46 protein-coding genes and 1 pseudogene (1 of these 47 running past the window's edge) are annotated in these 57,671 nt (G+C 74.6%); 29 read left to right on the top strand and 18 right to left on the bottom strand.

All coding sequences use genetic code 11. The features are described from left to right. Both CHB98_RS19990 and CHB98_RS19985 read left to right on the top strand, forming a co-directional pair. Positions 1 to 158, top strand: partial view of a nucleotide sugar dehydrogenase gene (locus CHB98_RS19990; protein ID WP_089307363.1) — the end only. The gene continues 1,183 nt to the left of window position 1, outside the view; 158 of the gene's 1,341 nt are visible here — the last part of the coding sequence; its start codon lies off the left edge, out of view; its stop codon occupies positions 156 to 158. Continuing rightward, the gene (locus CHB98_RS19985) at positions 155 to 1,270 is read left to right on the top strand and encodes a glycosyltransferase family 2 protein (RefSeq protein ID WP_089307362.1); all 1,116 of its coding nucleotides are present in this window, start codon (positions 155 to 157) and stop codon (positions 1,268 to 1,270) included. The genes CHB98_RS19990 and CHB98_RS19985 overlap by 4 nt, the downstream gene beginning before the upstream one ends. Here the strand turns inward: CHB98_RS19985 and CHB98_RS19980 are convergent. Beyond that, a complete protein-coding gene (locus tag CHB98_RS19980; protein ID WP_245821465.1) occupies positions 1,172 to 1,759 on the bottom strand; it encodes a dTDP-4-dehydrorhamnose 3,5-epimerase family protein in 588 nt (195 codons plus the stop codon). The genes CHB98_RS19985 and CHB98_RS19980 overlap by 99 nt on opposite strands. Positions 1,760 to 1,881: 122 nt before the next feature. Here CHB98_RS19980 and CHB98_RS19975 point away from each other — a divergent pair, with 122 nt between their 5' ends. Genes CHB98_RS19975 through CHB98_RS19950 form a run of 6 tightly spaced genes read left to right on the top strand, consistent with a single transcriptional unit; the run spans position 1,882 to position 8,433 of the window. After that, entirely contained in the window at positions 1,882 to 3,111 is a 1,230-nt protein-coding gene (locus CHB98_RS19975; RefSeq protein ID WP_089307361.1) for a class I SAM-dependent methyltransferase, read from the top strand. A gap of 20 nt (positions 3,112 to 3,131) precedes the next feature. Next, on the top strand, positions 3,132 to 3,977 hold the full coding sequence (locus CHB98_RS19970) for a sugar phosphate nucleotidyltransferase (protein WP_089307360.1): 846 nt from the start codon (positions 3,132 to 3,134) through the stop codon (positions 3,975 to 3,977). Positions 3,978 to 4,022: 45 nt separating this feature from the next. Next, positions 4,023 to 4,673 (top strand): PIG-L deacetylase family protein, encoded by a 651-nt coding sequence (locus CHB98_RS19965; RefSeq protein ID WP_089307359.1) that lies wholly within the window; start codon positions 4,023 to 4,025, stop codon positions 4,671 to 4,673. Then, positions 4,670 to 6,076 carry a glutamate-1-semialdehyde 2,1-aminomutase gene (locus CHB98_RS19960; RefSeq protein WP_089307358.1) on the top strand — a complete coding sequence of 469 codons (1,407 nt, stop codon included), beginning with the start codon at positions 4,670 to 4,672 and terminating at the stop codon, positions 6,074 to 6,076. The genes CHB98_RS19965 and CHB98_RS19960 overlap by 4 nt, the downstream gene beginning before the upstream one ends. Before the next feature lie 7 nt (positions 6,077 to 6,083). After that, on the top strand, positions 6,084 to 7,106 hold the full coding sequence (locus CHB98_RS19955; protein ID WP_089307357.1) for an NAD-dependent epimerase/dehydratase family protein: 1,023 nt from the start codon (positions 6,084 to 6,086) through the stop codon (positions 7,104 to 7,106). Positions 7,107 to 7,110: 4 nt separating this feature from the next. Continuing rightward, positions 7,111 to 8,433, top strand: a complete 1,323-nt coding sequence (locus tag CHB98_RS19950) for a DUF4910 domain-containing protein (RefSeq protein WP_218822446.1) — start codon at positions 7,111 to 7,113, stop codon at positions 8,431 to 8,433. Between the two features lie 267 nt (positions 8,434 to 8,700). On the opposite strand, the gene CHB98_RS19945 is transcribed toward CHB98_RS19950, so the two are convergent. Beyond that, positions 8,701 to 10,305 carry a sugar transferase gene (locus CHB98_RS19945; RefSeq protein ID WP_089307356.1) on the bottom strand — a complete coding sequence of 535 codons (1,605 nt, stop codon included), beginning with the start codon at positions 10,303 to 10,305 and terminating at the stop codon, positions 8,701 to 8,703. A gap of 243 nt (positions 10,306 to 10,548) precedes the next feature. Continuing rightward, positions 10,549 to 10,671: a hypothetical protein gene (locus tag CHB98_RS22840; protein WP_281251884.1), complete on the bottom strand. Its 123-nt coding sequence runs from the start codon at positions 10,669 to 10,671 to the stop codon at positions 10,549 to 10,551. 2,534 nt (positions 10,672 to 13,205) lie between these two features. Here CHB98_RS22840 and CHB98_RS19940 point away from each other — a divergent pair. Then, complete coding sequence (locus tag CHB98_RS19940; RefSeq protein ID WP_245821463.1) at positions 13,206 to 13,475, top strand: hypothetical protein; 270 nt, start codon at positions 13,206 to 13,208, stop codon at positions 13,473 to 13,475. A 37-nt stretch (positions 13,476 to 13,512) separates the two neighbouring features. Here CHB98_RS19940 and CHB98_RS19935 read toward each other — a convergent pair whose 3' ends face one another. Together CHB98_RS19935 and CHB98_RS19930 are read right to left on the bottom strand one after the other, a co-directional pair. Then, positions 13,513 to 14,010, bottom strand: coding sequence for a hypothetical protein (locus tag CHB98_RS19935; protein ID WP_089307355.1), 498 nt, complete (start codon positions 14,008 to 14,010; stop codon positions 13,513 to 13,515). A gap of 75 nt (positions 14,011 to 14,085) precedes the next feature. Continuing rightward, positions 14,086 to 14,304: a hypothetical protein gene (locus CHB98_RS19930; RefSeq protein WP_089307354.1), complete on the bottom strand. Its 219-nt coding sequence runs from the start codon at positions 14,302 to 14,304 to the stop codon at positions 14,086 to 14,088. Between the two features lie 204 nt (positions 14,305 to 14,508). Between CHB98_RS19930 and CHB98_RS19925 the strand changes: the two genes are divergently transcribed. Continuing rightward, positions 14,509 to 15,225: a PP2C family protein-serine/threonine phosphatase gene (locus CHB98_RS19925; protein ID WP_089307353.1), complete on the top strand. Its 717-nt coding sequence runs from the start codon at positions 14,509 to 14,511 to the stop codon at positions 15,223 to 15,225. A gap of 218 nt (positions 15,226 to 15,443) precedes the next feature. Here CHB98_RS19925 and CHB98_RS19920 read toward each other — a convergent pair whose 3' ends face one another. Beyond that, entirely contained in the window at positions 15,444 to 17,315 is a 1,872-nt protein-coding gene (locus CHB98_RS19920) for a right-handed parallel beta-helix repeat-containing protein (RefSeq protein WP_143425145.1), read from the bottom strand. 486 nt (positions 17,316 to 17,801) lie between these two features. Between CHB98_RS19920 and CHB98_RS19915 the strand changes: the two genes are divergently transcribed. Continuing rightward, on the top strand, positions 17,802 to 18,899 hold the full coding sequence (locus CHB98_RS19915) for a glycosyltransferase (RefSeq protein ID WP_218822445.1): 1,098 nt from the start codon (positions 17,802 to 17,804) through the stop codon (positions 18,897 to 18,899). Between the two features lie 15 nt (positions 18,900 to 18,914). Here CHB98_RS19915 and CHB98_RS19910 read toward each other — a convergent pair whose 3' ends face one another. From CHB98_RS19910 to CHB98_RS19885, 6 genes are all read right to left on the bottom strand, one after another. Further along, positions 18,915 to 20,237 carry a sugar transferase gene (locus CHB98_RS19910; RefSeq protein ID WP_218822444.1) on the bottom strand — a complete coding sequence of 441 codons (1,323 nt, stop codon included), beginning with the start codon at positions 20,235 to 20,237 and terminating at the stop codon, positions 18,915 to 18,917. 355 nt (positions 20,238 to 20,592) lie between these two features. Continuing rightward, entirely contained in the window at positions 20,593 to 21,702 is a 1,110-nt protein-coding gene (locus tag CHB98_RS19905; RefSeq protein ID WP_089307351.1) for a glycosyltransferase family 4 protein, read from the bottom strand. Next, positions 21,699 to 23,063, bottom strand: coding sequence for an oligosaccharide repeat unit polymerase (locus CHB98_RS19900; protein ID WP_143425144.1), 1,365 nt, complete (start codon positions 23,061 to 23,063; stop codon positions 21,699 to 21,701). The genes CHB98_RS19905 and CHB98_RS19900 overlap by 4 nt, the downstream gene beginning before the upstream one ends. Continuing rightward, positions 23,060 to 23,962 carry a glycosyltransferase family 2 protein gene (locus CHB98_RS19895; protein WP_218822443.1) on the bottom strand — a complete coding sequence of 301 codons (903 nt, stop codon included), beginning with the start codon at positions 23,960 to 23,962 and terminating at the stop codon, positions 23,060 to 23,062. The genes CHB98_RS19900 and CHB98_RS19895 overlap by 4 nt, the downstream gene beginning before the upstream one ends. Continuing rightward, a complete protein-coding gene (locus CHB98_RS19890; RefSeq protein ID WP_089307349.1) occupies positions 23,955 to 25,541 on the bottom strand; it encodes a hypothetical protein in 1,587 nt (528 codons plus the stop codon). The genes CHB98_RS19895 and CHB98_RS19890 overlap by 8 nt, the downstream gene beginning before the upstream one ends. A gap of 97 nt (positions 25,542 to 25,638) precedes the next feature. Then, positions 25,639 to 27,171: a P-loop NTPase family protein gene (locus tag CHB98_RS19885; RefSeq protein ID WP_089307348.1), complete on the bottom strand. Its 1,533-nt coding sequence runs from the start codon at positions 27,169 to 27,171 to the stop codon at positions 25,639 to 25,641. Positions 27,172 to 27,419: 248 nt separating this feature from the next. Between CHB98_RS19885 and CHB98_RS19880 the strand changes: the two genes are divergently transcribed. Beyond that, positions 27,420 to 29,729: a right-handed parallel beta-helix repeat-containing protein gene (locus tag CHB98_RS19880; RefSeq protein ID WP_179224735.1), complete on the top strand. Its 2,310-nt coding sequence runs from the start codon at positions 27,420 to 27,422 to the stop codon at positions 29,727 to 29,729. A gap of 148 nt (positions 29,730 to 29,877) precedes the next feature. Next, a complete protein-coding gene (locus tag CHB98_RS19875) occupies positions 29,878 to 30,720 on the top strand; it encodes a class I SAM-dependent methyltransferase (RefSeq protein ID WP_179224733.1) in 843 nt (280 codons plus the stop codon). On the opposite strand, the gene CHB98_RS19870 is transcribed toward CHB98_RS19875, so the two are convergent. Beyond that, positions 30,689 to 32,020, bottom strand: coding sequence for an acyltransferase family protein (locus CHB98_RS19870; RefSeq protein ID WP_143425143.1), 1,332 nt, complete (start codon positions 32,018 to 32,020; stop codon positions 30,689 to 30,691). The two genes, CHB98_RS19875 and CHB98_RS19870, sit on opposite strands and share 32 nt — an antisense overlap. 295 nt (positions 32,021 to 32,315) lie before the next feature. Between CHB98_RS19870 and CHB98_RS19865 the strand changes: the two genes are divergently transcribed. From CHB98_RS19865 to CHB98_RS23105, 7 genes and pseudogenes are all read left to right on the top strand, one after another. Beyond that, positions 32,316 to 33,917, top strand: a complete 1,602-nt coding sequence (locus CHB98_RS19865; protein WP_089307344.1) for a lipopolysaccharide biosynthesis protein — start codon at positions 32,316 to 32,318, stop codon at positions 33,915 to 33,917. A 149-nt stretch (positions 33,918 to 34,066) separates the two neighbouring features. After that, complete coding sequence (locus CHB98_RS19860; protein ID WP_089307343.1) at positions 34,067 to 35,341, top strand: glycosyltransferase family 4 protein; 1,275 nt, start codon at positions 34,067 to 34,069, stop codon at positions 35,339 to 35,341. Then, a complete protein-coding gene (locus CHB98_RS19855) occupies positions 35,328 to 36,353 on the top strand; it encodes a glycosyltransferase family 2 protein (protein WP_179224731.1) in 1,026 nt (341 codons plus the stop codon). Before CHB98_RS19860 ends, CHB98_RS19855 begins: the two co-directional genes overlap by 14 nt. A gap of 236 nt (positions 36,354 to 36,589) precedes the next feature. Continuing rightward, on the top strand, positions 36,590 to 37,336 hold the full coding sequence (locus CHB98_RS19850) for a hypothetical protein (RefSeq protein WP_089307341.1): 747 nt from the start codon (positions 36,590 to 36,592) through the stop codon (positions 37,334 to 37,336). A 631-nt stretch (positions 37,337 to 37,967) separates the two neighbouring features. Continuing rightward, positions 37,968 to 39,287: a UDP-glucose dehydrogenase family protein gene (locus CHB98_RS19845; RefSeq protein WP_089307340.1), complete on the top strand. Its 1,320-nt coding sequence runs from the start codon at positions 37,968 to 37,970 to the stop codon at positions 39,285 to 39,287. Between the two features lie 56 nt (positions 39,288 to 39,343). Then, positions 39,344 to 39,520: a hypothetical protein gene (locus CHB98_RS22835; RefSeq protein ID WP_179224729.1), complete on the top strand. Its 177-nt coding sequence runs from the start codon at positions 39,344 to 39,346 to the stop codon at positions 39,518 to 39,520. 19 nt (positions 39,521 to 39,539) lie between these two features. Further along, positions 39,540 to 39,905: pseudogene (locus CHB98_RS23105) on the top strand (phosphotransferase); the annotation flags it as partial. Between the two features lie 134 nt (positions 39,906 to 40,039). On the opposite strand, the gene CHB98_RS22585 reads toward CHB98_RS23105, so the two are convergent. Then, positions 40,040 to 40,639 carry a TPM domain-containing protein gene (locus CHB98_RS22585; RefSeq protein ID WP_245821462.1) on the bottom strand — a complete coding sequence of 200 codons (600 nt, stop codon included), beginning with the start codon at positions 40,637 to 40,639 and terminating at the stop codon, positions 40,040 to 40,042. Positions 40,640 to 41,218: 579 nt separating this feature from the next. Here CHB98_RS22585 and CHB98_RS19835 point away from each other — a divergent pair. Beyond that, a complete protein-coding gene (locus tag CHB98_RS19835; RefSeq protein WP_089307338.1) occupies positions 41,219 to 42,544 on the top strand; it encodes a heparan-alpha-glucosaminide N-acetyltransferase domain-containing protein in 1,326 nt (441 codons plus the stop codon). 70 nt (positions 42,545 to 42,614) lie between these two features. Next, positions 42,615 to 43,451 carry a hypothetical protein gene (locus CHB98_RS19830; protein ID WP_089307337.1) on the top strand — a complete coding sequence of 279 codons (837 nt, stop codon included), beginning with the start codon at positions 42,615 to 42,617 and terminating at the stop codon, positions 43,449 to 43,451. A 4-nt stretch (positions 43,452 to 43,455) separates the two neighbouring features. Here the strand turns inward: CHB98_RS19830 and CHB98_RS21860 are convergent, their stop codons facing one another. The 3 genes from CHB98_RS21860 to CHB98_RS19820 all read right to left on the bottom strand — a co-directional run bounded on the left by CHB98_RS21860 (position 43,456) and on the right by CHB98_RS19820 (position 45,414). Continuing rightward, positions 43,456 to 43,632: a hypothetical protein gene (locus CHB98_RS21860; RefSeq protein WP_179224725.1), complete on the bottom strand. Its 177-nt coding sequence runs from the start codon at positions 43,630 to 43,632 to the stop codon at positions 43,456 to 43,458. 300 nt (positions 43,633 to 43,932) lie between these two features. Continuing rightward, entirely contained in the window at positions 43,933 to 44,529 is a 597-nt protein-coding gene (locus CHB98_RS19825) for a TPM domain-containing protein (RefSeq protein ID WP_089307336.1), read from the bottom strand. A 183-nt stretch (positions 44,530 to 44,712) separates the two neighbouring features. Continuing rightward, positions 44,713 to 45,414: a 4'-phosphopantetheinyl transferase family protein gene (locus tag CHB98_RS19820; RefSeq protein ID WP_089307335.1), complete on the bottom strand. Its 702-nt coding sequence runs from the start codon at positions 45,412 to 45,414 to the stop codon at positions 44,713 to 44,715. Positions 45,415 to 45,715: 301 nt separating this feature from the next. On the opposite strand from CHB98_RS19820, the gene CHB98_RS19815 reads away from it, so the two are divergent. From CHB98_RS19815 to CHB98_RS19805, 3 genes are read left to right on the top strand one after another with little or no spacing between them, the layout of a single operon-like run. Beyond that, the gene (locus tag CHB98_RS19815; RefSeq protein WP_218822442.1) at positions 45,716 to 49,909 is read left to right on the top strand and encodes a Pls/PosA family non-ribosomal peptide synthetase; all 4,194 of its coding nucleotides are present in this window, start codon (positions 45,716 to 45,718) and stop codon (positions 49,907 to 49,909) included. Then, on the top strand, positions 49,906 to 51,213 hold the full coding sequence (locus CHB98_RS19810; RefSeq protein ID WP_089307404.1) for a heparan-alpha-glucosaminide N-acetyltransferase domain-containing protein: 1,308 nt from the start codon (positions 49,906 to 49,908) through the stop codon (positions 51,211 to 51,213). The genes CHB98_RS19815 and CHB98_RS19810 overlap by 4 nt, the downstream gene beginning before the upstream one ends. Continuing rightward, a complete protein-coding gene (locus CHB98_RS19805) occupies positions 51,200 to 51,883 on the top strand; it encodes a BPL-N domain-containing protein (RefSeq protein ID WP_218822441.1) in 684 nt (227 codons plus the stop codon). Before CHB98_RS19810 ends, CHB98_RS19805 begins: the two co-directional genes overlap by 14 nt. Positions 51,884 to 51,916: 33 nt before the next feature. Here the strand turns inward: CHB98_RS19805 and CHB98_RS19800 are convergent, their stop codons facing one another. Further along, positions 51,917 to 53,188 carry a hypothetical protein gene (locus tag CHB98_RS19800; RefSeq protein WP_089307333.1) on the bottom strand — a complete coding sequence of 424 codons (1,272 nt, stop codon included), beginning with the start codon at positions 53,186 to 53,188 and terminating at the stop codon, positions 51,917 to 51,919. A 266-nt stretch (positions 53,189 to 53,454) separates the two neighbouring features. Here CHB98_RS19800 and CHB98_RS21855 point away from each other — a divergent pair, with 266 nt between their 5' ends. From CHB98_RS21855 to argB, 4 genes are all read left to right on the top strand, one after another. Further along, positions 53,455 to 54,888: a M1 family aminopeptidase gene (locus CHB98_RS21855; protein ID WP_179224723.1), complete on the top strand. Its 1,434-nt coding sequence runs from the start codon at positions 53,455 to 53,457 to the stop codon at positions 54,886 to 54,888. A gap of 279 nt (positions 54,889 to 55,167) precedes the next feature. After that, a complete protein-coding gene (argC, locus tag CHB98_RS19790) occupies positions 55,168 to 56,208 on the top strand; it encodes an N-acetyl-gamma-glutamyl-phosphate reductase (RefSeq protein ID WP_089307331.1) in 1,041 nt (346 codons plus the stop codon). Positions 56,209 to 56,261: 53 nt separating this feature from the next. Then, positions 56,262 to 56,432 carry a hypothetical protein gene (locus CHB98_RS21850; protein ID WP_179224721.1) on the top strand — a complete coding sequence of 57 codons (171 nt, stop codon included), beginning with the start codon at positions 56,262 to 56,264 and terminating at the stop codon, positions 56,430 to 56,432. Beyond that, on the top strand, positions 56,429 to 57,550 hold the full coding sequence (argB, locus tag CHB98_RS19785; RefSeq protein WP_089307330.1) for an acetylglutamate kinase: 1,122 nt from the start codon (positions 56,429 to 56,431) through the stop codon (positions 57,548 to 57,550). Before CHB98_RS21850 ends, argB begins: the two co-directional genes overlap by 4 nt. Positions 57,551 to 57,671: the final 121 nt, after the last annotated feature.

The following is a 57,671-nucleotide window of genomic DNA, read 5'->3' as shown; positions in this document are numbered from 1 at the left end:
CCCAGCACGGGGAGGTGCTCGTGGTCGCGGCCGGTGACGACGCCACGGTCGCTGCGGTGGAGCGTGCTCCCGTCGGCACGGTCGTGCTCGACCTCGTCCACGTCCCGCGGTTGCGTGCCGCGCGCGCCGGCAACCAGTACCTGGGGCTGTCCTGGTGACGACGAGCGCGCCGCTGGACCGACCTCGTCTCAGCTTCCTGACGACGGCCTACCGGACTGAGGCGTACCTCGCCGACACCATCTCGTCGGTCCTGTCCCAGACCAGCCCGGCCTGGGAGCTGGTCGTCGTGGACAACGGGAACTCGGACGAGATCGCCTCCATCGTCCGGTCCTTCGCCGACGACCCGCGGGTGCGCCTGGTCCGTCAGGAGAACCGGGGCTACGCGGGCGGGGTGATGGCCGCGGCCGCGGTGGCGCGGGGCGACCACTTCGCCGTCCTCGACAGCGACGACGAGATCGTGCCCGAGTTCACGGCCACGGTGCTCGACTTCCTCGACGGCCACCCCTCCGTGGACGCGGTCGGGTGCGACGCCCACATGGTGCGCGATGGGGACGAACGGCCCTCCCGTCAGAGCTATCTCCGGTCGATCGGTAGCCGTCCGCCGGGCAAGGGCGGGGACCTCCTCACCGTGGAGGAGGTGCTGGCCGGCCGGGTGCCCTACTACACGGGCGCCATCAGCAGGAGAGCGTGGCGGGCCGTCGGTGGCTACGAGCCCGGCCTGGAGAGTGACGTGCTCACCTGGCTGCGGCTCGCCAGCCGATTCGAGGTCCGCCTGCTCCCGCAGAAGCTGGGTCGGTACCGGGTACGCGAACAGTCCCAGTCCCGGCATCCCGAGAGGGTCGAGCAGTTCGAGGACTCTCTGGTGCGGACGTTCCAGACGTTCGCCGAGGAGTCGGGTGACCCGCGCCATCTCGCCATCGCGCAGTCCCCGATGCGGCGCCTGCGTTATCACCAGGCCCTGCGGCGTGCGCGATGGGCATTCGTCGATGGGGACATCGAGACTGCTCGCCGGTCGGCCCGGGAGGCGCGCGCTCAGCGGGCCACCCTGCGGGCCTGCGTGATCGTGGTGCTGTTGGAGCTGTCCCCCCGGCTGCTCACTCGCGTCCACCCGCTGAAGCAGCAGCTGGCCGAGAGAGGCCATGGTGCCCGGCAGCGCATCCTCGGCTGGGGGTCAGTCGACTGGCTTCCCGCCCGTGCGCGCTCGGCTCCGGATGGACGCCAGCTCGGTCGACAGCTCCGCCAGTGGCAGCGCGGCGGCGTCGGACCGTGACATGGCATGGACGGGGAGAGGCCATGGGACAGCGAGCCGGGGGTCGTCGTGAGCGATCGTGAGGTCCTCCTGCGGGTCGTGCCGCCGGTCGATGCGATAGGCCGTGTCCGCCGGCTCGGTGAGCGCCTGGAAGCCGTGGGCGCACCCGGCCGGGATGAAGACCGAGTTCTGCTTCTCGCCGTCGAGGATGACGGAGAGCCACTCGAGGTGGGTCGGGGAGTTCGGGCGCAGGTCCACGACGACGTCGAAGACCTGGCCGGAGGAGCAGCGCACGAGCTTGCTCTCCCCCTCACCCAGCCGGACGTGCAGGCCGCGGACCACCCCTCGGCGCGAGCGGGACATGCTGTCCTGGACGAAGGAGTCGGGATCGATCCCCGCCTCCCGCGCGACGTCGGCGTCGAAGGTCCTGCTGAAGAACCCCCGGTCGTCGACGTGCGGCGAGGGCGTGAACTCGACGACGCCGACGATGCGGGTGGAGCTCCAGCGCACGTCTCCCCTCCCCGGGTGCGTGTCACGACCGGCCGCAGCCATCCGGGGCGAGCCCGCGACGCCCAGCCGGGGCGGCTGCGGCGAGCATGTCACCACTCCCCTCCGGGGTCGAGGTCACGGTCATGAGCGCACCGCACTGCCGGCTCTGTCAGGCGGAGCTCGTCCACACCTTCGTGGACCTGGGGATGTCCCCGCCCTGCGAGAGCTACCTGACCGCCGACCAGCTCGACTCGGGAGAGGTGTTCTACCCGCTCCACGTGCGCATCTGCGCCCGTTGCCTGCTGGTCCAGCTCCCCGCCTACATCGACGCGGGGGAGATCTTCAGCCACTACGCCTACTTCTCCTCCTACAGCGACTCCTGGGTCGCGCACGCCAAGGCCTACGTCGAGGAGGCCGTCGACAGGCTGTCGCTGGACTCCGGCTCCTTCGTCGTCGAGGTCGCCAGCAATGACGGGTACCTCCTGCAGCACGTCGTCCAACGAGGGATCCGTGCCCTCGGCATCGAGCCCGCGGCGAACGTGGCCGAGGCTGCGGTGGAGCGCGGTGTCCCGACCGAGGTGACCTTCCTGGGGGAGCAGACCGGTCGGGACGTCGCGGCCCGGCACGGAGCGGCCGATCTCGTCGTGGCGAACAACGTGTTCGCCCACGTGCCCGACATCATCGACTTCGCGAAGGGCCTGCGGGAGCTGGTGGTCGACGACGGCACGGTCACCATCGAGATCCCGCACCTCATGCGGCTCATCGAGGGCAACGAGTACGACACGATCTACCACGAGCACTACTCGTACCTCTCGCTGCTGACGACGCAGCGGGTCCTGGCCGAGGCGGGCCTGGTCGTCGTCGACGTCGAGGAGCTGTCGACGCACGGGGGTTCTCTCCGCACCTGGTCGATGCCGGCCGAGCGGGCGGCACGACCGAGTGATGCCGTCGCCTCCGTGCTGGCCGCCGAGTCGGCGGCGGGCTTGCACTCCCTCGAGGGCCACGCCGGTTTCGCGATCGCGGTCGCGCGGGTGCGTAACGACCTCGTGGAGTTCCTCGTCGAGCGCTCCCGCCGGGGGGAGACGGTCGTCGCCTACGGCGCGCCCGGGAAGGGCAACACGCTGCTCAACCACTGCGGTGTCCGTGCCGACCAGATCGCGTTCGCCGTCGACCGCAACCCGTTCAAGCAGGGCAGGTTCCTGCCCGGCACCCACATCCCCATCCACCCGCCGGAGAAGCTGGCGGACGTGCGGCCGGACTACGTCCTGATCATGCCCTGGAACCTCAGGGACGAGATCTCCGAGCAACTCCACCCGGTCCGCTCCTGGGGCGGGAAGCTCGTCGTGGCGCTGCCCCGGCTCGAGGTCTTCTGAGTCATCGGAGGGAGTCATCCATGAAGGTCGTCATCTTCTGCGGCGGACTGGGCATGCGGATCCGGACCGGACCGGAGTCCCTGCCCAAACCGATGATGCCCATCGGCAGCCGTCCGGTGCTCTGGCACGTCATGCGCTACTACGCGCACTTCGGCCACACGGAGTTCATCCTCTGCCTCGGCTACGGCGCCTCCGCGGTCAAGGACTACTTCCTCGACTACCGGGAGACGAGCTCGAACGACTTCGTCCTCACCAAGGGCGGCAAGCACGTGGAGATGCTCGCCACCGACATCAGCAACTGGACCATCACCTTCATCGACACGGGGATCTCGACGGCGATCGGCGAGCGACTGCGCCGGGTGCGGCCATACCTCGAGTGCGACGAGATCTTCCTCGCCAACTACGGAGACGTGCTGACCGATGCCCCCATGAACGACCTGATCGCCGAGTTCGAGTCCAAGGACGCGGTGGCGAACCTCCTGGCAGTGCGGCCTCAGGACTCCTTCCACGTCGTGGAGATCTCCGGGGGTGACCGGGTGACCGGTCTCGTGCCGGTCGTGGACATGTCCATGCGGATCAACGGCGGGTACTTCGTGCTCCGGCAGGGCATCTTCGACTACCTCGACGAGGGGGACGACCTCGTCATGGACGGGTTCGTGCGGGCTGCGGCCGACGGCAAGCTCTGCGCCACCCCCTACGACGGCTTCTGGGCGCCCATGGACACGCTGAAGGAACGGACGGCCCTCGAGGAGCAGTACCGGACCGGGATCAGTCCGTGGGCCGTGTGGCGCGACCGGCCCGTGGAACCGGGCCCCGCGGTCGTCCCCGTCATGGTGGCTGAGCCCAGTGTCGTCGCTGCCAGGTAGCTCATCGGGGACGCCCGGTCGCACCGGGCGGAGCACGGTCGCCTCGTGATCGGTCTGGCTCCGCCGGGCGCTCGGCTCGACATCCTGTGTGTCGGTGCGCATCCGGACGACATCGAGATCGGCTGTGGTGGCACCCTCCTGGGACTCGTCGGCCGGCCCGCGACGACGGTCGCCGGCCTGGTCCTGACCGGCAGTCCGGAGCGCAGGGAGGAAGCCGGAGCGGCGCTGCCGGAGTTCTTCCCCGACGCCACGGTCCGTGCGCTCGACCTCCCGGACGGGCGGCTGCCCGCGCACTGGGACGCCGTCAAGGACGCCCTCGAGGAGTGCGCGGCCGAACGTCGGCCGACCGTCGTGATGGCGCCCCGGGCCGATGACGCGCACCAGGACCACCGCCTGCTCGGGGAGTTGGTGAGCACCGTCTGGCGCGACGCGCTGATCCTCCACTACGAGATCCCCAAGTGGGACGGCGACTTCCGCTCGCCGAACGTCTACGTCCGGCTGACCGAGAGCGATGCGCGACGCAAGGTCGAGCTGCTCTCCCGGTGCTTCCCCTCGCAGGTCGCGCGGGAGTGGTGGGACGATGAGCTGTTCTCCGGCGTCATGCGGCTGCGGGGCATGGAGAGCAGATCCCGTTACGCCGAGGGGTTCGTGTGCGACAAGCTGCTCCTCGACCTCGATGCGGGGAGCACCGGATGACGTCCTCCTCGGCAGTCGGCCGGACGTTCGCGGCGTCGACCGCCATGCAGCGGAGGCTGCACGAGCTGGTCCCGGGAGGAGCGCACACGTACGCCCGCGGCTCGGACCAGTACCCCGAGGGCATGGCACCGGTGATCGCGCGCGGTGAGGGTGCGCGGGTCCAGGACGTCGACGGCAACTGGTACGTCGAGTACGGGATGGGGCTCCGGTCGGTGACGCTCGGGCACGCCCACGCGCCGGTCGTCGAGGCCGTGACGGCGGCGGCGCGGACGGGGGTCAGCTTCAGCCGGCCGTCGGTCCACGAACTGCGCGCGGCGGAGACGTTCCTCGAGCAGGTACCCGGGGCGGACATGGTCAAGTTCGCCAAGAACGGCTCCGACGCGACGACCGCTGCCGTCAAGCTGGCGCGCGCAGCGACGGGCAGGGACCTCGTGGCCCTGTGCCGGTCGCAGCCGTTCTTCTCGACCGACGACTGGTTCATCGGTACCACCGAGATGGACACGGGGATCCCGGACTCCCAGCGCGACCTCACGCTGGGCTTCGACTACAACGACCTCGGCTCCGTGGAGCGCCTGCTCGAGCGTCACCCCGGCCGGGTCGCGTGCGTGCTCCTCGAGGCCGCCACGGGCACGACCGATCCGGCACCGGGCTTCCTGGCGGGCCTGCGGACCCTGGCCGACCGCCACGGCTTCGTCCTGGTCTTCGACGAGATCATCACGGGCATGCGCTGGTCCCGCGGTGGGGCCCAGGGCGTGTACGGCACGACGCCCGACCTGTCCACGTGGGGCAAGGCGCTCGGCAACGGCTTCGCGGTCTCGGCCCTCGCGGGCAGACGGGAGCTCATGGAACTCGGGGGCCTGCGCACGGACGTCCCGCGGACCTTCCTCCTCTCCACGACGCACGGTCCCGAGACCACGGGCCTCGCGGCCTACCTCGCCGTGGCCGAGGCCTACCGGCAGCGCGACGTCGTGGGGGTCATGGAGGAGCAGGGCCGCAAGCTGGCCGAGGGAGCGAACGCGGCTGCCGCCGCGCTGGGCGTCGCCGACCACTTCGCCGTCGTGGGGCGGCCGTCGTGTCTGGTCTTCGTGACGCGTGACCACCTCGGGCAGCCCTCGCAGGAGTTCCGGACGCTCTTCCTCCAGGAGATGCTGCACCGGGGGATCCTGGGCCAGTCGTTCGTCATCTCGGCCGCACACACCGACGACGACGTCGCCCGGACGGTCGAGGCCGTCGGTGAGGCGCTGACGGTCTACGCCGAGGCGCTGGACGCCGGCTCCTGCGACGGGCTCCTGCGCGGCCGCCCCGTGGCACCGGCGCTGCGGAGGTTCGCGGCCCCCCGCCGGATCCCGGGGGCGGCGACGGACCAGCTGCAGGGCCATCTGTTGTCGACGACCCAGGAGTAGGTGCTCAGTGCGTGTTCTCGTAGACGGTGACCGCGGCTACATCGGAGCGGTTCTCGTGCCGTTCCTGCTGGAGTCGGGCCACGAGGTCGAGGGGCTCGACGCAGGCTGGTACGACGGCTGCGACTTCGGGGACCAGCCGCGGGGGTACACCTCCCGCACCGGCGACATCCGTGACCTCACGCCCGACGACCTGTCCGGTTTCGACGCCGTCGTCCACCTCGCCGCCATCTCCAACGACCCGGTCGGGCACCTGAATCCGGAGGCGACCTACTCCGTCAACGCCGACGGCGCGGCCCACGTGGCGCGCGTGGCCAAGGCCGCCGGGGTCGAGCGGTTCCTGTTCTCCTCCTCCTGCTCGCTCTACGGGGCGGCCGGGGACGCCCCGGTCTCCGAGAGCAGTCCCTTCCACCCGGTCACGCCCTACGGCGAGAGCAAGGTGCGGGCCGAGCGGGAGATCAGCACCCTGGCCGACGACACCTTCAGCCCGACCCACCTGCGGAACGCGACCGCGTACGGGTCCTCCCCGCGGCTCCGTGCCGACATCGTCGTCAACAACTTGACCGGCACGGCGTTCACCCGTGGTGAGGTGCGGCTGCAGAGCGACGGCAGCCCCTGGCGCCCGCTCGTGCACGTGCAGGACATCTCCCGGGCGTTCCTGGCGGTGCTCGAGGCGCCCCGCGACCAGGTGCACGACCAGGCGTTCAACGTCGGGCGCGACGAGGACGTGGTGCAGATCCGGCAGATCGCCACCGCGGTCGCCGACGTCTTCGACGCACCGGTGACCTTCGCCGAGGGCGCGGGTGCGGACAAGCGGGACTACCGCGTGGACTTCACCAAGATCGAGCAGACGCTGCCCTCGTTCCGCCCGGAGTGGACCGTGCTGGACGGCATCAAGGAGCTGGCAGCGGACATGGACCGGATCGGTCTGACGGCCGAGGACTTCGAGGGTGAGCGGTACGTCCGGCTGCACCGGGTGAATCGGCTGATGGCCACCGGTGTCCTCGACGACCTGCTCCGCTCGAGGTCGTGACCCGGTGACCCTCGCGCGTCAGGTGGACGCGCTGCGGTCGGGGGAGCGGGACCTCTACGCGCGGGGCGAGGCCATGTACTCGGCCATGAGCCGGCTCTACCCGATCTGCCGCAGCATCACGGGGGACGGCGTGCGGGCGACCTTGGACGTCCTCGCGGAGTCCCTCGACGTCGAGCGGCGCGCTGTCCCGTCCGGCACGCAGGCGTTCGACTGGACGGTCCCCGACGAGTGGAACGTGCGGGACGCCTACATCGCCGACCCGCAGGGGCGGCGGGTCGTCGACTTCCGGCGACACAACCTGCACCTGGTCAGCTACAGCGTCGCGGTGCGCGCCACGATGACGCTGGACGAGCTGCGTCCCCATCTCCACTCGCTACCCGACCGGCCGGAGTGGATCCCCTACCGGACGACGTACTACCACCGGGACTGGGGGTTCTGCCTGCCCGACAGCCAACTCCGCTCGATGGACGAGGGTCCGTACGACGTGGTCGTCGACACGACGATCGAGCCGGGAGAGCTGACGTACGGCGAGCTGGTGGTGCCGGGCGAGAGCGCCGAGGAGGTCGTGGTCAGTGCCCATGTGTGCCATCCGTCCCTGGCGAACGACAACCTCGCCGGCATCGCCGTGGCCGCGGAGGTGGCCCGTACCCTGGCGTCCCTGGAGTCCCGGCGCTACACGTACCGGTTCCTCTTCGCGCCGGGGACCATCGGGTCGATCACCTGGCTCAGCCGCAATGCCGACGTGCTGGACCGGATCCGGCACGGGCTCGTCCTCACCGGTCTGGGCGGACCCGGCAGCCTCGTCTACAAGCGGTCCCGGCGCGGCGATCGGGACATCGACCGTGCTGCCGCGCACGTCGTCGCACGTCGTGGCGGTGAGGTCCGCGGCTACTCGCCCTACGGCTACGACGAACGTCAGTACAACGCCGTCGGCTTCGACCTGCCCTTCGGGCGGCTGTCGCGCACGCCGCACGGGGAGTACCCCGAGTACCACACCTCCGCGGACGACCTGTCGTTCGTGGAGCCTGCCGAGCTGGCGGAGTCCTACCTCGCCGTCCTGGAGGTCGTCGACGTCCTGGAGAACGACGAGTGCTACGAGAACCTCAGTCCCCACGGCGAGCCCCAGCTGGGCAAGCGGGGCCTCTATCCGACGACAGGGGGTCGTCAGGCCACCGACGCAGTCATGGCGATGCTCTGGGTGCTCGGCTACTCCGATGGGTCCACGTCGTTGCTGGACATCGCCGTGACGGCCGACGCGGACTTCGCACGTCTGCGCAGTGCCGCCAGCCACCTCGCGACCGCCGGGTTGCTGACGCCTGCACGGTAGTCCGGCGCCCGAACCGGGCCCGCTGCTGCTCGACTGCGTCCGCACGGAGAGGAAGGCCGTCCTGCACCACCAGCCGTCGAGCAGATCACGGTCCTGCCATCACACGAGTCGCCCGCAGGCGACGACGCCTGGAGCGTGTCGGGAGCGCCTGCCGGGCCTGTCGCGCACGTGGCCGCAGGGTCGGACGATCCGCGCGGCCGGGCACCCTCGACAGCTGCCCGTTCTCCTCCCTCGACGGGAACAGCGGGGCGCCGGGCTGCTCGGCGGTCAGTAGGCGCCGGCTCTCCGCACGACGGCGCGGATCGTCCGCAGCAGGATGGCCAGGTCGAGTCCGAGCGACCAGTTCTCGACGTACCGGATGTCGAGCTCCACGGCCTCGTCCCAGCTGAGGTTCGACCGGCCGCTCACCTGCCAGAGACCCGTGATGCCGGGCTTCACGAGCAGTCTGCGGTGCATGTCCGGTCCGTACCGCGCGACCTCGCGTTCGAGAGCGGGCCGCGGACCGACGAAGGACATCTGGCCCTTCAGCACGTTGACCAGTTGGGGGAGTTCGTCGAGTGAGAAGCGGCGTAGGAACCGTCCGACTGGGGTCACCCGTGGGTCCCGGCGCATCTTGAAGAGCACGGTGGCCTCGTTCTGCGGCAGCAGTCCATCCAGTTGGCGGTCTGCGTCGACGACCATGCTGCGGAACTTCAGGACGTCGAAGCAGACGCCGCGCTTCCCGACCCGGCGCTGGCGGTAGAGCGCTGGACCCGGGCTGGAGAAGCGGACCACCGCCCCGATCACCACGAGGAGGGGCAGACCGAGGGTGAGTAACGCGGTCGCGGCGACCCGGTCGAGCACCCCCTTGACCACTCGCCGGTGGCCGCGGAACTCCGGCTCCCGGATCTGGAGCAGCGGGGCGCTCGTCGTCGGGCGGATCTGCAGTCGGTGGGGTGCCACCTCCAGCAGTCCTGGTGCCGCGAGGACGTCGATCCTCGTCCCCTCCAGGCGCCAGGACAGGTCGCGCAGGTACTTTCCGGCCGTCTCGCTGGCAGAGGCCACCACGACGGCGTCTGCCCCGACCTCGTCCACGACGCGGACGACCTGGGTGAGGTCGCCCAGCACTGCGATCTGGGACCGCTCGAGAGACTGCGTCGTGGGCGGCTGGGGCACGCATGCGCCGACGACCTCCAGGCCGCATGCGGGGTCCCGGCGGAGTCGGTGCGCCAGGTCCAGGACGGCGCTGTCGCGCCCCACCAGCACGACTCGCTTCGTCATGAGCCCCCGGCGCCTGGCCGCGTGCAGCCGCCGGCGGTTGAGCGCATGGTTGAGGAGGGTGAGCACGGTGGCCACCGGGACGCCGATGAGCAGCAGTCGAGTGAGCCCGACGAAGGCGGGCACCTGGGCGGCGTAGCCGGCCGCGGCAACGGCGACGACCCCGCCGATGGCCACCCGCCGGTATTCGACGGCGCCCGTGCCGTGCAGTCGCTCGGCGTAGGTGCTCAGCGACATCAGCAGTGCCGGCCAGGCCAGTGCGCCGATGGCCGCCAGCCTGAGTCCGTGTGCCGAGATGGAGCCGGTGAAGGGCATCAGCGCGCACGCCGCGGCGATGGCGGCGACGACGTCCCCCATCACCAGCGTGGCGGTGTACGCGACCAGCCACTCAGGGGTCTGCCGGCGGCGCGCGGTGAACGGGTCGTACACCGGTCGGCCGCGCGTCGGGAGGACCGGCGTCCTGGACAGGGCAGGGACCGTGTTCGCCTCAGCCAGATGGCGGATCTCCCGGCTGTCGTCCGCGGGAGACGGGGGCGGCATCAGTGCGGGGCTGGTGGCGGTGCGCGGCTCGGGGGCCAGGTCGTCGTCCAGTCGCTCCGCGGACGTGTCGGTCATCGGTCCTGCTGGTGGTGGACCGACGACGGACCGGGCGGTCCGTCCGTCGAAGCGTGGTCAGGGCAGGTCGTGCGGGACATGGGTCTGTACCTCGATGCGCGCAGGCGGTCAGCAGGCGCTGTCGGACGGTCTCAGTGGGTGTGGCTCCCGGTGACGGGGCTGTTGGTGCTCACCGGCCGGCCGGTGGGCTGACGCGTGGGAGGAGCGGAAGGTGGGCGTGCGACACCGACCCCGGGACCTGGATCAGTCGGGGTGGTCCAGGAGGTCGTAGACGCCCTGGACGACGCGGTCGTCGGCAGTCGAGGAGACGCGGGTGGAAGCCGGGCCGAGGGCGGCCGCGGCGTGTGCGAGCTGGACGGCGAGCACGGGGTCGCGGTCCTGACCCTGCCCCGAGGAACCGCCTCCGGGGTGGCCGAGGCAGACGGCTGATGCCAGCCCGACGGGCGCGGGCGGGGCGAGGGGGACGGGCAGGGGCAGCGGGCCGCCCCCTGTTCTGGGTCCGAGAGGTCCCTCAGCGCCCGCGCCGGGGTACGACGCCGCCGAGTCATGGCCGTCGGTTCTCGACGGTGCAGCGGCGCAGCCGAGGGAGGGAGTGAAGGCCGCAGTTGTGGTGAACGGTCGAGGTCCGGGGGGCCGGGTCAGGGATGGCGGGGACTCCCCACGGACCGGGTCGCCCACGTCAGCGGCGGTACGTCCCGACCGCGACGAGTACTCGGAACCGGGCACCTCGGAGGCCGGCTGCAACGTCGCGTCGCCGGGCGCTGCCCGCTGGTCGGAGTCCCCCCCTCCCGGACTCGGCGTCGGAGCCTCCACCGGACCGGGCCCCGTCCCCCCGGGACTCGGCGCCGGACCTCCCCCCGGACCGGTGTCCGCCCCTCCCGGACTCGGCGCCGCGGCCCCCACTGGACCGGAGCCTGCGTCAGGCCGGGATGGGTGCGCGTCCGCGGAGCGGGTGGTGGGTGCCGGACCGGGCCGGGGGGTGTGCGGGGCCGCGGAGCGGACACTGGGTGCCGGACCGGGCTGGAGGATCGGGCGTTGGAGTGACCTGTCGGCAGGCCGCTCGTGCGCCGTGGCGGAGGAGTGGGTCGAGGCGCTGTCGGTTCCGGCGTCGGCGGTGGACATCGACCGACCACCTCGGGCCGGTGCGGTTTCCACGGGCGCAACCTGATCGTCCGACGCGGGTCGCGTCGTGGTCGGGCCGTCCCCGGCCCGACGTGTGGTGCCCTCCGGGACGTCCGGTGCTCCAGCCGGTGGCGCGGTCCGTAGCGGCGTTGACTGTGTCCGTAGGGCGGACGTCTCGGCCGGGTCCGGGAATGGCTCGTGGTGCGACGGTGCCTCGAGGTCGGTGGCCGGGAGTGCGTCGATCGGCGGAGTGACTGCCGGTGTGCCGCTCCGCCCGCTCGCACCGGCCGGCGCGTCCTCCGTGGGGGATGGCACGGGCGATGGCGGACCGGCCGCGGGCATCTCTTCCAGCGGTGGTCCAGCCGGGAGAGGTGGAGCGACCGGTGCGCCGGGGGGCGCGGCGCCGACCGGGGGTGTTCCAGGTGCAGGAGTCTCGGTCAGCGGGGGGTCGGACGATGCGGACTCCGGTGGGTCCGCCTGAGGCGACGAGGGCTCGGGCGGGAGAGCTGGGTCCTTCGTCGGCGTCTCGGCGGGTGGAGTGCCGGCTGGAGGCGATCCGGGTCGAGGGACCGCGACGGGCCGGGCATCGGGGACGGCTGGTACGTCGCCAGTCGGCAGGACGTCGCTCGGCGGGGGGCCTGCCGGTGCGGACCCGGGGGGCACCACCCCCGGCGGATCGGGGCGCATGTCGGAGGCCCGACGAGGTGGCTCCGACTTCTCGGTGGGCGGGCCGGAGGATCCGTTCCCAGCGGGCGGTCCGGGGTCACCGGGGTCCTCGGGCTCGGGTGCCAGGTCCTCGGTCGGCAGCGTGGACTCCGTCCCTGGCGCGGCCGGAACGGTGTCGCCGTCATCCTCGGCGTCCGTCTGCTGTGGTGCGGCCTCCGCGGGTGGTCCGCCACCGGTTGCGGGAGGGTGTGCGGTGGGTTCGCCGGATCCGCGCCCGCCGGCTGGGGTGCTGGTGGACGAGTCCTCGGTGGCGGAGTCCTCGCTGGCGGAGTCCTCGCTGGCGGAGTCCTCGCTGGCGGAGTCCTCGGTGGCGGAGTCCCCCGGAGCAGCCGCTGAGCCGTCCCCAGGGGCTCCCGAGGCCGACGTGGTGTCCCCGGAGGAGGAGACGCCGTCGCTGGCGTCCGGCAGGGTCGGGGTCGGGTCGCTCGGGGTGGCTCCCGAGCTGGTGCCCTCGGATCCGGAGGGGGAGCCGGGAGTCCCGGAGGTGGAGGTGGAGGCGGCGGACGCCGACGTGGTCGGGAGCGAGCCTGGTTCGTCGACAGTGGAGTCGGTTCCAGGGTCCTCGGACTCGGAGCTCGAGGACGTGCCACTCGATCCTGCCGAGGCCGTTGCCCCCGAGGACTCGCTCGCCCCGGCGTCGCCGGCGGAGGACGGCTCGGCACTCGACTGGTCCGGAGCTGCGTGCGCCGGCCCGGCCAGGCGCACCAGCAGGATCCATGCGCCGACGAGGAGGCCGGCGAGCACGAAGCGACGCCACATCCGGTGCGGCCGAGGCACCAGCCCCCTGCCGGACAACCGTGTGAGGTCGCCTTCGGTCAACGCAACTCTCCTCAGGCCACGACTCAGCGATGGGAGCTGCACGTCTCAGACGTTGTGGTGGCGGAACCCTCCGGCGTCGTTATCGCGCGGGACAAGTACTTGTGGAGCGGCCATCGCGCGCTCCGGCCGTGTCTCACGGAGGGTGAGCAGCTGTACCGGTCGTGTGCCGACTCCGACCTCGATCAGATGGGACGGCACCGTATGCGTCCATCGTGGCCAACGACCGTGAAGGGGTGGACGTGGGGATCTTCGTCTTCCTGGTGCCGGCGCTCCTGGTCGTCGTCCTCGGCTATGCGCTCGGTTACTCAGCGTGGGTGGCGATCGGCCTCGGCGGGAACCCGGAGGTGGCCGGCTGGCTGACCGGGCTGGCGCTGCTCGTCGGGGTGACGTGGCTGCCGCTGCGGTGGCTGCGGCGCCGGGCGCGGCGGGCCCGCGGGCGGGCGGCCGATGCGGCCGCCGCGCAGCTCCGGGCCGAGGCCCGGCGGCGCCGGGGGAGGGGCTGAGGCGGGACGTCCGCGCCGTTGCGGACGCCCCGCCGGCTCAGCTGGTGCTGCGGTGGCGCACGACGTCACCGGCGCACGCGGCGTGCAGCGCCCGGGCTGCCCGCTGCAGCGTCTCCGCGGCCGTGCTGCCCGCCTCGAGGTCGGTGACGCCGGCGCACGCGCCGAGGCCGGGGACGTCCAGCGCGGCGATGGCGGCGGTCAGGCGGGCGGCGGCGACCTCGGCGTCCGCGGCGCTGCCGCCCAGCAGGACGGCGAACTCGTCGGGACCCGAGCGACCCAGCCAGTCGTCGCCGCGGAGCGAGCGCGCCACGACCGAGGTGGCGGCGGCGAGGGCGTCGGCGGCCGGCCGTCCGTCCCCCTGGGACAGGCGCAGGACGATCAGTGCGGCCGGGACGGCGGGCACGGCGGACAGCCGCTCGGCGACGTGGGCGGAGACCGAGTTGGGGCCCGGCAGCAGGCTGGTGACGTCGTCCTCGGGCGGGAGGAGCAGCGAGACGGGCAGCGAGACCGAGAAGGGGTTGTGCGTGGGAGGCATGGCTTGCTCATCGGCCCCGGGGCAGGTCCGCTGGAGCGGGCTCACCCCCACGGGTGGCGTCCGTGGACCCCCGGGTCAGCCGTCCCGGCGGCCGGTGCCCCGCAGCAGGCCGGCGACCGACAGGACGGCGACCGCCCAGCCGAGGACGACGAGCACGTCGCCGCTGTGGACCCCGCGGTCCGCGCCGATCTGGAGCAGCACCGGGCCCTCGTTGACGTAGCGGCCGGTCACCAGGAGGACGGCGAAGACGGAGAGCACCCCCGCGACGAGGAGCGCGGCGAGCCTGATGTGCACCGCCCGACCGTAGTCGCGCCGCGTGCCGTCACGAGGTGGGCGCACCCGATCGGGCGTACCCCGTGGTGTGACCGGCCGGTGCGCGCCGGGAGGCCGGCGCGCTCGGCGGTGCGCAACCTGCCGGTCCGCCGCCCACCTCCTAAGCTCAGCCCACCTGCCTTCCCCGCGGGTCGTCCGGTCGTCGATGCGTGATGTGGAGTGTGGATGCCGCAGGTCGAGCTGGCGTGGGGGGCGGCGACGGCAGTCGGCCAGCGGGAGGACAACCAGGACCGGTTTCTGGCTGCCCCGCCGGTCTTCGCGGTCGCCGACGGCATGGGGGGCCACGTCGGCGGAGCGGCGGCCGCGGAGGCGGTCGTCGAGGCGCTGCGCTCGCTCGCCGGCCAGGGCACGACGACGGTCGCGGCCATCCGGCTGGCCCTGCAGCGGGCCGACGGCGAGATCCGCGCCTTCCAGGGGCCGGAGAAGTCCGGCGCCGGGACGACGGTCGCCGGCGTCGCGCTGGTCGACGAGGGCGAGGGGCCGCAGTGGGCGGTCTTCCACGTCGGCGACTCGCGCGTCTACCGCTGGCACGAGGGCCGGCTCGAGCTGTGCACCAAGGACCACTCGGTGGTCCAGGAGCTCATCGACGCCGGGTACATCTCCGACGAGAGCGCCGCCACGCACCCGCAGCGGCACATCATCACCCGCGCGCTGGGAGTCGGACCGCGCCCGGAGGCCGACGTCGTCCTCTTCCCGGTCGTGCCCGAGGACCGCTACATGGCCTGCTCCGACGGGTTGACCGGCGAGCTCGGTGACGGGCGGATCGCCGCGCTGCTGTGCGCCGGCGACGCCCCGGACGCCGTCGTCTCCAGGCTCGTCGCGGAGGCCGACGCCTCCCGGGCGCGCGACAACGCCACCGCGGTGCTCGTCCGGAGCGCGTGACTCCCCGCCGTTCGACGACTGCACGTCCACGGCGTCCACCTCGTAGCCCGCCACGTCCGGCTCCCTGTGGTGCGCGGCCGTGGATGGTCGTGCGGGCACCACCGTGGGACACCGGGGACCTCCGGGTGGACGTGCGCCTTCGACGAGCCGCACCCCACTCGGAGGTCCCCCCGCATCCACGCCCGACCCGCCGTCACCGACGTCCCGGCCGGGTACACCTAGCCGCGGTATGCGCCTCTGTCGGGCAACCGTGCGCCGTCAGTGCCGATCCAGGCCAGCGCGCCGTAGGACGACGACGGGATGCTGCCGTCGGGGTAGAAACCCTCCACGGACTCCGCCCCGCGTGTCGTGACGTCCCGGAGGAGCACGCGGGCGAAGGTGCCGGTGGAGCCGCCGGTCTTCAGGGCCGAGCCGCGGCCGTTGAGCGTGTCGCGCAGGGTGAGCCCCTCGACGAGGACGTCCTCGACCGCTCCGCCGGCCCGGCTCGAGGTGAGGAAGACGGCGCCGTGGTCGATGTCGCTGCGGTGGTTGGAGCCCACCAGCTCACCCCCGCTCACCGTCACCCGCCGGACGTGGTTGGTGTTGCCCTCGACGCCGATGAACACCCCGGCGCCGGCCGACCCCTGCACGAAGACGTCCGTGAAGGTCACGTCCTCGCCGCCGACGACGCTCAGGCCGCGGCCGTGGGACTGTCCCTCGACCCGTGGCGACGACACGTGGATGCGTCTGACCGGCACGTCGGAGAAGCCGCCCGCGTAGGAGACGACCGCCACGCCGTCGTCACCGACGTCCTGCACGAGCGGTGACAGGATCCGACCGTCCTGCGAGTCGTGGGTGACGTGGATGCCGTCGGCCCGGGTGTTCCGCACGACCGGGCGTTCGACGACGAAGTCCCGGGCGCCGAAGAAGAAGTAGCCCGCCGCGTGTGACCCGTCGATGGTGACACCGGTCGACCGGTACCCCGGGGCGTTCACGAAGATCGAGTGGTGGTCCTCGGTGGTGCCGCGGCTGGTCGTGGCCTCGATGCGCCGGGTGATGCCGTCGACGCGGAAGTCCGGCGCGTACACCTTCAGCGCGGACCGCTGCTGGACCGTCGCCATGAGGGTGCCGGTCCCGCTCACCCGGGCGCCGGCAGCTGACGGTGGCACCACCAGGACCGCGTCGTGGCGGTACACCCGGCCCGCCGGGATGTGGAGTGTCTCGCCCGTCCTCAGGGCGTTCAAGGCGGTCTGCAGCGCCGCGGTGTCGGAGGTGCCGTCGGTGCCATCGGCACCGAAGTCCTCCGGGGTCCGCACGAGACCCGCCGACGACGTCGGGGTGGTGGCGGACGGAGGAGGGGTGGTGGTGAGGGGAGCGCTACCAGTGGCCGTCGGCGTCGGGACGGGCGTCGTGGAGGCCGGCGCGGTCGGCATGGTGGTCGCAGCCGTGCCGGTCGGGGAGGCGGAGGCGGTCCCGGCGGGCGAGGGGGCCGGTGAGGCGGTGGTGGTCTCGGGGGGCGAGGTGCTCGGGGCGGCGCTCTGCGCGGTCGGGGCGGCAGGGCTCGAGATCGCCGGTGTCGTGCTGCTCGACGTGATGATGGAGCGGTCCAGCGTGAAGACGCTGGTCGACGTCGTCGTCAACAGCAGGGTGTGCTGGCCCTCGGTCAGCGCGCCGGTTCCATTGGCGTCGAAGAACACCACGTCGTTGCCGCGCGGGCCGGAGACCCTCTGCGACACGGTCACCGGGGCTCCGCCGTCGATGCTCACCTTGGCCGTCCCGAAGTCCGGGGCATGCGACCCGGTCAGCTGCACATCGGTCCCGTAGAAGCGCAGCGACACCGTCGCGTTGGCGTTGATCGTGTAGTGGTCGGTCGAGGCCCACATGCCGCTGAGGCCGCCACCCATGCGCCAGCCGTTCGCGTACGCGTGCTGGTTGTTGCCCGTCCCGGTCACGCGGTCGTCGACCACTGTCGTGGCGGCGGCCGCGACGGTGCTGTCGAGCAGCACCAGTCCTGCAGCCGCCGCGGTCGCCACGGTGGCCGCGACCGCGGTCCGCGCGGTCCACCGCACGGCGGTGTTCGGGCGGGCGTGCGGTGGCCGTCGTCCGTGCACGGTCGTTCCCCCAGTCAGCTGTCGTCGATCACCACGCGACCCCGCCACGGCTCCCGTCCGGGTCGGCAGGGGTGGGTGACCCCGGTCGCCCGGGCGGGCGGGCGGAGCGTGTCGCGGCCGGTGAGCCACCGGGAGGCCCCGGGGGACCTCGATCGGCTCGTGCCACCCGGCCGGGGAGCGCTCCGCCCACGGTACCAACAGATCTGACGCTTCGCACGTGTACGGACACTCTTCGTCACCGAAGTCGCCCTCCGGGGAGCTGTGCCGGTGCACCGGCGGGCACGGTTACCCGGGGGCCTGCCGCCCGGCTATCGTCCGGGGGGAGCGGTCGACCGCGTGGTCGGTCGGCCGCTGTCGACGATCGAGAGGTGACCGTCGTCGCCGGGGGCGTGCGTCTCCCACGGCTCCGCGGCCGAGTACGCGCCCGGCGCCGGCGCAGTGAGGGCGAGGACTGTGCACGTCAGCTCGGTGCCACGGGACCCGCGAGTGGTCGTCGTCCACGAACGCTTCACCGAGTACGCCGGCTCGGAGGCAGTGGTCGAGCAGCTGGCGAGGCACTGGCCGGACGCCCCGCTGCTGGCCCCTGTCCACCGGCCCGGGACGCTGCCCCCCGACCTGGAGCGCCGGGTCCGGTCGACGGCCCTGAGCCGGCTGCTGCGCGGCAGCCGCTACGCCCACCTGCTCCCCCTCCTGCCGTCGGCGATGCGGCGGCTGCCCATCCCCGACTGTGACGTCGTCGTCGCCTCGCACCACGCCTTCGCCACCCAGGTCGTGCACGCCACCACCCGCCCGGTGGTGGCGTACGTCCACTCGCCGGCGCGCTGGGTGTGGGACGCCTCGATGCGGGAGGGTGAGGCCGGTCCCCGCGGCCAGGCGGCGCTGGCCGTCTTCTCGGCGGCCTTCCGCCCTGCCGACCGCCAGGCCGCTGCGCGTGTGCACACCCTCGTGGCCAACTCCCGGGCGGTCGCCGAGCGGGTCCGCTCGTGGTGGGGGCGCGAGGCCACGGTCGTCCACCCGCCGGTCGACACGGACTTCTACACCCCTGACGCCGACGTCGCCCGCGAGGACTTCTTCCTCCTCGCCGGCCGGCTGGTGCCCTACAAGCGGCCCGACCTGGCCGTCCAGGCCGCCAACCGGGCGGGGGTCCCGCTGGTCGTCGTCGGCGACGGACGGGTCCGCACGGAGGTCGAGCGCCTCGCCGGACCCACCGTCCGCGTCGTCGGCCGGGTCGACGACGCCGGCCTGCGGGACCTCTACCGGCGTTGCCGAGCACTGGTGATGCCTGGGCTCGAGGACTTCGGGATCGTGCCCGTGGAGGCGCAGGCCTGTGGCGCTCCCGTGCTGGCACTCGATGCCGGCGGCGCCCGCGACTCCGTCGTCCCCGGGCTCACCGGCGACCTGGTGCCGGTCGTCGATGCCGACCGGGAGGTCGCTGTGTGGGCCGAGTGCCTGAGCCGCTTCGAGGCCTCTGCCTATGACCCAGCGGCGGTCCGTCGGCACGCCGAGGGGTTCTCCCGCGCCCGGTTCCGGTCCGCGATGGACGGCGTCGTCCGCGCCGCGGCCGGCGGGGCGGACGCCGGCTGACGGCCGTGCCGGGTGTCAGCGCCCGCGGGCGAAGACGACCTCCGAGACGGTCCTGAGGATGATCTTCACATCGAGCCAGAGCGACCAGTTCTCGATGTAGTAGTTGTCGTAGCGGGCCCGGTCGGCGATGGAGGTGTCCCCCCGCAGGCCGTTGACCTGCGCGAGTCCGGTCAGTCCCGACTGCACCCGGTGGCGGTGGGCGTAGCGCTCGTACTGGGCGGAGAACTGCTCCACGAAGTGCGGCCGCTCCGGGCGCGGACCCACCAGCGTCATGTCGCCGCGCAGGATGTTCCACAACTGCGGGACCTCGTCGAGCGAGGTCCGCCGCAGCAACCGCCCGACCGGGGTCACGCGGTCGTCCGCGGCGATGGACCAGTTCGTCGCCGACTCCCGCTCGTCGACCGGCCGCAGGGACCGGAACTTGAGCACGTCGAAGAGTTCGCCGTCCCGCCCGACCCGCGGCTGCCGGAAGATGACCCCCGGCCCCTCCCGGCGCACGGCCAGGGCGATGAGGGCCATGGCCGGTGCCATGACCAGGAGCGCCGCCCCCGCGACCGTCACGTCGAAGCTGCGCTTGAGCGCCCGCCCCGGCCCGTTGAGGTTGGGCGTCTTGATCCGCATCACCGGTATCGAGCCGATGTGGTCGGCACGCCCCGTCTGGGTGTGGAAGTGGTGCATCCGCGGGACGACGAGCAGGTCGCAGGGGATGCAGTTCTCCGTTCGCACCGCCTCGTGGGCGTCCATCTCGGAGTAGTCGCCGTCGGCCAGCAGCAGGACGTCGGCGCCCGTCTCGCGGACCACCCGGTCCAGGTCCCGCAGTCGCCCCAGTCGCGGCACGATCGCCTCGGCGATGGGCTCCGGCCCGTCGTCGACGAAGCCGACCACCGCGAGGCCGTAGCGCCGGTGCTCACTGACCTTGGCGGCCAGTTCGGCAGCGAGGGGGCCGCCCCCGACCAGCACGGTCAGGTGTCTGGTCAGGCCCGCGCGCCGGCTCCACACGACCATCGAGGTGGTCACCAGTCTGCCGGCGACCAGCAGGGCCGCGGCGAGGGCCGCGTTCTGCAGGAAGACGACGACGCCGTCCTTGTCGTGGCGCAGCGCGATGATCGTCGCGACGACCGCCGCGGCCATGAGCATCTTGCCGAGGAGGGACGGCACCTCGTCGAGGACGCTGGCGTGCAGGCGGGCCCGGTAGCGCTCGGCGCCGGTGATGAACAGGACGCTGAGGACGGCGAAGGACAGGGACGCCTTCCACTGGGTCGGCGTCCACAGCGCCGGCGCGGCCAGTGCCAGGGCGTCGATCGGGATGAGGACCATCCACGCGCGGACGCCCTGCACCCACCGCCTGACGCGCCGATCCGGCTGTCTCGAGGGGCGCACGGTCGCCGCACTCCACCTGCGGAGCCGGCTGTCGTGGGTCGCGCGATCGTTGACGTGCCGGACCGACATGGCCTCGCTGGACTTCATCCACGACCCTCTGGACTAGGGGGTTCGTCCACCCGTTGGTGTTGCAGTACCGGGACAGGTCCCGGCGAGCTGTCACTCTGCCGGGTGACCCGGCGCCTGCCCACCACGCCCCCCCGATCGACCACCGCACGCGGGCGCGTGAACACGCCTGCGGCAGTGGGTCGTCACGTTCCGTGCGAGGACGTGCGGCGGCACCGTGGCCGGCCGATGGCTGGACACCGACCGCTCAGGTCCCGAGGCCGTCGCCGCGGACGGCCCGGACGGTGTCCGCGGCCACGTCGTCCCACGTGCGCAGTGGGGTCGCCCGGGCCGGGGCCGCCGACTGTCCGCGAGGAGCCAGGTGGCGCAGCACCGCGTCGGCCCACCCCTGGACGTCGTCGGCGGCCAGGTGCTCGGCACGGTCACCGCTGACCTCGCACAGCGCCGGGTCGTGCGACGTCACGAGCGGTGCGCCCAGGTCGAGGGCCTCCGCGGCGGGGAGACCGAACCCCTCGGCGAGGCTCGGCGCCAGGACGACGGCGGCGTGCTCGTAGCACCAGCGCAGTGTCCCGTCGTCCACCCCGGTGAGTTGCAGCAGGTTCCCCGAGGCGAGCAGCGCCGGGTGGTCGGGGCCGTAGGCGGCCGCCCCCCACTCCGGGGGACCGACGTGGACGAGGACGGCGTCCGGGTGCTGTCGGACGACCCGGGCCCACGCTGCGGTCACGACGGGCACGTTCTTGCGCGGTGACCCGTCGCCGACGACGAGCCCGAACGGTCGTCCGTCCAGCGCGCCGACCGGCACCGGGGTGGCCTCCCGCAACCGGGTGCTGGTGGCGAGGGGGACGACGGCGGCACGGGCGGCGGCCCGCGGCTCCCAGGCGGCCAGCCGGTCCCGGGTGGCCGCGCTGACGCACACCAGCGTGCGGGCCTGGCGCAGCGAGGCGCGGTAGGGACCGCGCAGCAGTGCGCGCTTGGGCGCGGCGAAGTCCTCCGGGCGGTCGAGCAGCAGCATGTCGTGCACGGTCAGCACGGTGTGCGCCGCAACCCCGCGGGGCAGCAGGTGCTTGGTGCCGTGCACGACGTCGAAGCGGTCGCCGAGCCGCTGCGCCAGGGCCCACCGCTCGAGGGCCGGGACGGTCCCCCCGGGCACCGCCGGCAGCCGGACCACCCGCTCCTGCCCACCGACGATCCCGGCCAGGGTCTCGGCGGCGGCGGGCGAGGCGAGCAGGTGCAGTTCGACGTCGTCGCGCCGCTCGAGGGCGTGGGCCAGTTCCACGGTGTACCGGACGATCCCGCCCAGGAGGCCGCTGGCCGGTACGTGGCCGGCCATCAGCAACCAGCGGACCGGTGGGGTCATCCCGGGCTCCCGCCGGTGGGAGCGACGACCCGCTGCCCGAGCGAGCGCCGGTGGGCCGCCGCGCGGCTCCGTTCCCGCCGCTCGGCCCGGACGATCACGTAGGCCACCGCCAGCAGCCCGGCGAGGGCGGGGGTGACGCGCCCCTGCGTCCAGTAGAGGTAGCGGGGGAGGTCGAGCAGGCCGGTGAAGGCGACCGGGTAGAGCAGGGCGCCGACGACCTCGCCGTCGACGAACCGGCGGTACAGCAGCCCGAGGACGGCGCCGAGGACGGCCATGAACAGCAGGCCGCCCACGGGACCGAAGTCGACGAAGGGGGTGGTGACCCCGCCGGGGTTGTTGAACTCCGGGTTGCCGAACTGCTCGAGGATGCTGTCGGACGCGGTCGGCACCGGCGCCGACAGCCGGTCGTAGAGGCCCAGCTGGGCGATGACCGGGGCTTCCCAGAACGCCTGCAGCGAGTCGCGGGGGAGTCGACCGGGGAAGTCGGCGTAGAGGAGCTGCAGCTGCCCGTTGTTGTAGGCGGTGGCGTAGTAGCCGGCGAAGCGGACGACCATGAACTCCAGGAAGGACAGGTCGGTGCGGCTCTCGAAGTACTGCCAGCTGCGGGAGTACTCGAACACCGCGAACAGCAGGAACAGCAGCGGGGCCAGGGCCAGCGGGCCGAAGCGGGCGGCCACCCGGCGGCTGCGGCGCCGGTCGTTGCGGGCCGTCATCGCCAGCACGACGATCGCCGGGATCGCCACCTCGATGAGCGCCAGCCGCTCGTTGTTGACGTAGGAGCGCAGCAGGGTCAGCAGCAGCACCACGACGACCTGGGCGGCCAGCCGGCGGTCGTGCTCGCGGCGCAGCACGTAGGTCGCGACCACCACGAAGGCGATCCCGCACTGGGTCAGCGTGGTCAGCCCCGGCACGCCGCCGAAGTAGTCCCGCAGGCTCACGCCGTAGTTGTCCTGGCTGATCAGGATCTCGAGCACCTGCGCCGGCCGGAGCCCTCGGGCGAAACCGGCGACGTAGAACGCCGTGTAGCCGACGACGGTCGCCCAGAACAGCACCCGGGCGGCCGAACGCAGCTGGGGGCGCACGCCCCGGTCCAGCAGCAGCGGCGTCCCGCCGCCGCGCGCCAGTCCGGCGGCCAGGGTGGCCGCGCCGGCCAGGACCAGGCAGGCCACCGCGACCAGGAGCAGCGTCTCGGTGGTCACCGACTTGGGAGTGCGGTACTGCAGCCGGAAGACGGCATCACTGAGCAGGCCGGTCAGCAGGACGGTGGTGGGGATCAGCACGCCGAGCAGGCCGGCCGGGGACAGCCACCACAACCCCCGCCCGGTCCGGGTCGACGTCCCGGTCGCAGCCGGGGCGCTCACGAGCCGGCGCCCTCGGGCCAGTCGGCCGGCCGGCGGTCGGTCCATCCGGCCCAGGTGCCCCGCAGGTAGGCCAGGTCGGCGCGGGCCAGGTTGCGCTGCCCACGCGCGGTGCGGACGGCCACGCCCGCTGCCTTGCGCGCCGAGTACCACAGCAGCTGGCGGCGGGGCAGCCGGTGCCGCCGCCACAGGTGCCCGTTGCCGCAGCCGTAGCGCAGCATCTTGCGTTCGAACGTGGTGTCCGAGTCGTTCCGTGTCTCGTCCTGCAGCACGACCAGTCCGGGGTCGTAGCGCACCCGGCCACCGGCGTCGAGCACCCGGAGCAGCAGGTCGGACTCCTCCCCGGCGCCGTACCAGCCCGACGAGCCCACGCCCATGCCCTCGTCGAAGTGGCCGACCTCGTCGAGCACGCCGCGCCGGAAGAACATGGTGCTCATGATCGTGGTCCGCATGAAGTTGGTGCGGGTCACCGGCCCGGGGTCGGGCAGCCAGCGCAGCATCGACCCCCGCCCGTCGACGGTCTGCTGCTGACCGCTGAGACCGGCCAGTCCCGGGTCGCCGGCGAAGGCGGCCAGGACCCGGTCCAGTGTGTCGGTGGGGTACCAGCAGTTGTCGTCGGGGAAGCCGAGCAGCCCGGCGGTGGCCAGCCTCAACCCGGCGTTGCGCCCCCGGGAGGCGCCGCGGCCGGAGGTGGTGGCCTGCCAGGCGACCCCGGTCCCGCTGTCCTCGAGCAGCCGCGTGCAGGCGCGGTCGGCGCCCTGGTCGCAGAGGACCAGTTCGACCCTCCCGGCGGCGGGGGAGGACTCGACCGAGGCCAGCAGCCGGGCGAAGTCCGCCGGTCGGCCGACCGTGGTGACCACGAGGGACAGCTCGGCGGCGCCCCGGGCGGGTGGCTCAGGCACGCTGCACCTGCTCGTGGTGCGCCGACCGGGCCCGGCCACCGACCAGCTCGGACCCCCGGCGCCACGGGTGCAGGGAGCGTCGCGGGTTGGTGAGCACGACCCCGGCGACGTCGACCCCGGCCGCTTGCAGCGCGTCGAGGCTGCGCTCGACCTCCTCGACCGTCGACCGCCAGGCCGCGGTGACCAGCACCGTCTCGGCGCACTGACGCGCCGCCTGCACGCCGAGGTCGGACCGGTCCAGCGGCGGGGTGTCGACCACGACCGCCCAGCCCGAGGCGACCGCGCTGGGTACCAGACCGCCGGCCAGGCTGCGGCCGAGGTCGACCGTCTCGTGGCCTGGGTGCGGCCCGGGGCTCACGATGAACAGGTCCGGCACAGCCGTCGGCTGTGCCGCGCGGGCGAGGACGTCAGCGGGCACCGGCCGCCCGTCGGCCGGTGTCAGGTCGACGGCCGGCAGGTGGCGCGGGTCGACGCCCAGCTCACCGAGCGCCTCCTCGGACCCGCTGTGGGCGCAGATGAGCAGGGTGCGCCCGCGACGGGCGGCCAGCCGGGCGTGCTGGACGGCGGTGAAGGTGGCACCCGCCCCGGACGTCGCCGCCAGAACGGCCAGGCTCCCGCGGGCGGCCGGCCCCCCGGTCAACCGCAGCGCCTGCAGCTGCACGGCACGCTCGAGTGAGCCGGCCCGCCGGGCGGCCAGCCGGGCACCGGGCAGTGGAGGGGAGAGCACCGGGGCGCCGGTCGCGGCGAGATCGGCCTCGTCGCGCACCCGGCCGCCGAGCGACCCCAGCACGATGGGCGCCGCGGCCCCCAGCACCGCGCCGACGACGGCGGCGGACAGGACGAGCAGCACACCGGTGGGTACCAGGCCGGGCGGCGCCGGGGTGGCGGCCTGGACGAGGTCCGCCACCTGGGGGGCGTCGGCCACGGCCCGCTGCAGGTCGTCGCGGGCGGCGAGCTGTTCGGCGTAGCGCTCGCTGAGGGCGTCCCGTTGCCGCGTCTGCGGGTCGAAGCCCGACTGCGCCGGCTGTCCCAGCTCCCGCAGCGCGGTGTCGGTCGCCGCGATCTGTCCCTCGACGGCGGCCAGCTGCTGGTCGGCCCGGTCGACGAGGCGCTGCTCGCGGTCGTCGATGTAGACCTCGGCGGCGGTCTGGGCCTGCAGCAGCGCGGCCCCGCGGTCCTCGGCGGTGGCGGTGAGCTCCAGCACGTTGGACTCGCCGACCTGCACCGCCTGCAGGTCGACGTCCTGTCGGCCGAGCCGGTCGGCCACCTGGTCGGCGAAGGCGGCGCCGCCCAGGATCACCAGCTCGGTCTCCACGTAGGTGGCCGCCCGTGCCGCCGGGTCACCGCTCAGGGACGATCCCGGGCTCTCCACGCCGGCCGGGTCCGGTGCGGTCAGCACCAGCGCCGAGGCACTCACCGGCTGCTCGCGGCCGCTGACGAACACCGCCGCGGCGAGACCGAGCAGCAGAGCGCCCAGCAGGGCGCCGAGGAGCGCCCTGCGGAGCCTGCCGGCCCGGGCAGAGCGTGGTGGCCGACCGCCGGGGTCACGTGCGGTGTCGTCCACCGTCGTCCAGGTCATGCCAGGTCGTCCTCGTCTCTCGGTCGCTCGCTCGTGGGTCCGCCGGCCGCCGGGCGACGGCGCGGGCCGGGAGGCCTCGGGCACCTGCCCGCACAGTTCACCCGATGGTGGACTGGTGTGTCACGGCCCCGGCCGGTGCCGGCCCGCTGCGGGTCCCGGTGACGGTCCGTGACGGGGGGAGCGGGTCGTCGACGACGATGCCGCTGACGGTGGCACCGGCCGACCGCAGCGCGTCCAGCGCCTGCTCGACCTCCTCCACGGTGGACCGGTCGCTGGCGGCGACCAGGAGCACCTCCCGGCAGGACCGGGCGACGGCGATGCCGAGGTCGGACGCGTCCAGCGGCGGCGTGTCCACGACCAGCGCCCACCCGGCGGCCGCCGCGGCATCGGCCAGCCCGCCGGCCGCCGCCTGCGCCACTGCGGTGGCGTCGCCGGGCTCCCAGAGCACGACGGCGAGGTTGGGGACGACGGTCCGCGCCGCCGCCCGTACGAGCTCCTCGGCGTCGGGGCCGGCCGCGGTGAGGACGTCCCACGTCACACCTGCTGCGACCGGGTCGGCGTGCGGCCGCGGCGTGCCGAGCGCATCCAGCGCGGTGGACTGCCCGGCAGCGCACACGAGCAGGGTGGGCCGGTGGCGGGCGGCATGGCGGGCGTGCTGCACGGCGGTGAACGTCGTCCCCACGCCGGCGGTGGCGGCCAGGACGGCCAGGCTGCCGCCGGCCGACGGACCGGCGGGCAACTGCAGCGCGTGCAGCTGCACCACGCGTTCCAGCTCACCGCTGGAGTGCGTGGACGGGCGGCGCCGCGGCAGGGCGGGCGACAGGACCGGCACGCCCAGGTCGACGAGGTCGTGCCGGCCGCGGAGCCGGCCGTGCAGCGCGGCCCGCAGGCCGGGGACCGTCGCCCCGGCCAGCGCGCCCAGGGCGGCCGCGCCGAGGCCGGCGGTCACACCCTCCGACACGCGGCCGGTGGCCAACAGCCGGGCCGGTTGCACCGCGGCGGCGACCTCGGGTGCCTCCGCCACGGCACGCTGCAGCAGGTCCCGGGTCACGAGCTGGGCCGCGTAGTGGTCCTCCAGCCTCTCGCGCTGGCGCTCGACCGGGTCGGGCCCGGTCGCCGGCGCGGGGTCGAGCTCGTCGAGGGCGGTCTCCGTCGCCTCGATCTGCTCGTCGAGGACGACCACCTGCGCGTCGATGCGCGCGAGCAACCGGGCCTGGCGGTCACGGGTGTAGACCTCCGCAGCCGCCTGGGCCTGTGCCAGTGCCGCCTGGGGGTCGTCGCTGACCGCGGTGATCTCCACGGCGTTGGACTCCCCGACCCGGTTGGCCTGCAGGTCGACCGGCCCGGAGGCCGACAGCGAGCGGGCCACCAACGCGGCGAGGTCGGCGCTGCCCAGCCGGACGAGCTCGGCCTCCAGGTAGGAGTCGTTGCGGCCGCCGACGCTCCCACTGCCGGTGCCGGACGCGATCTGCTCCACCACGGCCGGGTCGGGCCGGCTGAGCACGAGGGCGGAGGCGCCGACCGGGTCGGCGCTGGCAGCTGCCAGGAGGCCGGCCGGCACCCCGAGGAGGAGGGCCCCGGCCAGCGCTCCGGTCAGCGCCCCTGCGCCCCGGGCGCGGGTCGGTCTCATCCGCCCCCCCCCCCCGCGTGTCGGCACCGGCCTCGGCGACCCGCCCCCTCGCGGGCGGCCGACCGTGTCGAACATCGAGGTTACGATGCTGCGCGGCCAGACCCCAGCCCCGGCCGCGCGGAGACGCGCCGCCACCCACCACCACACCCACCGACCCCGCTTGCCGTGCCCTGCCCACCTCCCGGGGAGTTGCCCCCATGCGTCTGACGACACCCCGCCCGGTGCGGGGCCCGGCGCAGCCCCCCGCCGTGCCACGGCGGGCACGGCGTCCCGGCCGGCCGGCCGGGATCGCGCTCGGGCTGGTCGCGTTGGTCGTCCTCGGCTGGTGGTCGGTGCGCCCCGGGACGGACGCCGCCGGGCCGGTGGTCGGTCGGGTGGTGTCGGTGGTGGACGCGGGGGCGGTCGGTGACGGGGTGACCGATGACACGCGGGCGTTGCAGGCGGTGTTCGACGCGGCGGCGCCAGGGGACACGGTGGTGTTGCCGGCGGGGCGGACGTTCGCCCACGGTGACGTGCTGTCGCTGGCCTCGGCGGGGGTGACGGTGACCGGGGGTGGCACGTTGCTGGCCACCAGTGAGCAGCGCTCGTCGCTGGTGCTGGCCGCTGACGACGTGGTGCTGGAGGACGTGACGCTGACGATCGGGGCGACCAGTCGGCGGTGGGAGGCCGCGGAGCAGCAGCGGCTGCGGGTCGACGGGCACTCCGGTGTCGTCGTGCGCGACGTGCGGGTGCAGGGGTCGGCGGCCGCGGGGGTGTTCGTCGGTGGCGGGGCGGCGGAGTTCCTGCTGGAGGGCGTGCAGGTCACCGGGACCCGGGCGGACGGCATCCACATCACCGGCCGGTCGCGCGACGGTCGGGTGGTGGCCCCGGTGGTGCGTGACGTGGGTGACGACGGGGTGGCGGTGGTGTCCTACCGCAGTGACGGGCAGCCGTGCGCGCGGATCGTGGTGGACTCCCCGGTGGTCGACGGCAGCCGTGGCGGGCGGGGCATCTCCGTGGTCGGCGGGCAGGACGTGACCTACCGGGACGTGACGGTGACCGACACCTACGCGGCCGGGATCTACGTCGCCGCCGAGGGCGGGTGGGACACCGCCGGGGTCGACGGGGTCGACGTGCAGGGCGGGACGGTGACCGGGGCGAACAGCGGGGTGGACATCGACCACGGTGCGGTGCTGGTCTACAACGGCACTCCGGACCGGGCGGTGCGCGACGTGGTCGTCTCCGGGGTCACCGTGGCCGGCACCCGGCCCTCGGCCAGCCGGTGGGTCGGGCTGGTCACCGATTCCGGCGGAGAGGTCTCCGACGTCCGGCTGGAGGGCCTGGCCCTGGACGGGCCGGGCCCCGACACCACCTTCGTCAGCAACGAGTCCAGCACCACCTACCGCACCCAGGGCTGGACCCGCGACGGCCGCCCCCTGCCGGACCACCGGGACGAGCAGGTGCTCGACGCCGGCGCGGCGGCGTCCGGCCCCGCCGGGCCGGTGGCCGGTCGGGTGGTGTCGGTGGTGGACGCGGGGGCGGTCGGTGACGGGGTGACCGATGACACGCGGGCGTTGCAGGCGGTGTTCGACGCGGCGGCGCCAGGGGACACGGTGGTGTTGCCGGCGGGGCGGACGTTCGCCCACGGTGACGTGCTGTCGCTGGCCTCGGCGGGGGTGACGGTGACCGGGGGTGGCACGTTGCTGGCCACCAGTGAGCAGCGCTCGTCGCTGGTGCTGGCCGCTGACGACGTGGTGCTGGAGGACGTGACGCTGACGATCGGGGCGACCAGTCGGCGGTGGGAGGCCGCGGAGCAGCAGCGGCTGCGGGTCGACGGGCACTCCGGTGTCGTCGTGCGCGACGTGCGGGTGCAGGGGTCGGCGGCCGCGGGGGTGTTCGTCGGTGGCGGGGCGGCGGAGTTCCTGCTGGAGGGCGTGCAGGTCACCGGGACCCGGGCGGACGGCATCCACATCACCGGCCGGTCGCGCGACGGTCGGGTGGTGGCCCCGGTGGTGCGTGACGTGGGTGACGACGGGGTGGCGGTGGTGTCCTACCGCAGTGACGGGCAGCCGTGCGCGCGGATCGTGGTGGACTCCCCGGTGGTCGACGGCAGCCGTGGCGGGCGGGGCATCTCCGTGGTCGGCGGGCAGGACGTGACCTACCGGGACGTGACGGTGACCGACACCTACGCGGCCGGGATCTACGTCGCCGCCGAGGGCGGGTGGGACACCGCCGGGGTCGACGGGGTCGACGTGCAGGGCGGGACGGTGACCGGGGCGAACAGCGGGGTGGACATCGACCACGGTGCGGTGCTGGTCTACAACGGCACTCCGGACCGGGCGGTGCGCGACGTGGTCGTCTCCGGGGTCACCGTGGCCGGCACCCGGCCCTCGGCCAGCCGGTGGGTCGGGCTGGTCACCGATTCCGGCGGAGAGGTCTCCGACGTCCGGCTGGAGGGCCTGGCCCTGGACGGGCCGGGCCCCGACACCACCTTCGTCAGCAACGAGTCCAGCACCACCTACCGCACCCAGGGCTGGACCCGCGACGGCCGCCCCCTGCTGCCGAGACAGGTCCCCTGAGCGATCTGGGTCGCGCGCCGGCGGCCGGTGCGCCGGCCCGACACGGCCTGACGGTCCACCCGTCCGCAGGGCGACTGGCAGGATGGACACGCCCGGAGCCCGCCGCGGTGCTCCGGGACCAGACCGTGTCGAGCCCAGGAGTCGGTGGATGGAGCAGTCGGTGGTCCACAGCCCCGGTCGGGCGGCCGATCCGTCCCCGCAGCCGAGAGACCCGGCCGTTGCCGGCGACCTCCGCGCCTACCTGCTCGGTGGCTCGGCTGACGGACCGCCCGAGGGCGGCCGGCGACTGGCGAGGCGGCTGCGCGGGCTGCTCGGTCCGGGGACCAGGCACGGGCTGAAGATGCTCGGCACCCGGCTGGCCGCGCCCGGCTCGGCGCGCCGCCTGCGGCAGTTGCACGACAGCGGCGCACCGCTGCTGCTGAACCTCGGCAGCGGGACCTACAACGTGCCCGGGTGGGTCAACATCGACCTCTGGGGCTGGCACGCGGCCTGGGGGGTGCACCCCGACGTCGTCTGGGACCTGCGGCGCCCGCTGCCGCTGCCCGACGGCGCGGTCGATGCCGTCTTCATGGAGCACGTCCTGGAGCACCTGCCCGCCCGGGAGGGTCTCGGCGCGCTCGAGCAGTGTCACCGGCTGCTGCGACCCGGCGGGGTGCTGCGCCTCTCCGTGCCCGACTTCGGGCGCTACGCCCGCAGCTACGTGGCCGCGGCGACCGGGACCGGCGAGGACGTCGCTTTCCTCACCCAGGAGAGGCCTGGGCGCCCGACGCCCCTGATGGCGGTGTCCGAGGTCGTCTACCACCACGGCCACGTGTCCGTCTGGGACGCCGAGACCCTGGCCGCGCTGATGCGCTGCGCCGGCTTCGAGCACGTCACCCGGCGCGCGTACCGGGACACCGACCTCTCACCCGTGCCGGACTCCCCGGAGCGGCTGGGGGAGAGCCTGTACATGGAGGGCATCAGGGCCGGCTCGCCGGACGCCTCCTCCTGACCTGCCGGCCGGCGTCGGGGCTGGGAGCCGGTGGGTCCAGGAACGGTGCGGGTGGCCCGCTGGGTGGCCTGTCCCGGGGTGCGCGCCGCCACGGCACCTGACGCGCCAGAGCCGGTCGCTCCACCAGGAAGTAGGTGACCGTGGAGAGCCCGACGACGATCACCGCGGTCACCCCGGTGTTCAGGAGCAGGCCGCCGGCGTCGTCACCGAAGGTCAGCGAGTGCCGTTCCATCCCCCAGATCACCGGCACGTGCCAGAGGTAGACGCTGTACGAGATGAGGCCGAGGTAGCGGATCGGGGACCAGTCCAGGCAGCGCGCCAGGAGGGTGTCGCCTCCCCTGTCGTGGCGGGACGGCAGGACGACACCGGCCAGCAGGGCTGCTGCCGCCAGGCCCATCACCCGGGCGCCGAACTGCTCGTCCACCACCAGGAGGGGCAACAGCGCCGGCAGCGCCAGCGCGGCGAGGACGAAGGCGCCCGGTCGCCACGACGGGCCGCTCCGGCGCCCGGCGACCGTCACGAGGACGGCGACGAGCATCCCGTACCCGAACAGGTCGGCCTGGGCGAGCAGGGACCGGTCCCACACCGCGGTCCACGTCGGCCCCCAGGCGAAGGCGACCCGCTCGGCATCGGTCAGTCCCCGTTGTGCCGCGACGGACACGGCCGTGCTCGCCAGACCGAGGACGACCAGCGCGGCCGGTGCCGCGGTGATCGCCACGGTCGGTCCCACCCAGCGGGCGGCGAGTGCGGCAGCGGCCACGGCGAGCAGGGGGAGGACGACGTAGAACGTGAGCTCCGCCGTCAGTGACCAGGCCGGCGTGATCCCGGTCAGCAGGTATCCCGGCACGTACGTGTGCAGCAGGGACAGGTCCAGCACCACCGTCGCCGGATCGCTCAGCCGGCCCACGGTCTGCTCGCCGGCACCCGGCTGGCCGGGGAGGGCGGCGAGGCCGAACACCAGGCACACCAGGACGAAGACCACCACGTACCCCGGGTAGATGCGCAGCAGGCGGTTGGCCGCGTAGCGGCGCGTCGAGGGGAGCTCCTGACGCGCGAGGATCGCCTTGGCATAGGGGCGGTACAGGAGGAAGCCGGACAGCACGAAGAACAGCGTGAGTCCGTGCGCGGACCACTCGGACAGGCGCCCGAGCAGCCCGGTCTCCGCGGGGTCCGACGTGTACTGGCCGACGTGCCGGAAGAGCACCAGGAGTGCCGCCAGTCCACGCAGCCCCTCGATGCCGATCAACCGCCGGCTCGGCGGGGACCTCGTCGCGGGGACGAGGCCGTCGGTAGCGGTCATCACGGCGACCGTAGCGTCGGCCCGAGAGCGGGCGCGGTGACGACCGTGGCCTCGACGCCGACACGCCGACCGACTCGCCGGGCCCCAAGTGTGTCGTGCGCTCTCCGGATCCGACCGTCAGCGTTTCGCCATCGCGCGCGACCGGTGCGGCCGCACTCCGCGGCGGTCCGGCCCGACGCCGTCCTGATCCCCCACGGGGCCCCACCTACGATGCTGCCGCCCGGTCGAGGAGGTTTCCCGTGACAGAACCCGCTGCCCACGTCGTGGGCTCGGCAGCCGCCCGGCCGGCCACCCCGTGAGCACGGCCGACGGAGAGCCCGACCCGGTCGCCGAGGAGCCGTTCGCCCCCGGGGAGAGCCGGCGCGCTCTCTCCGGGGGGATCTGGAACGCCGCGGCGACGGTGATGCCGATGGTCACCACGCTGCTGCTGTCGGTGGTCATCAACCGCACCCTCGGCATCGAGGCGCAGGGCGTCCAGAACTTCATCGCCTATGTGGCCTCGCTCGCCGTCGCGCTCCCGGTCATGCCGCTGTTCAGCGCGTCCGTCCAAGCGCTCAGCGCGGCGCGCGGGCGCGGGGCGGCGCTCGACGCCGCCTGGCTGGCCCGGGTGTCCCTGGTGCTGCACGTCGGCGTCGGCGTGGTGTCCGGAGCAGCACTGGTGCTCCTGGGTCTGGCGCGTGGGAACGAGCAGTTGGCCTGGGCCATCGCCGGCGGCACCGTGGGCATCGACGCGGCCAGCTGGGCGCTCTCGGCCCGCAGCATCGCCCGCGACGGCTGGGGGCCGGTCGGTGTCCGTCGGCTGGTGACCCAGGCGACCGCACCGCTGCTGGGCATCGTCGCGTTGCTCGCGGGTCTCGGTGTCGCCGGCGTGTTCCTCGCCCAGGCGATCGCATCGGTGGCCCTGCTGGTGGCGGTCTGGTCGATCCGGGGCGGCCGCGACCGCCCCGGTCAGGTCGTCCTTACCCGACCACCGATGCGGCTGCGCCCGCTGGCCGGCCTCGTCGGCATGTTCACCCTCGTCTCCCTGCTGACCCAGGTCGTCGAGCGGCGGCTGGAGCTGCTCTTCCTCGACGTCTACTCCACCGCCCGCGAGATCGCCGTGTACTCGATCGCCTTCGCCCTGGTGTCGATGGCGTACTACGTCTGCACGTCGACGACGGGCGCGGCGAGCTCGTCGATCGCGGCGGTCGCCGCCTCCGGGGACACCACGCGCGTCCAACAGGCCATCTCGCGGGCCCTCCGGGTCCTCGTCGCCATCGCCGTGCTGCTCGCTGCCGCCCTGGCCTCCGTCGGCCCGTCGCTGATCCGGGTGGTCTACCAGGACGCGGAGCGAGCGGCGGCCCTCGTCCCGTGGCTGTGCCTGACGCTCCTCTGCGCCCCTGTGGCCCACCTCCTCCAGCAGTACTGGCAGGGCGTGGGACGGCTCACGCCCGTGCTCGCGGGTATGTCCATCGGTGCCGTCGCGGACATCGCCCTCGCCTTCCTGCTCGTGCCCGACCACGGGGCGGCCGGGGCCGTCGCGGCCAACGTGACGGGTCAGACCGTGGCCGCCACCGTCGTCGTCGGCTGGACCGCCCGCCGACTGCGGGGACTGCGACTGCCCCCGGCGGTCGTGCTGCGCGCCGCGGCGGTGGCGGTCCCCAGCGCTGCCGCCGCCCTGGGGGCGGGCGCCCTCGGCGGGTGGATCGGGCTGATGGCCGGAGGCGCGACCTTCCTCGCCGTCGCCTTCGCCGTCTCGCGCGTCGTGCCCGTCCTGGGTGCCGATGACGTCGCCTGGCTGCAGGGGGCCCTGCCGGGCCGGCTGGCCGGTGTCGCGTCTGCGGTGCTGACACCCGGCCTCCCCCGTCGCGCCCGATCGACTGTCGGGTCCGACAGCGCCGGCGGTCACCGTCCCTGACCCGGGTCGGTCCCCGGGGACCGACCGTCACAGCCGGCCGCTGCGGGCTTCTACGCTGACCAGCCGGACCGCATCGGCCCGGTACGTCCCGGCCGCTGGGGCTCCGACCGGTGGTGCACCGGCCGCAGACCAGGCAGAGGAGAGCAACGGTGGAGCGACCTGACCTCGCGGGGGAGCCCCGTGGCGCGCACGGAGCCGGGGCCCCGGCGCAGCGACCGCGGATCCTCGCGCTCCTACCGGACGTCGCCTGGCCGCTGGACGGTGGCAAGCGGCTGCGCCAGAGCGGCAACCTGCGCGGGCTCGCCGCGGTCGGCGACGTCGACCTCGCCGTCCTGTTCTCGACCGCACCCGACGACGTCCCCCCGGTGCCGCCGGACGTGCGCGTCCGCGAGTGGCGGCGGATCAGCCCGGACCCGTACCGGCAGGTCCATGCGGCGGTGAACCTGGCCCGCGGGCTGCCGGTGCGCATCGGCGCCCAGCGCTGGGACCGGATCCGCGGCGAGCTGGCGGACTGGTCCGCCCGTGAGTACGACCTCGTCTGGTTCGGCGGCATGGACCTGGCGCACGGGCTGCGGGGGGCCTTCCGTGCCCGGCGGACGGTCGTGGACTACGACGACATCGAGACCGCGGCCTGGCAGGCCTACCTCGATGCCGGTGCGGGCGACCGGCTGGAGCGCCTGCAGCGGCGCATCGAGCTGCCCCTGTGGGGGCGCATCCAGACCCAGGTGGCCGCCGCCACCGACGCGGTCGTCGTCTGCAGCCACCTCGACGTCGACCGGCTCGGGGCCGGGCACGTCGCCGTCATCCCCAACACCTATCCCGAACCCGCGGCCCGTCCGCGACGGGACCGGTCCGCCGCGGAGACGGGACCGCGGGTGGTGGTCGTCGCCAACTGGGAGACCGACGCCAACGCCGACTCGGCGCGCTTCGCCGCCACCGACGTCCTCCCGGCCCTGCGCCGGCTCCTCCCCGGGGTGCGGCTGCGTCTCGTGGGCCGCAACGCCGACCGCCTCGCCGACCTCGGGGGTCTGCCCGGCGTCGACCTCGTCGGCCCGGTCGACGACGTCGGGGAGGAACTCGCCGGCGCCGATGTCGCGCTCGTCCCGACCCGGTACGGCGGCGGCACGCGGCTGAAGGCGATCGAGGCGTTCGCCTACGAGGTGCCCGTCGTCAGCACCGCGCTCGGCTGCGAGGGCCTGGGCGTGCGCGACGACGTGCAGGTCCTCGTCCGCGACGAACCCGAGGCCATCGCCGAGGCGGTGCGCCGGGTCGTCGAGGACGAGCCGCTGCGCACGCGGCTGGTCGCGGCCGGCACCGAGCACTACCGGCGGCACTACCGGCCCCAGGCGGCCGTCGAGGCGGTCACCGCGGTCGTCGATCACGTCCTCGTCGCAGGGGGAAGGGGGGACCGTGCCGCCCGGTGACGGCGCGGAGCCCTCGGACGCCGCCGGGCCCCGGCCCCGCATCGCGGTCGTCGTACCCGCGTACAACGTGGAGCGCTTCGTCGCGGCGACCCTGCACTCGGTGATCGACCAGACCGTGACCGACTGGGAGTGCATCGTCGTCGACGACGGCAGCACGGACGGCACGGCGGCTGCCGCCGCGGAGGTGATCCGGCAGGAGCCGCGGATGCGCCTGGTCCGGCAGCCCAACCGCGGTCTGTCGGGGGCCCGCAACGCCGGCCTGCGGGAGTTGTCCCCGTCGGTGGAGTACGTCGCCTTCCTCGACTCCGACGACACCTGGTGCCCGACCGCACTCGCGGACCTGGTCGGCGCGCTGCAGTGCTGCCCGGAGGCCGTCGGCGCCTGGGGGTGGGCGGAGTTGATGGACGAGCGCGGCGAGCCGTTGCTACCGGGCTTCCACCCGGAGCGGCAGCGGGACCGCCGCGGGCTCTCCGGATGGCGCTTGCGGACCGTGGCACCGGACGAGCCGCTGTCCTTCGGCGAGGTCGTCGTGGCCGGTCCGATCTGGCCGCCGGCGGTCGGGTTGCACCGACGTTCTGCGGTCGCCGCTGTCGGCTCCTTCGACGAGTCGTTGCAGCAGTTGGAGGACTGGGACTTCTACACCCGGATGACCCGGCACGGTCGCTACGTCCCGGTGCTCGGCCAGGTGGCGTGGTACCGGCAGCACCCGGGCCAGATGACCAGGCGCACCGTCGAGTTCGTCTGCAACCTGGACCGGGTCCGGCGCAAGACCTGGGCGTCGCCGGACAACAGCCCCAGCCAGCGAACGGCGTCCCTGCGCGCCTGGCGGCAGTTGCAGTTCCGCCGGTCGCTGCGGACCGGCGAGCGCCTGGCCCGGGCGGTGGCCGGGCGGCGGTGGGCCGAGGTCACGCCGCTGGCCCTGGGTACCGCTGTCCTCGCCGGGCAGCTGGTGGCCGGCCGGCCACCGCGGACCACCCCCCGGCAGGTGCGCTGGACGCAGCGGACGGTGTGACGGCGCAGAGACCGTGCGGCGCCCAGCGCACGGACGGGGGCGGTGACATCCACCAGCCGTCCCGCAGGACGCCGGGACCCCGGACCGTGCCGCCGGGGCGGGGACCGGATCAGCGGAGCCGCCGCGACGACCGTGCGCCTGCAGGCGAGTCGACGGATGAACGGGACGTGAACCTTGTGCGATGTCCGCCTCCTGCGGTCTACTCCCTACCCGACGAGGTCGGGAGGTTCCACACGGTGGTGATGGTGGGCTCGGCGCGGCGCTTGTCGCTCCAGTTCGCCGCAGCCGCCGTCGTCCTCAACGCGGTGAGCCTGCTGCTACGGCTGGTGAACCTGGCCATGGGCCACTCGGTGGCCGACGCCGACCGGCCCGGCTGGGCGCACCTCCCCGGGCTGAGCGCACTGAGCACCGACTTCGAGGCCAACGTCCCGACCTGGTTCACCGCGTCCCTGCTCGTGCTCTGTGCCGCGGCGTGCCGTGGTGCGGGTCTGCTCTCCTCCACGCGGGACGGCCGCCAGGGCCGTGTCTGGACGCTGCTGGCCATCGGGTGCGCCGCGGCGTCGCTCGACGAGCTGCTGAAGGTGCACGAACGGCTGGAGCCCCACGCCCGGCAGGCACTGGACCAGGGGAGCCCGCTGATGGTGGTGGCCCTGTCGGGCGCCGCGGTCGTCCTGGTCGCCCTCTCGGTGGTCGGCGTGCGCCTGCTGCACCGTCTGCCACGGACGACCCGTCGCCTGGTCGCCCTGGCCGGCGCCATCTACCTCGGCGCAGTCCTGGGGCTGGACGCGGTGAACGGCTGGCTGGCAGACCTGCTCACCGTGGACTCCGTCTCGTACATCCTCGTCTCCAGCAGCGAGGAGCTGCTGGAGATGCTGGCCGTCACGCTCCTCTTCTTCGCCGCGTCGAGCCACGCCGCCGCCCTCGGCCGCGCACCCGCCTCGACGCAGTGTGTCGAGGCACCGCACCAGCCGGTGAGCCGGTGAGCCGGGTGGTTCGACCGCGCCACACGGTCCAGGACCGTGCCGACACCGCCGTGCTCACGGTGTCCCACTGACGGCCAGGCCGAACCGCGCCAGCGACCTCTCGTCCTCGGTCGGGATCACGTGAGCTGCCCGATGCTCCGGCCGGGAGGAGGGCGATGGGCGCCCCGCCACACCGGCGGGGCGCGGTCAGGTGCTGCTGTCGGCGCCGACGCGACCGGCGTCCCGGTAGAGAGGGTCAGCGGGAGTCAGCCGCTCACCGGTGAGGGCCGGGTCCGCGGGCCGGCCGCCGTGGCACCGGACGGGGGACGGGGCCGTCGGTCGACGCCTCGTGTTCCTGGTGGTCGGCGCGGCGGATGACCCGACCCAACAGCACCGCGATGGGCACGGCGAGCAGCACCCAGACCCCAACGGCGGTCCACACCCACCCCACGGAGGCCTCCTCGTCGGCATGCCCCCCCCGCCGTCACCAGTAGACCTCAATCCAGGAGTCCTCGCCTCAGCTGTCTGTGGCGATCGATGACGCAGATGCTGCCAGCGGGTGGACCGACGTCCCGATCCGGGCCTGTGCGCATCCCCAGGGGTCCCGTGCTGCACTTCACCGTCCGAGTGGTCGAGAACAGGAGGCAGGGTCATGCGCATCTCGGTCGTCGGCTGTGGCTATCTGGGCGCCGTCCACGCGGCGTCGATGGCCGAGCTGGGCCACGACGTCGTCGGCGTCGACGTCGACGAGCCGAAGATCGCCGCCCTGGCACAGGCGCGGGCGCCGTTCTACGAACCCGGGTTCGAGGACCTGCTGGCCCGCACGCTGGCCACCGGGCGGCTGCGGTTCACCACCGACGTCGCCGACGCGGCCGGCGCCCAGGTGCACTTCGTGTGCGTGGGCACCCCCCAGAAGCGCGGCGAGTACGCCGCCGACCTGCGGTTCGTGGAGGCGGCGACCGAGTCGCTGCTGCAGGTGCTCGCCCCCGGCGACCTGGTCGTCGGCAAGTCCACCGTGCCGGTCGGGACGGCCGCGCGCCTCGCCGAGGTGGTCACCGAGAAGGTGCCGGGAGCGGTGCTCGTCTGGAACCCCGAGTTCCTGCGCGAGGGGTTCGCCGTCCAGGACACGCTGCACCCCGACCGGCTGGTCTACGGCCTGCCCGGTGGCGCGGACGGCGAGACCGCGAAGCGGACGCTCGACGAGGTCTACGCCGACATCGTCGCCCGGGGCACCCCGAAGGTGGTCACCGACTACGCGACCGCGGAGATGGTGAAGACGGCGGCCAACAGCTTCCTGGCCACGAAGATCAGCTTCATCAACGCGATGGCGGAGCTGTGCGAGGCCACGGGGGCCGACGTCTTGCAGCTGGCCGACGCGATCGGCTTCGACGACCGCATCGGCCGCAAGTTCCTCAACGCCGGCCTCGGCTTCGGCGGCGGGTGCCTGCCCAAGGACATCCGCGCGTTCATGGCCCGGGCCGGGGAGCTGGGTGCGGACCAGGCGCTGACGTTCCTGCGCGAGGTGGACAACATCAACATGCGCCGCCGGATCCGCATGGTGGAGCTGGCCCGAGAGGTGTGCGACGGCTCCCTGCTCGGCAAGCGGATCGCCGTCCTGGGTGCGGCGTTCAAGCCCGACTCCGACGACATCCGCGACAGCCCGGCGCTCAACGTGGCCGCCCAGCTGCAGCTGCAGGGCGCCGTCGTGTGCGTCACGGACCCCGCTGCGGTGGACAACTCCCGCCGGCAGTGGCCGCAGCTGGACTACGCGGACACCCCCGAGGAGGCCGCCGCGCGCGCCGACGCGGTCCTGGTGCTCACCGAGTGGCGGCAGTACCGCGAGCTGGACCCGGTGGCGTTCGGTCAGGTGGTGCGGCAGAAGCGGGTCCTCGACGGGCGCAACGCCCTGGACCGGGAGGCCTGGACCGCCGCCGGCTGGACCTACCGTGCCCTGGGCCGCCGCGCCGGCTGACGACGGCGCGCCGTCCGTCGGTCACGGTGGGCAGGGCGACTGCCGATGTCCGGTGCATGGTGGCGTGGATGGTCGGCGGGCTGGTCGTCTGGATGATCGCGGCCCTCGTGGTCGGCGTCCTCCTGGGGCGGGGGATCCGCCTCGCCGACGTCCGGGATCGGGCCGACCGCCCGCTCACCACGGCCGACCAGACCGCCGACGCCATCCTCGCCCTGGCCGCCTCCCGCCGCTGACAGCCGGCGACCGTGCTGGGTGCGCACGTCCGCCCTGGTGGTCTGCGAGCCCGCGCGCTCGGCCTGGTGGTCGGCGAGTGGCTGCCCGGCCGGACCCTCGCCGATCTGCCGCCGGGGGACGACCCCCCGCCGGCCCCCGGTGCACGACGGCGCCGCCGGGGCCGCGGTGCTGCTGCGCTGGACCGGGCCGACCCGCTCCTGGCTGGGTGACCGCGACCCGGACGACGAGGTGCGCGCGGTGACCCGGGAGTCCACCACCGCGCCGGGCGGGCCGCTGGTGGCCGTGCACCGGGACCTGCACGACCGGCAGGCGCTCGTGGCCGACGACGGGTCGGTGGGCCTGCTCGACCTCGACCTGCTCGCGCTGGGGCAGCCGGCGCTGGACCTGGCCGACTCCCGGTGCAGCAGGACGCCGGCACCGTCGGCGGCGACGACGAGGAGCAGTTCGAGGGCTCCGCGGTCGACGGCTGACCGGCACCCCGTGGGTCCCGGTCCGGCGACGGGCCGGGGCCCGCCGGGCTACCGGGTGGGGCGGGCGGTGGAGCGGCGGCGGGACAGCAGGTGGCCGGCGAGCAGGACGACGGCGACGGCGGCCACCACCCAGGCGGTGGTCGTGCCCGACCACGTCGCGGTCGTCGCCTCCTCCGCCGCTCGGGCGAGCGGGCGCAGCTGCCCGGCCAGCTCCACCACCGCGCCCGATCGGTCACCGGCGGCCAGCCGCGGCTCGATCTCGCCGGTCATCGCGGCCTCGACGGCCACCCCGGACAGCCGGGTGGCGTCGTCGACCCACCAGGAGTACTCGTAGGTGCCCTCGCCCTCGCCCACGGCGACGGTGAGCAGCACGTCGGTCGGCTCCAGCGCGGACAGCTCGGCGGTCCGCTCGGCCCACGTCTCCGGTGGCACCGCGTCGAACGAGGGCACGAAGACGACGTACAGGCCGACGCCGGTGTCCTCGGCCAGGGACTGCGCCGCCTCGCGGGCGGCCGCCGCGTCGTCACCGAGCGCCCCTGCCTGGTCGGTGACCCGGTCGGTGAGCTGCAGCGGGGGTGCGGCCCGCGCCGGCCCGGCGACGGACAGCGCGAGTGCCAGCACACCCGTGACGACGACAGCCCTGGACACGTTCGACCTCCGACGACTCCGGGAGGACCCGAGCCTCGGTGCCGACGCCCGGCGGGGTCGGCGGCTCCGGTCCCACGGTGCCCAGGACGTCCTGGGACCCACGTGCCACCGTGCCCTCGTCCGGGGGGCGCCTGCACCCGCCCACCCCGGGTGACCGCACGTCCGGCCCGCTCTGCCGACGTGTGGGCACGCTCCGGGGCGCCCCGGTGACGCCCCGCCAGACCGCGCACCCGGCAGGCCACGGGCGCCTCGCCGGACGGAGCGGCCGTCCTCGGGGTTCACGATCCGTTCACCTCCGGTGACGGAACGCCCCGTCGCCGGTGACGTCACGTCACCGAGTCACAGCGTTTCGCCATCCGGGGGTGGCTGTGCCCCCGTGCCCCGACGACAGTCGGGCGCGCACCGGGACGGTCGCCGAGGACCGGCAGCCGAGACGTCCCGCGATCCAGGGAGCAGCGACATGACGGCAACCCGCGGGGACCGGGCACCCTCTCACGTCCCTCCCGCAGCGGCGGCGACCGCGCCGGTCCGGCCCGCGCCCGGCCGCGGTCCCTCGCGGACGACCGCCACGGGTCGCCGGTGAGCGCGGGGGACCGCAGCGCCCGGGACGGCGTGCTGGACCCGCCGCGCACCGCTCCGGCGGCCGCCGCGGACCTGCCCCACGACTGCGCGCCCGCCCAGCCCGGGGACGTCTCCGGGAGCCCGGCGAGCACCGCGCCGGTGCAGCGGGGCAACCCGCGCCTGGTCGGCATCGACGCGGCCCGCGGGCTGGCGCTGTTCGGCATGATGGCCATCCACGTCATGGACCCGGTCGGCCCGGACGGAGGTCCCTCGCTGACCTGGGACGTGGCCGCGGGCCGCTCGGCCGCCCTGTTCGCGCTGCTGGCCGGGGTCGGAGTGGCCTTCGCCACCGGACGGCGGCGGCCCCCGGCCGGCCGGGCGTGGGGGGCGCACGCCGCGTCGCTGGCCGTGCGCGCGCTGCTCGTCGGGGCGGTGGGCCTGCTCCTCGGCCCGCTCGTGTCGCGCTCGCTGGCCGGCGTGATCCTCCCGTACTACGCGCTGCTGTTCGTGCTGGCGATCCCGCTGCTGCTCCTGTCGGTGCGGGCGCTGCTCGTCACCGCTGCGGCCGTCGCGATCGGCCTGCCCGTGCTCAGCCACCTGCTGCGGGCCGGCGAGCAGCTCGTCACCGAGCCCAACTACGGCTTCGCCGACCTGGTCGGGGAGCCGGGACGGGTGTTCCGGGACCTGCTGCTCACCGGCACCTACCCGGCCCTGCCGTGGCTGGCCTACCTCTGCGTGGGCCTGGCGGTCGGACGCTCGCTGCTGTCCTCCCGGCGGGTCGTGGCGCTGCTGGTCGTGGTGGGCGTGGGGCTGGCCGTGGGCGCCCGCCTGGTCTCCTGGTCCCTCCTCGACGTGCTGGGCGGGCGCGCCGACCTGCAGGCGGCTGCGCTGGCCGCGCGGACGCCCGAGGAGTACCGCGACCTGCTGCTGTGGGGCCCCGCGGGCACGACCCCGACCGAGACGGCGTGGTGGCTGGCGACGGCGGCGCCGCACTCGACCACCCCGCTGGACCTGCTGTCCACGATCGGCGTCGGGCTGGCCGTCCTCGGCGTCTGCATCCTGGTCGGCCGGACGACGACCCGGGCGCTGCGGCCGCTCTCGGCCGCGGGCAGCATGACCCTGTCCCTGTACTGCCTGCACCTGCTGCTGCTCGGCTCCGGGACCATGCCGCGCGACGACCTGGTCTCCCTGCTGGTCCAGGTCCTCCTCGTCGTCGGCTCCGCCCTGCTCTGGAGCCGCTCCCACGTCCGCGGCCCGCTCGAGGAGATCGTCGCGCAGGCCACGGGCGCCGTCCGGCGGCGGGTGCTGCAGGCGGGCGCCGGCACCGGGGCGGCCCGGAGCTGACCTCACCCGTCGGGGTGGTGGTCCGCGGCGCGGGATCAGGGCGGACGGCGGCTGTGCCGATGTCCGGCACGTGTGGATCTGGGTCGCCGGGGGACTGGTCCTCTGGGTGCTGCTCGCCTTCGCCGTGGCCGTCGTCGTCGGCCGCGGCATCCGGGTCGCCGACCTGCGCGCCGCCGGGCCGCTGACCGCCGCCGCGCCCGCCGTCCCCGACGTGCGGCTGCGCACCGCGCGCCGCCGCGTGCCCCTCCCGCCGGTCGGCGTCGCCCTGGCCGCGACCGCCGTCCTGCTCGAGACGGCCGGCTACGTCGCCCGGCTCGCCGGCGCCACCGGCCCGGTGGCCCGCACCCTGTCCATGGACGCCCCCTGGTCCGCGCCCCGCACCTTCGTCGCCGCGCTGTTCGCCGCGGCCGCCGTCGCCGCGGTCGCCGGGGCGGCCCGGACGCCGGGACGCCGCACCTGGTGGCTCGCCGTCGGGCTGGTCTGCGCGGCCGTCGCCGTGGTCAAGGCCGGCGGGACCCTGCACGTCGACGCCGTGATCGCCCTGTCCGCCGCGGCCGGCCCGGCCGGCGCGGTCGTGCTGAGCGCCGCGCTGGCCGCGGCCGTGATCGGCGTGCTGGCCCTCGTCAGCCGGGACGAGCGCCGCGACCGGCGGCGGGTGCTCACCTGCCTGGCCGGCTACGCCGCGGCCTCGGTGGGCCTGTCGGCGGTGTCCACGGTCGTGTCCGCGCCGTGGGCGGTGACCGCCACCTACCTCGAGGAGTCGGGGGAGGCACTGGCCGGCGTCGCCGTCCTCGTCGCCGTCCTCGTCGGTGTCGCCCCGCGCCTGGTGCTGCCCGCCTCCTGGGTGCTCCGCCGCGACGAGGACGCCCGGGCCGCCCAGACCTCCGCGGTCCGGCAGACCGTCTGAGCGGTCACCCGCCGGTGCGCAGGGGTGCGGTGCAGCACCCGTCGCACGGGTGGGCGGTGCACGCCCCGCCCAGCGCCTGCAGGTGGACGACGTCGTCCGGGTCGGGGTGCCCGATGCCGTGCGGGCACAGCCGGTCGGAGTAGCCGTAGAACTCCCGCCACACCCGTGGCCAGGTCCGCATGTGGTGGTCGCTCGGGTGGTGCCGGGAGCACCCGCGGCCGGCGCACCGCGCCGGGTCGTGCGGAGCGGCGAGGCTCACGTACCCCGGGCCCGCCTCGGACCCCCCGCCAGGAGGGGCGGGGACGCCACGGGGAGATGGCCGGGCAGCCGTGGGGACAGGCGTCGACTCAGGGGAGATCACCGTCGGGGAGGTCATGGCCGGGGAGCGTGGACGGGACGCCTGCGACCCCCCGGTGACCGGGCTGTGAGGCCGCTGTGTGCCCCGGACCACGGACGCCGGCGTGCGCCGCGGCCCCGGCCGTCAGGACGGGATCGAGGACCTCCGACGGGAGAGCAGGTGGGCGACGAGGAGGACAGCTGCCACCCCGCCGACGACGAGGATAGTGGTGCGGGCCGACCACGGGCCCGCGGCGGCCGCCGCCTCCTCCTCGGCCGCCACCAGCCCCCCGAGCTGCTCGGCCAGCGCGACGACCGCGCCGGACCGGTCGCGCGCCGCGAGCCGGGGCTCCACCTCGGCGATGACGGCGCGCTCGACGTCGACGTCCGACAGCGGGAAGTCCTCGTCGACCCAGAAGCCGTACTCGAAGGTCTCCTCGCCCACGGCCACGGCCAGCAGCAGGTCGTCCTCGTCGAAGCCGGACAGCCGGGCGGAGTCCCGCGCCCACGCACCCGGCTCGGCGTCGCCGAACGAGGGGACGAAGACGGCCGACAGCACCAGGCCGTCCTCCGCGGCGAGGTCCTCCACGGCCCGCTCGGCGGCCGCCACCGTGCCGGTGCCGAGCGCCCCGGCCAGGTCGGTGATCCCCGCGCCCACCTCCAGCGGCGGCTCGGCGGACGCCGTCCCGGCACTCGACAGCACGAGAGCCAGGACGCCGAGGACGATGACGGGCCTGCGCACGACGACCTCCGACGGGACGGGGACGGACTCGCCCCAGGGGGCGGGGACTCTACGCACGGATGTGCCGGCGGAGGGCACGGATGCGCCGGTGGAGCGGGTGATGGACCCCATCGGGGGACGGGACACCGGTGGTTCGGACGACCCCGCCAGACCGGTTCAGCGACCCGGCCGCCGGTGGCGCGGTCAGGGGGTGCGGACGGCCCACGGGCCGGGGGTGCCGACGACCGGCGGCGTGGAGCCGGCGGCAGCGACGGCGACGCCCAGGACCGGGTCGAACCAGTCCACGAGGTGCAGGGGGCCGAACCGGCTGCGCGTGCGCCCGTCCTCCGCCACCCGGTCGGTCGCGGGGTCCAGTCCCACCCGCGACAGCCCGTCCAGCGTGAGCGCACCGACCTTCACCAGGCACTCCTTGCGCACCCAGGAGCGGAGGAAGGCCGCCGACGGGTCGGCCGCCGTCCGGACGGCGGCGGCCTCGGCGTCGGTCAGCGCGGTGGTCAGCGTGGCCGGGTCCGGCGGCCGTGCCGGCGCGCCCTCGACGTCGACGCCGACCGGCCGGCGGTCCGCGCCGGCCACCACGGCGCCGCGGGTGTGCGCGAGGCTGACGTGCAGCCCGGGCAGCCCGGCGATCGAGGGCCGGCCGTGCTCGATGGACCCGCACCCGTCGCACCGCTGCACGAGCTCCAGCGTCTCCACCGGCCGGCCGGTGTGCGTCGCGGCGCAGTGGCGGACCAGCAGGTGCGCGGCGACGTGGGCGTCGCGGTCGGCCCGGGAGCGCAGCGCCGCGGCCCGCCGGCGCTCCGCGGGCGTCAGCAGGTGCCGGCCGCCGGCGCGCAGCACGTCCTCGGGGCGGGCGAGGAGGACCAGAGGGCCACGATCGGGTGACACGTCTCTCACCGGTGCCTGCCGACGCCCGGGGTGATCCGGGCGTGTCGGGGCCTGTCGATTGCGGTACCGATGCGTTCTCCGTGACGACTCGACGACCGACCGTCGATGTCCGCCGCCATTCCCCGCATGATGCTCACGCTCAGGAACACCCCCGTCATCGCCTGTGAGGGACCATCTATTCCCGCTGGTCACGAGGTTTCGATCCCGCATTCTCCGGTGTCCCCGCCGGTCTTTGCGCGTCCGGGAGACCCGCGCCTAGCCTCGTGGAGTTGCCGTAGAGGAGGATGCAGAGAGTGAAAACATGAGCACTAGTAGCGATGACTGGGACTTCTTCTCGACATTCGCGGGAGATGTCGAGCAGCAGGCCCCCACCGCCGCTCCGGGACACGAGATGCGCGACAACACGGCCACGTCATACCGCCTGCACGACAACTTCGTGGCCGAGATCTCGGGTCAGCGCTCGCTGGTCACCCGGCTGAGCCGGTTCTTCGAGCGCACCTGCGACGAGCGGCCGTCGGCCACCGCGCTGGAGTGCGAGGGCGAGCGGGTCTCCTACGCGGACCTGGACCAGCGCGCGAACCGGCTGGCCAACCTGCTGATGGCCCGGGGCGCGCGGGCCGGCGTCCGGGTGGGCATCCTCCTGCACCGCTCGGTGGACACCTACGTGGCGCTGCTGGCGGTCACGAAGACCGAGGCGACGTTCGTCCCGATCGATCCCGAGGCGCCCGCGGACCGGCTGCAGTACATCGCCGAGGACTCCTCGCTGCGCCTGCTGGTCACCGCCACCCCGTTCGCGGCGTCCACCGCCGCGCTGCCCTGCGAGAGCCTGTACCTCGACGAGCTCGGCGGCGAGCTCGCGGTCCAGTCGAGCGCCCGGCCCGGCATCCAGTTCGACGGCGACCCGGTCTGCTACGTCATCTACACGTCGGGCTCGAGCGGCCGGCCCAAGGGCGTCGAGGTCACCCAGTCGAGCATCTGCAACTTCGTCGGCATCGTGCCGTCCCTCTACGGGGTCGAGCCGACCGACCGGGTGTACCAGGGCATGACGATCGCCTTCGACTTCTCCATCGAGGAGATCTGGCCGACCTGGGCGGTCGGCGCGACCCTGGTCGCCGGTCCCACGGACGGCCGGCGGGTGGGGTCGGGCCTGGCCGACTTCCTCGAGGACCACGAGATCACGATGATCTACTGCGTCCCGACGGTCCTGGCGACCCTCGACCGCGTCCTGCCGCTGATCCGCACGGTCAACGTCGGCGGTGAGGCCTGCCCGCGCGAGCTGGTCGACCGCTGGGCGGCGCCCGGCCGCCGGATCCTCAACACCTACGGGCCGACCGAGACCACCGTGACCTGCACGATGGCCGAGCTGCGGCCCGGCAAGCCGGTCACCATCGGCCGTCCGCTGCCCACCTACCGGGTCACGCTGCTCGACGACGACCGCAGGCCGGTCCCGCCGGGCGGCGTCGGGGAGATCTGCGTGGGCGGGCCCGGCGTGGCCCGCGGCTACGTCAACCGGCCCGACCTCACCGCCGACCGGTTCATCGCCGACCCGCGCGGCATCCCGGGCGAGCGCATCTACCGCACCGGGGACCTGGGCCGCTTCCTCCCGGACGGCGAGCTGGAGTACCTGGGCCGCGCGGACAGCGAGGTCAAGGTCCGCGGCCACCGCGTGGACCTGCAGGAGATCGAGAGCGTGCTGCTCGAGCACCCGCAGGTGACCGGCGCCGTCGTCACCCTGCTGCCCTCCTCGGACACCGGCGGCGACCTGGCCGGGTACGTCATCCTCCGGGGCGACGGCCCGGGCGGTGAGCTGCGCCCGGAGACCCTCGCCGCCGGCGCCGCCGACGCGCTGGTCGCCGAGCTGCACGAGCAGCTGGTGGCCCAGTTGCCGCCGTACATGGTCCCGTCCTACCTGGACGTGGTCACGTCCATCCCGATGCTGCCCAGCGGCAAGGCCGACCGCGGCCGGCTGCCCGCGCCCACCCGCCCCCGGCTGATCCGCGGCGCCCGGGACTTCGAGCCGCCGGCGACCCCGGCGGAGGCTTGGATCGCCGGGCTCTGGGAGGAGACCCTGCGGCTGCCCGCCGGCGCGGTGTCCGTGGAGGCCAACTTCTTCGAGGCGCTCGGCGGCCACTCCCTGGTCGCGGCGAACGTGGTGTCCGCGATGCGGGAGAGCGAGCTGGGCTCGGGGCTGTCCATCCTGGACTTCTACAAGCACCCCACCGTCCGGGAGCTGGCCGCCTTCCTCGAGGAGGGCAGCCGAGCCGGCGCCACCGCGGACCCGGTCACGCTGGAGCCGCGCGAGCCCCGTCCGCAGCCGCCGTCCCGCAACCGGGTGGTCGCGTTCGGGACGGCGCAGGTGGCCGTCCTGTACGCCATCGTCATGCTCTTCCTGCTGCCCGTCGGGGTCCTGTACGGGCTCAACGACGGCCAGCCCTCCCTGGCGCTGGTGCTGCAGCTGGCGGTCGCCCTCCCGGCGGTCTACCTGCTCGGCCGCTGGGCCGTCCCCGTCGTCGGCGTGCGGCTGCTGTCCCGCGGGCTGCGCACCGGCGAGCACCCGCTGTGGGGCGGCATGCACCTGCGCGTGTGGACCCTGCAGAAGCTGGTGTCCATCTCGCCGCTCACCGTGCTCAGCGGGTCCCCCTGGGCGGTCACCTACCTCCGGCTGGCCGGGGCGCAGGTCGACGAGGAGGCCCACATCGGGACGGCGGACGTCTCGCTGCCCTCGCTGCTGCGGGTGGGCCGCGGTGCCACGGTCGGCTACGGCACCCAGCTGCACGCCCACCGCGTCGCCGAGGGCGTGCTGACCATCGCCCCGGTGACCATCGGCGCCGGCGCGGTCATCGGCTCCGAGAGCGTGCTGGAGTGCGGCTCCGAGGTCGGCGAGGGCGCCATCCTCAGCGACACGTCGCTGCTCACCTCCGGGCGCACCGTCCCCGCGGGCGAGTCGTGGGCCGGGTCCCCGGCCCGGCCGGCGCCCGAGGCGGTCGACCCGGTCGTCGAGCTGATGGCCGGCTGCGCCAGCGCCCCGCGGCGGTGGTCCAGCTCCCTGCTGGCCGGCTTCGCCGGCGGCGTCCTGCTGCTCGAGGTGCTGCCGTTCCTCATCCTGCTGCCGGTCGTGGCGGTGGTGTGGTGGGTCCTGCTCACCTACGGGACGGCGGCCGCTCTGCTGGCCACCGCGGTGTCCGGCCCGGTCTTCGTGGCCGCCTCCTGCGCGCTGGTCCTGGGCGCCCGCCGCCTGGTGCTGCCGGCGACCCCGGAGGGGGTGCACCACCTGCGGTCGCAGCTGGGCCTGGAGAAGTGGCTGGGCGACAAGCTGCTCGAGATGAGCCTGCTGTTCAACAACACGATGTACGCCACGCTGTACACGCCGATGTGGCTGCGGGCGATGGGCACGAAGGTGGGCAGGGGCGCCGAGGTCTCCACCATCGCCAACATCGACCCGGACCTGCTCACCCTGGGCGAGGGCGCCTTCGTCGCGGACATGGCGAGCGTGGGCAGCGCGACCTACGCCAACGGGCACGTCGCCTTCCGGCGGACCGAGATCGGCTCCCGGGCGTTCGTCGGCAACGCCGCCTTCGTCCCGTCGGGCACCCACCTCGGCGACGGGTCGCTCGTCGGCGTCCGCAGCGTGCCGCCGACCACCGGCACCGAGCCGGGCACCTCCTGGCTGGGCTCCCCGTCGTTCTTCCTGCCCCGCCGCGAGGTGTTCGAGGAGTTCACCGAGGCGGAGCTGTTCTCGCCGTCCCGGCGGCAGGTCCGCAACCGGTACGCGATCGAGGCGCTGCGGATCGTGCTGCCCAGCTCCCTGCTGGCGGTGGCGACCTTCGCGACCCTCTACGCGCTGTCCTCCCTCGCGCTGTCGTGGGACACCGTGGCCACCGTGCTGCTGTCCCCGCTGGTCGCGCTGACCTCCAGCGTGCTGGTGGTGCTGGCCGTGGCCGCGCTGAAGTGGGCCGTCGTCGGCCGGTACCGGCCGCGCGTGCGGCCGCTGTGGAGCGGGTTCGTGCGCCGGACGGAGTTCGTCACCGGCGTCTACGAGGCGGCGGCGGTCCCGGCCCTGCTCACGTTCCTCACCGGGACGCCGCTGCTCGGCCCGGCGCTGCGGCTGTTCGGCGCCCGGGTCGGCCGGCGGACGCTGGTCGACACCACGTACCTGACCGAGTTCGACCTCGTCACCATCGGCGACGACGTCTCGGTGGGTGCCAACGCGTCGCTGCAGACCCACCTGTTCGAGGACCGCGTCATGAAGATGGACCACGTCGTGCTGCGCGACCGCGCCACCATCGGCGACAAGGCCGTCGTCCTCTACGGCTCGGTCGTGGAGGACGACGCCACGCTGGCCGCGCTGTCGCTGGCGATGAAGGGGGAGGTGCTGCCCCGGGAGACCACCTGGTGCGGCATCCCGGCCCAGAAGGTGGGGCGGGCGCCGACGGCGCCGCCGGCCCGCACCCGGCGCGGGGTCTCCTCGGGTGCGACCGCGGCGGGCCGGCGATGACCGCCGGCCTGCCCACGGCGCCGGGGGGCACCCCGGCCGGGCCCGCGTCGCTACACCACGCCTGCGAGCCGGCCCCGGCCGGCGACGTGTCCGGCACCCCGGCCAGCACCGCCCCGCAGCGGCGGGGAGGCGCCCGTCTCATCGGCATCGACGCCGCCCGGGGCATCGCGCTGGTCGGCATGATGGCCGTCCACACGGTCGACTCCGTCGACGCGGAGGGCGAGCCCTCCCTGGCCTGGACCCTGGCCGCGGGGAAGTCGGCGGCGCTGTTCGCGCTGCTGGCCGGCGTGGGGGTCGCGTTCGCCACCGGCCGCCGTCAGCGGCCAACTGCGCGCACCTGGCCGGGCCACGCGGCGGCGCTCCTCGTCCGGGCGCTGCTCATCGGTGTGGTCGGCCTGCTGCTCGGCTCGCTGGTGGTCCCCGACCTCGCCTCGGTGATCCTCCCGTACTACGCGCTGCTGTTCGTGCTCGCCATCCCGCTGATCGGCCTGTCCAGCCGCGCCCTCATCGCGCTGGCGGCGGCGATCGCCGTGGTCGTGCCGGTCCTCAGCCACTGGCTGCGGTCGGGCACGCCGGTGCCGGACACGGTGCCGAACCTCACGTTCGGCGCCCTGGTCGGCGACCCGGGTCAGACGCTGCGCGAGCTCGCGCTCACCGGCGTGTACCCGGCGCTGCCGTGGATGGCCTACCTCTGTGCCGGTCTCGCCGTCGGGCGGGCACTGCTGCAGTCCCGGCGCACCGTCGCGCTGATCACCCTCACCGGGGTGGGGTTGGCCGTGGCCGCGCAGGCGGTGTCCTGGCTGCTGCTCGACGTCCTCGGGGGCCGCGCCGACATCGAGCAGGCCTCGAGGGCGGCGGGGATGTCCTCGGGCCAGCTGGCCGAGGTGCTGGCGACCGGGTGGAGCGGCACGACGCCCACCGACACCCCGTGGTGGCTGGCGAGCACGGCGCCGCACTCGACCACGCCGCTGGACCTCGCGTTCACCATCGGGCTGAGCCTGGCGCTCCTCGGGGTCTGCATCCTCGTCGGCCGCACGACCACCGCCCTCCTGCGGCCGCTGGCCGCCGCAGGGAGCATGACGCTGACGCTGTACTCCCTGCACCTGGTCGTGCTGACCGTGCTGCCCGGGGGCGTCCGGGGGCTGCTCGTCCACGTCGTGATCGTCGTCTCCTTCGCGCTGGTGTGGAGCCGGTTCCACCTCCGTGGCCCGCTGGAGGAGGTCGTCGCCCGGACGACCGGCGCCGTGCGCCGCGCGGTGCAGCCGGGACTCGCCCGCGCGGAGGGGGCCGGTGCCCGGGACTGACCTGGCGCTGGTCTACCGCGGACCGGCGTCGACCCCCGGGTGCCCCGAGGCGGTGGCGGCCGCGCTGCGGCGCAGCCGCTGGGCCCTGGACGTCCGGTTCGTCGGGCCGCGGGAGGACCTCCGGCTGGAGCCGGCCGTGCTCGCCGGAGCGCGCCTGTACGCCCAGCCCGGCGGGGGTGCGCTGAAGCGGGCGTACCGGAAGCTGGCCCGGTCGGCCGACACCGTGCGGGAGTTCGTCGCCTCGGGCGGGGGCTACCTGGGCTTCTGCCTCGGCGGCTACCTGGCCGGGGAGACCCCCGGCTTCGGCCTGCTCCCCGGGGACGCCGACCGGTACATCTCCTCGCCGGAGGCGCAGCCGGACCACGACGGGGACGCCCTGGTGACGCTGACCTGGGCCGGGCGTCGCCGCCGGGTGTTCTTCCAGGACGGCCCGTGGTTCGACCTGGACCCCACCCGGGGCCCGGCGGAGGTGCTGGCCACCTACGACAACGGCCTGCCTGCGGCGGTCGTCGCGCCGTTCGGCCGCGGCGCGGTCGGCGTCGTCGGGCCGCACCCCGAGGCCTCGCCGGACTGGTACACCGACAGCGGACTCCCGGTGCCGCCCGACGTCCGCGCCGACCTCACCCAGGACCTCGTCGACCGGGTCCTGCAGGTCACCCGCACGTCCTGACGGGAGGCCCTCCCCGCGCGGGGAGGGCCCCGCTCAGGAGGCGTCGATCAGCTGCCCCACGGTGCGCCCCAGCCGGCCGTCGAGGGCGTGCCCCACGCCCTGCGGGAAGTCGCGCGAGGTGGCCACGCCGCGGGCGGCATACCACCGCTCACCGGCCTGCGCTCCCCAGGAGGCGGTCAGCGGGACCGCGGTGTCGGCCGTGCCGGTGAACCAGTGGCCGCGGACCCCGGCCATGCGGGCGGCGGTCACGGCCGACCCCCCGTCGGCCGGCGGGCCGCCACCCCCGAACACCACCCAGCCGCCGCCCAGCCGCATCAGCTCGGGGTGCCGCGGCACGAGGAACCGGGTGATCTCCTGCGCCCCGGACGAGAAGCCGCTCAGCCAGACCTCGCTGACCGGGTACCCGGCGAGCTGGGCCTCGATGAGCTCGGCCAGGAAGTCGGCGTAGCCGCTGGTGTCCCCGGTGTGCCAGCACTCGCAGGACTGGTCGGGGCTCTCCACCGCGAGCGTGATCATGTTGCGCGCCCGGCTGGTGGCCACCAGCCCCGACGGGCCGCCCAGCGCGTAGGAGGACCCGGGGTTGTCGATGCCGTACTCGCCGGTGCCGTCGACGTAGACCACCAGACCCACCGGCCGGGCCGGGTCGACCCCGGCGGCGTAGCGCAGGTACCTGCCGCTGTGCCCGTTGGCGGCGGTGAACGACTGGCCGCCCTGGTCGGTGTACGCGCCGCCCGACCCGCCGGAGGCGCCGCCGGCCGCGGGGGCGGCAGGGGCCGCGGCGGCCACGGGGCCGGAGGCGGAGGCCGCCGGCCCGGCGGCGGGCGCGCCCGCCGCCGGGGCACCCGTCCTCTGGCGGGAGGCGTCCCGGCCCCTGCGTCCCCGGTCGGTCGCCGGGTCCCCCGACGCCGTGGGGGCCAGCTCGGCCGGGACCGTCGGCTCGACGGGCCGGCCGGCGTCCTGGGCCGCTGAGCCGGCGGACCCGACGACGGGGCCCTGGGCCGGCGCCTCGGCCGGTGCCTGGGCCGGTGCCTGGGCCTGCGGCTGGGTCGGTGCCGGCACCTGGGGCGGGGCCGGCGGGGGGACCGGCGCCGGGTCGGGGACCGGCGTGCTCGGCACGGCGGCCGCGTCCCCGAGGGACTGCGACTGACCGGTCGGAGCGTGGGTGTCCGTCTCGGTGCCGCCGGCGGCACCGGCTGCGCCGAGCCGGACGTCGGCGGGGCCGCACGCCGCGGTGGCCAGGGTGACGAGGGCGGCCGCGGTGAGCACGGCGGCCCGGCGGCCGGCGGTGGAGCGGGGACTGCGCACGAGGAGGCCTCCGGAGGTCCGTCGATGAGGCAACGGACGGTGATTGCGTTGTGACGCACCGAGATTCACACACGCTCTCCGCATCCGCCAGATAACGGTCAGTAACAGTTGTCCCACCGGTCCCACCCGTCCCGGTGACCTCGGACGGGCTGCCGATGACGGACGGTCGCCCGGGCCGGGCCGCGGGGAACGTCCTGGTCGCCCGGGGCGTCACCATGGGTGGTGCGACCGGCAGGTGCCCGGTCGATCGGCTCACGGGGACGGGGATGCGCAGAGGTCGACGGTGGGTCACGGTCGCCCTCGCGTCCTCGGTCCTGGTGGCCGCCGGGTGCACCTCCGCCGTCCCGGACGACGGACCGGCGCCCGAGGGGTCCGACGCCGACAGCGACGTCGCCCAGCCGTGGCGCGACCGGCCGGTGGTGGACCTCCGCTTCGAGATGGCCCCCGACCTCGCCTCGGCGTCCGGGCGCGAGGTCGTCGAGTTCACCCCGGACCTGGACACCTGCGAGCTGGTCTTCCGGTCCTGGCCGAACAAGCCGGCCACCGCCAGGGCGGGCAGCTCGCTGACCGTCTCCGGCGTCCGGGTGGACGGCCGCGACGCGGCCTTCGTCGACGTCCCCGCCGGCGCCCCCGAGGGCGCGCCGGGCACCCTCGTCGAGGTGCCGCTGGCCGAGTGCCTGTCGGCCGGGGACACCGTCACCGCCGAGGTGACGTTCGACCTGGTGCTGGGCGAGCAGGTCAACGAGCGGGTCGGGACGTCCTCCGCCGCGGAGGTCGCCTGGTTCGCCACGGCGTTCCCGCTGCTGGCGTGGGAGCGCGAGCGGGGGTGGGAGCGGGGGCCCGCCGTCCCGGTCATCGGCGAGACCGCCGTCAGCGAGGACTTCCTGCTGGAGTCCCTGGAGGTCGTCGCCCCCTCGGGGTACGAGGTCCTGGGCACCGGCGCCGTGGACGGCACGGAGCCCGGGCCGGACGGGACGACCGTCCACCGCTTCACCGCCCCGGCGGTGCGCGACGTCGCCGTCGCCGTCGGCGACCTCGAAGTGGCCGAGCGGACGGTCGGGGGCACGCGGGTGCGCGTCGGGGTGGACCGCGAGGTGGGGGCGGCCGGTCCGGAGGACTGGCTGGACCAGATCGAGGAGTCCACCGGGGGCCTGGTGGACCTGCTCGGCCCCCTGCCCTACGACGACCTGTGGGTCGTGGTGCTGTCCAGCCAGAGCAGCGGCATCGAGTTCCCCGGGGCGATCCAGTTCGGCGACGTGGACCCCGAGCGGCGGCGGGGGCTGGTCACGCACGAGCTGGCGCACATGTGGTTCTACGGCTGGGTGGGCAACGACCAGGGGGAGCACCCGTGGCTGGACGAGTCGTTCGCGACGTTCGCCCAGGCGGTGGCCGACGGCGAGGGGCCGACGTACGCGGAGCTGGCGGCGCGCGACGCGCCTCCGGTCGGTGAGTCGATGACCTACTGGGCGGAGGAGTTCCGCCGTCCCAGCAGCACCTACTACGACACGGTCTACACCCTCGGCGGCGCCGCGCTGGTCGAGGCCCGCGAGCGGGTCGGCGAGGAGGCGTTCGACGCCGCCCTGGCCGACTACCTGGCGACGAACGCCCACTCCGTCGTCGTCCCGGGGGACGTCGAGGCGGCGTTCGCGGACCTGCCCGAGGTCCTCGGGGTGCTCCGCGAGGTCGGCGCGCTTCGCTGAGCCGCGCCGGCTGCGGGCACCCGGACCGGGGCCCGCAGCGGCACCGAACAGCACCGGTGGGTCACTCAGAGTCACCGGTCGCGCGTGTCGCACCGATCGGTCCGCACCGGTCCGGGAGACCCCGAACGGGTGGCCGCGCGGTGTCCGGGAGGTGTCCTGCCCGCCAGGAACCGCGCGATCGCGGGGTCGGGGACCGGCGCGGGTGAGCGGGGCGGGAGCCGCACGTCACCTGTTCGGAGTACGTCGAGGGGTGCGCGAACGCGGGTACTGTCACTCAGCGTGAACACGGGGCGGACGTGGACGGTCGGGGTCACCGGCGCCACCGGGTACGCCGGGGGTGAGGTGTGCCGGCTGCTGGCCGGGCACCCGGCCCTGCGGCTGGCCGGGGTGCACGCGCAGTCGAGCGCGGGGCGGCGGCTGGGGGAGGTGGCGCCGCACCTGCTGCCGTTCGCGGACTGGGAGGTGCGCCCCAGCGGGGCGGCGGACCTGGCCGGGTACGACGTGGTGGTGCTGGCGTTGCCGCACGGGGAGTCCGCGGCGGTCGCCGCCCAGCTGCCCGCGGACGTGCTGGTCATCGACTGCGGCGCGGACCACCGGCTGAACGACCCTCAGGCGTGGGCGCGCTGGTACGGCGGCGGGCACGCGGGCAGCTGGCCGTACGGGCTGCCGGAGCTGCCCGGGGCGCGGGCGGCGCTGGCCGGGGCGCGGCGGATCGCGGTGCCCGGCTGCTACCCGACCGCGGTCACCCTCGCCCTGGCGCCCGCGCTGGGCGGCGGGCTGGTCGAGCCGGAGGTGGTGGTGGTCGCGGCCACCGGCACCTCCGGGGCGGGCAAGAAGGCCGCGCCGCACCTCCTGGGCAGCGAGGTGATGGGTGCGGTGAGCGCCTACGGGGTCGGTGGGGTGCACCGGCACACCCCGGAGATGGTGCAGACCCTGTCGTCGGCCGCCGGGACCGGGGTGTCGGTGAGCTTCACCCCGGTGCTGGTGCCGATGGCCCGGGGGATCCTGGCCACCTGCTCGGCACGGCTGGCCCCGGGGGTGGACGCGGCCGCCGCGCGGGCGGCGTACGAGAAGGCGTACGCCGAGGAGCCGTTCGTGCACCTGCTCCCGGAGGGGCAGTGGCCCACCACCGCCCAGGTGCTGGGCGCGAACACCCTCGCCCTGCAGGTCGCGGTGGACCCCGACGCGGGTCGGCTGGTGGTGGTCGCGGCGGTGGACAACCTGACCAAGGGCACCGCCGGAGCGGCGATCCAGTGCGCCAACCTGGCCCTGGGCCTGCCCGAGACCACCGGCCTGCCCCTCGTCGGGGTCGCACCGTGACACGTGCGCCCGGCCGAACCGGACGCCCGCTCGGGAACGAACGCCAGGACGTGGTGGACGTCGTCCTGCCGACCGGCCCCCGGGCACCCGGCCCGGTCCCCGCCGACCCCGCCCGCCGCGCCACCGCGATCGACGTCGCCACCGGCGCCGGTGACCGGTCCGCCCCCGTCCGGACCGACGACCTGTCCCTGTCCTCCGCGCACGAGAGCCTGGCCCCCTCATGAGCATCGACTCCGTTCCCGCGCCCACGACGCAGCACCCGGTGCTGGCCGGCACGCAGGACCCCACGCCGACCGAGGTCCTCATCGACGACCGCCTGCCCGCCGGGTCGGCCGCCGAGGCGGCGGTCGACGTGCTGCCCGCCGCACCGCCCCGGCCGGCCCGGCGGCGGATCGGCAGCAGCCGGGTCATGCGCCGGCACGACCCCGAGGGCGACCGCTTCCGGGCCGAGGTGCTCACCGGGGCGCTGCCCTGGCTCAAGGAGTTCCACGGCCGGGTCATCGTGGTGAAGTACGGCGGCCACGCGATGGTCGACGAGGAGTGCCGGCGGGCGTTCGCCGAGGACATGGTGTTCCTGCGGACCTGCGGCATCCTCCCGGTCGTCGTGCACGGCGGCGGCCCGCAGGTCACCCGGATGCTGCGCCGGCTCGGCATCGAGAGCGAGTTCCGCGGCGGGCTGCGGGTGACCACCGAGGAGAGCATCGAGGTGGTCCGGATGGTGCTCACCGGCCAGGTCGGCCCCGAGGTGGTCAACCTGATCAACCAGCACGGCCACTTCGCCGTCGGGCTCTCCGGCGAGGACGGCGGCCTGTTCACCGCGCAGCGCACCACCGCGGTGGTGGACGGCGAGGAGGTCGACGTCGGCCTGGTCGGCGACGTCGCCGACGTGGACCCGACGACGGTCGAGGCGCTCATCCAGGCCGGCCGGATCCCCGTGGTCTCCACGGTCGCGCCCGACCCGAACGGTGAGGTGCACAACCTCAACGCCGACACCGCGGCGGCGGCCCTGGCGGTGGCGCTGAACGCGGCCAAGCTCGTCGTCCTCACCGACGTCGAGGGCCTCTACGCCGACTGGCCCGACCGCGAGTCCCTCGTCCAGAAGATCGACTCCCGCGAGCTCGCCGAGATCCTCCCGACGCTGCACTCCGGGATGATCCCGAAGATGGCCGCCTGCCTGCGGGCCGTCGACGGCGGCGTCCCCCGGGCCACCGTGATCGACGGGCGGCTGCCGCACGCGCTGCTGCTGGAGACCTTCACCACCGAGGGCACCGGCACGATGGTCCTGCCCGCGGTCGACGCGGCGGCCCCCGCGCCGGTCGGCAACGAGGAGCCCACGCTGTGACCGGGACCTCCGGGCAGCGGACCGCCGAGCTGTCGGCCCGCTGGTCGGCGGTGATGATGGGCAACTACCGCACCCCGCCGGTGGCGCTGGCCCGCGGGGCGGGCGCCACCGTGTGGGACGT

The organism is Geodermatophilus pulveris, assembly GCF_900188375.1.
Lineage (GTDB): Bacteria > Actinomycetota > Actinomycetes > Mycobacteriales > Geodermatophilaceae > Geodermatophilus > Geodermatophilus pulveris.
This window is presented reverse-complemented; position numbering and strand designations above follow the sequence as displayed.

Excerpts from the sequence above, each read along its gene's own strand:
- CHB98_RS21860 (WP_179224725.1), bottom strand. The coding sequence starts at position 43,632 with ATGCGGACCTGGCCACGGGTGTGGCGGGAGTTCTACGGCTACTCCGAC.
- CHB98_RS19845 (WP_089307340.1), top strand. The coding sequence starts at position 37,968 with ATGCGCATCTCGGTCGTCGGCTGTGGCTATCTGGGCGCCGTCCACGCG.
- CHB98_RS19935 (WP_089307355.1), bottom strand. The coding sequence starts at position 14,010 with ATGCCTCCCACGCACAACCCCTTCTCGGTCTCGCTGCCCGTCTCGCTG.
- CHB98_RS19885 (WP_089307348.1), bottom strand. The coding sequence starts at position 27,171 with ATGAGACCGACCCGCGCCCGGGGCGCAGGGGCGCTGACCGGAGCGCTG.
- CHB98_RS19925 (WP_089307353.1), top strand. The coding sequence starts at position 14,509 with ATGCCGCAGGTCGAGCTGGCGTGGGGGGCGGCGACGGCAGTCGGCCAG.
- CHB98_RS19970 (WP_089307360.1), top strand. The coding sequence starts at position 3,132 with ATGAAGGTCGTCATCTTCTGCGGCGGACTGGGCATGCGGATCCGGACC.
- CHB98_RS19960 (WP_089307358.1), top strand. The coding sequence starts at position 4,670 with ATGACGTCCTCCTCGGCAGTCGGCCGGACGTTCGCGGCGTCGACCGCC.
- CHB98_RS19810 (WP_089307404.1), top strand. The coding sequence starts at position 49,906 with ATGACCGCCGGCCTGCCCACGGCGCCGGGGGGCACCCCGGCCGGGCCC.
- CHB98_RS21855 (WP_179224723.1), top strand. The coding sequence starts at position 53,455 with ATGCGCAGAGGTCGACGGTGGGTCACGGTCGCCCTCGCGTCCTCGGTC.
- CHB98_RS19870 (WP_143425143.1), bottom strand. The coding sequence starts at position 32,020 with ATGACCGCTACCGACGGCCTCGTCCCCGCGACGAGGTCCCCGCCGAGC.
- CHB98_RS19815 (WP_218822442.1), top strand. The coding sequence starts at position 45,716 with ATGAGCACTAGTAGCGATGACTGGGACTTCTTCTCGACATTCGCGGGA.
- CHB98_RS19890 (WP_089307349.1), bottom strand. The coding sequence starts at position 25,541 with ATGACCTGGACGACGGTGGACGACACCGCACGTGACCCCGGCGGTCGG.
- CHB98_RS22835 (WP_179224729.1), top strand. The coding sequence starts at position 39,344 with ATGGTGGCGTGGATGGTCGGCGGGCTGGTCGTCTGGATGATCGCGGCC.
- CHB98_RS19975 (WP_089307361.1), top strand. The coding sequence starts at position 1,882 with ATGAGCGCACCGCACTGCCGGCTCTGTCAGGCGGAGCTCGTCCACACC.
- CHB98_RS19875 (WP_179224733.1), top strand. The coding sequence starts at position 29,878 with ATGGAGCAGTCGGTGGTCCACAGCCCCGGTCGGGCGGCCGATCCGTCC.
- CHB98_RS19905 (WP_089307351.1), bottom strand. The coding sequence starts at position 21,702 with ATGACCCCACCGGTCCGCTGGTTGCTGATGGCCGGCCACGTACCGGCC.
- argB (WP_089307330.1), top strand. The coding sequence starts at position 56,429 with ATGAGCATCGACTCCGTTCCCGCGCCCACGACGCAGCACCCGGTGCTG.
- CHB98_RS19945 (WP_089307356.1), bottom strand. The coding sequence starts at position 10,305 with ATGACCGACACGTCCGCGGAGCGACTGGACGACGACCTGGCCCCCGAG.